The organism is Sphingomonas sp. PSPC2-2, assembly GCF_049897725.1.
GTDB lineage: Bacteria > Pseudomonadota > Alphaproteobacteria > Sphingomonadales > Sphingomonadaceae > Sphingomonas.
The window spans coordinates 54,556-110,648 of sequence record NZ_JAFCWU010000005.1; the positions used below are offsets into that span (position 1 = coordinate 54,556).

53 protein-coding genes and 1 tRNA gene (2 of these 54 only partly in view) are annotated in these 56,093 nt (G+C 64.9%); 18 read left to right on the forward strand and 36 right to left on the reverse strand.

Features of this window, described 5'->3' with window-relative positions; translation table 11 throughout:
- Together ACP7BY_RS10525 and ACP7BY_RS10530 are read right to left on the reverse strand one after the other, a co-directional pair.
- Positions 1–130 carry the beginning of a universal stress protein gene (locus ACP7BY_RS10525; protein ID WP_033965203.1) on the reverse strand. Its footprint begins 707 nt before the window's first position, so only the first 130 of its 837 coding nucleotides appear in the window; its start codon is at positions 128–130; its stop codon lies beyond the left edge, outside the window.
- A gap of 222 nt (positions 131–352) precedes the next feature.
- Positions 353–443, reverse strand: a tRNA-Ser gene (locus ACP7BY_RS10530).
- A gap of 114 nt (positions 444–557) precedes the next feature.
- Here ACP7BY_RS10530 and ACP7BY_RS10535 point away from each other — a divergent pair.
- Positions 558–1,463 carry a peptidylprolyl isomerase gene (locus ACP7BY_RS10535; protein ID WP_231565122.1) on the forward strand — a complete coding sequence of 302 codons (906 nt, stop codon included), beginning with the start codon at positions 558–560 and terminating at the stop codon, positions 1,461–1,463.
- Between the two features lie 3 nt (positions 1,464–1,466).
- Here the strand turns inward: ACP7BY_RS10535 and ACP7BY_RS10540 are convergent, their stop codons facing one another.
- The 4 genes from ACP7BY_RS10540 to ACP7BY_RS10555 are packed head-to-tail and all read right to left on the reverse strand — an operon-like array spanning position 1,467 to position 4,955.
- On the reverse strand, positions 1,467–2,069 hold the full coding sequence (locus ACP7BY_RS10540; RefSeq protein WP_033965201.1) for an ABC-type transport auxiliary lipoprotein family protein: 603 nt from the start codon (positions 2,067–2,069) through the stop codon (positions 1,467–1,469).
- A complete protein-coding gene (locus tag ACP7BY_RS10545) occupies positions 2,066–3,037 on the reverse strand; it encodes an MlaD family protein (RefSeq protein ID WP_033965200.1) in 972 nt (323 codons plus the stop codon). Before ACP7BY_RS10545 ends, ACP7BY_RS10540 begins: the two co-directional genes overlap by 4 nt.
- Entirely contained in the window at positions 3,037–3,861 is an 825-nt protein-coding gene (locus ACP7BY_RS10550) for an ABC transporter ATP-binding protein (protein WP_126845537.1), read from the reverse strand. The genes ACP7BY_RS10545 and ACP7BY_RS10550 overlap by 1 nt, the downstream gene beginning before the upstream one ends.
- Positions 3,858–4,955 carry an ABC transporter permease gene (locus ACP7BY_RS10555; protein WP_033965197.1) on the reverse strand — a complete coding sequence of 366 codons (1,098 nt, stop codon included), beginning with the start codon at positions 4,953–4,955 and terminating at the stop codon, positions 3,858–3,860. Before ACP7BY_RS10555 ends, ACP7BY_RS10550 begins: the two co-directional genes overlap by 4 nt.
- Positions 4,956–5,018: 63 nt before the next feature.
- On the opposite strand from ACP7BY_RS10555, the gene ACP7BY_RS10560 reads away from it, so the two are divergent.
- The gene (locus ACP7BY_RS10560; protein WP_171010551.1) at positions 5,019–5,690 is read left to right on the forward strand and encodes an HAD family hydrolase; all 672 of its coding nucleotides are present in this window, start codon (positions 5,019–5,021) and stop codon (positions 5,688–5,690) included.
- Between the two features lie 26 nt (positions 5,691–5,716).
- On the opposite strand, the gene ACP7BY_RS10565 is transcribed toward ACP7BY_RS10560, so the two are convergent.
- The 3 genes from ACP7BY_RS10565 to ACP7BY_RS10575 form a co-directional block, all read right to left on the reverse strand.
- The gene (locus ACP7BY_RS10565) at positions 5,717–6,979 is read right to left on the reverse strand and encodes a DUF445 domain-containing protein (RefSeq protein ID WP_052192361.1); all 1,263 of its coding nucleotides are present in this window, start codon (positions 6,977–6,979) and stop codon (positions 5,717–5,719) included.
- Between the two features lie 79 nt (positions 6,980–7,058).
- Positions 7,059–10,223 carry an efflux RND transporter permease subunit gene (locus tag ACP7BY_RS10570; RefSeq protein WP_033965195.1) on the reverse strand — a complete coding sequence of 1,055 codons (3,165 nt, stop codon included), beginning with the start codon at positions 10,221–10,223 and terminating at the stop codon, positions 7,059–7,061.
- Positions 10,224–10,227: 4 nt separating this feature from the next.
- Complete coding sequence (locus ACP7BY_RS10575) at positions 10,228–11,409, reverse strand: efflux RND transporter periplasmic adaptor subunit (protein ID WP_137902961.1); 1,182 nt, start codon at positions 11,407–11,409, stop codon at positions 10,228–10,230.
- A gap of 305 nt (positions 11,410–11,714) precedes the next feature.
- On the opposite strand from ACP7BY_RS10575, the gene ACP7BY_RS10580 reads away from it, so the two are divergent.
- Together ACP7BY_RS10580 and ACP7BY_RS10585 are read left to right on the forward strand one after the other, a co-directional pair.
- Positions 11,715–11,975, forward strand: coding sequence for a GlsB/YeaQ/YmgE family stress response membrane protein (locus tag ACP7BY_RS10580; RefSeq protein ID WP_081988733.1), 261 nt, complete (start codon positions 11,715–11,717; stop codon positions 11,973–11,975).
- A gap of 88 nt (positions 11,976–12,063) precedes the next feature.
- Positions 12,064–12,783: an SIMPL domain-containing protein gene (locus ACP7BY_RS10585; protein WP_137902962.1), complete on the forward strand. Its 720-nt coding sequence runs from the start codon at positions 12,064–12,066 to the stop codon at positions 12,781–12,783.
- Positions 12,784–12,865: 82 nt separating this feature from the next.
- On the opposite strand, the gene ACP7BY_RS10590 is transcribed toward ACP7BY_RS10585, so the two are convergent.
- The 3 genes from ACP7BY_RS10590 to ACP7BY_RS10600 all read right to left on the reverse strand — a co-directional run bounded on the left by ACP7BY_RS10590 (position 12,866) and on the right by ACP7BY_RS10600 (position 13,860).
- The gene (locus tag ACP7BY_RS10590; RefSeq protein WP_029622546.1) at positions 12,866–13,117 is read right to left on the reverse strand and encodes a GlsB/YeaQ/YmgE family stress response membrane protein; all 252 of its coding nucleotides are present in this window, start codon (positions 13,115–13,117) and stop codon (positions 12,866–12,868) included.
- A 102-nt stretch (positions 13,118–13,219) separates the two neighbouring features.
- A complete protein-coding gene (locus ACP7BY_RS10595) occupies positions 13,220–13,519 on the reverse strand; it encodes a DUF1153 domain-containing protein (protein WP_010404863.1) in 300 nt (99 codons plus the stop codon).
- Positions 13,520–13,620: 101 nt separating this feature from the next.
- The gene (locus ACP7BY_RS10600; protein WP_171010552.1) at positions 13,621–13,860 is read right to left on the reverse strand and encodes a hypothetical protein; all 240 of its coding nucleotides are present in this window, start codon (positions 13,858–13,860) and stop codon (positions 13,621–13,623) included.
- A 123-nt stretch (positions 13,861–13,983) separates the two neighbouring features.
- Between ACP7BY_RS10600 and mnmA the strand changes: the two genes are divergently transcribed.
- The gene (gene mnmA, locus ACP7BY_RS10605) at positions 13,984–15,090 is read left to right on the forward strand and encodes a tRNA 2-thiouridine(34) synthase MnmA (RefSeq protein WP_137902963.1); all 1,107 of its coding nucleotides are present in this window, start codon (positions 13,984–13,986) and stop codon (positions 15,088–15,090) included.
- A gap of 6 nt (positions 15,091–15,096) precedes the next feature.
- Here mnmA and ACP7BY_RS10610 read toward each other — a convergent pair whose 3' ends face one another.
- From ACP7BY_RS10610 to pdxH, 3 genes are read right to left on the reverse strand one after another with little or no spacing between them, the layout of a single operon-like run.
- The gene (locus ACP7BY_RS10610; protein WP_033967412.1) at positions 15,097–15,930 is read right to left on the reverse strand and encodes a PhzF family phenazine biosynthesis protein; all 834 of its coding nucleotides are present in this window, start codon (positions 15,928–15,930) and stop codon (positions 15,097–15,099) included.
- Positions 15,927–16,871: a cation diffusion facilitator family transporter gene (locus tag ACP7BY_RS10615; protein ID WP_137902964.1), complete on the reverse strand. Its 945-nt coding sequence runs from the start codon at positions 16,869–16,871 to the stop codon at positions 15,927–15,929. Before ACP7BY_RS10615 ends, ACP7BY_RS10610 begins: the two co-directional genes overlap by 4 nt.
- The gene (gene pdxH / locus ACP7BY_RS10620) at positions 16,868–17,446 is read right to left on the reverse strand and encodes a pyridoxamine 5'-phosphate oxidase (protein WP_033967411.1); all 579 of its coding nucleotides are present in this window, start codon (positions 17,444–17,446) and stop codon (positions 16,868–16,870) included. Before pdxH ends, ACP7BY_RS10615 begins: the two co-directional genes overlap by 4 nt.
- Positions 17,447–17,555: 109 nt before the next feature.
- Here pdxH and ACP7BY_RS10625 point away from each other — a divergent pair, with 109 nt between their 5' ends.
- Together ACP7BY_RS10625 and ligD are read left to right on the forward strand one after the other, a co-directional pair.
- Positions 17,556–18,425 (forward strand): Ku protein, encoded by an 870-nt coding sequence (locus ACP7BY_RS10625; protein WP_033967410.1) that lies wholly within the window; start codon positions 17,556–17,558, stop codon positions 18,423–18,425.
- A gap of 123 nt (positions 18,426–18,548) precedes the next feature.
- The gene (ligD, locus tag ACP7BY_RS10630) at positions 18,549–21,020 is read left to right on the forward strand and encodes a DNA ligase D (protein ID WP_033966284.1); all 2,472 of its coding nucleotides are present in this window, start codon (positions 18,549–18,551) and stop codon (positions 21,018–21,020) included.
- Between the two features lie 12 nt (positions 21,021–21,032).
- Here ligD and ACP7BY_RS10635 read toward each other — a convergent pair whose 3' ends face one another.
- Positions 21,033–22,976: a potassium transporter Kup gene (locus tag ACP7BY_RS10635; RefSeq protein WP_033966283.1), complete on the reverse strand. Its 1,944-nt coding sequence runs from the start codon at positions 22,974–22,976 to the stop codon at positions 21,033–21,035.
- 137 nt (positions 22,977–23,113) lie between these two features.
- Here ACP7BY_RS10635 and pdeM point away from each other — a divergent pair, with 137 nt between their 5' ends.
- Positions 23,114–23,776 carry a ligase-associated DNA damage response endonuclease PdeM gene (pdeM, locus tag ACP7BY_RS10640; protein ID WP_137902965.1) on the forward strand — a complete coding sequence of 221 codons (663 nt, stop codon included), beginning with the start codon at positions 23,114–23,116 and terminating at the stop codon, positions 23,774–23,776.
- Positions 23,777–23,821: 45 nt separating this feature from the next.
- Here pdeM and msrA read toward each other — a convergent pair whose 3' ends face one another.
- The 3 genes from msrA to ACP7BY_RS10655 all read right to left on the reverse strand — a co-directional run bounded on the left by msrA (position 23,822) and on the right by ACP7BY_RS10655 (position 25,689).
- Complete coding sequence (msrA, locus tag ACP7BY_RS10645) at positions 23,822–24,475, reverse strand: peptide-methionine (S)-S-oxide reductase MsrA (RefSeq protein ID WP_033966282.1); 654 nt, start codon at positions 24,473–24,475, stop codon at positions 23,822–23,824.
- A gap of 87 nt (positions 24,476–24,562) precedes the next feature.
- Positions 24,563–25,192, reverse strand: a complete 630-nt coding sequence (locus ACP7BY_RS10650; protein ID WP_033966280.1) for a DedA family protein — start codon at positions 25,190–25,192, stop codon at positions 24,563–24,565.
- Between the two features lie 107 nt (positions 25,193–25,299).
- Positions 25,300–25,689, reverse strand: a complete 390-nt coding sequence (locus ACP7BY_RS10655; RefSeq protein ID WP_137902966.1) for a hypothetical protein — start codon at positions 25,687–25,689, stop codon at positions 25,300–25,302.
- 148 nt (positions 25,690–25,837) lie between these two features.
- On the opposite strand from ACP7BY_RS10655, the gene rpiA reads away from it, so the two are divergent.
- The 5 genes from rpiA (at position 25,838) to ACP7BY_RS10680 (ending at position 31,684) form a co-directional block, all read left to right on the forward strand.
- Entirely contained in the window at positions 25,838–26,506 is a 669-nt protein-coding gene (rpiA, locus tag ACP7BY_RS10660) for a ribose-5-phosphate isomerase RpiA (RefSeq protein ID WP_137902967.1), read from the forward strand.
- A 69-nt stretch (positions 26,507–26,575) separates the two neighbouring features.
- Entirely contained in the window at positions 26,576–28,660 is a 2,085-nt protein-coding gene (tkt, locus tag ACP7BY_RS10665; protein WP_137902968.1) for a transketolase, read from the forward strand.
- Positions 28,661–28,772: 112 nt separating this feature from the next.
- Entirely contained in the window at positions 28,773–29,882 is a 1,110-nt protein-coding gene (tal, locus tag ACP7BY_RS10670; RefSeq protein ID WP_033966278.1) for a transaldolase, read from the forward strand.
- Positions 29,883–29,894: 12 nt separating this feature from the next.
- Positions 29,895–30,878: a phosphogluconate dehydrogenase (NAD(+)-dependent, decarboxylating) gene (gnd, locus tag ACP7BY_RS10675; protein WP_126845555.1), complete on the forward strand. Its 984-nt coding sequence runs from the start codon at positions 29,895–29,897 to the stop codon at positions 30,876–30,878.
- Positions 30,875–31,684: a Cof-type HAD-IIB family hydrolase gene (locus ACP7BY_RS10680; protein ID WP_033966276.1), complete on the forward strand. Its 810-nt coding sequence runs from the start codon at positions 30,875–30,877 to the stop codon at positions 31,682–31,684. The genes gnd and ACP7BY_RS10680 overlap by 4 nt, the downstream gene beginning before the upstream one ends.
- Positions 31,685–31,695: 11 nt before the next feature.
- Here ACP7BY_RS10680 and ACP7BY_RS10685 read toward each other — a convergent pair whose 3' ends face one another.
- On the reverse strand, positions 31,696–32,256 hold the full coding sequence (locus ACP7BY_RS10685) for a cytochrome b (RefSeq protein ID WP_033966275.1): 561 nt from the start codon (positions 32,254–32,256) through the stop codon (positions 31,696–31,698).
- A gap of 103 nt (positions 32,257–32,359) precedes the next feature.
- Between ACP7BY_RS10685 and ACP7BY_RS10690 the strand changes: the two genes are divergently transcribed.
- Entirely contained in the window at positions 32,360–33,790 is a 1,431-nt protein-coding gene (locus tag ACP7BY_RS10690; protein WP_033966274.1) for a glycosyltransferase family 2 protein, read from the forward strand.
- Positions 33,791–33,800: 10 nt separating this feature from the next.
- Here ACP7BY_RS10690 and ACP7BY_RS10695 read toward each other — a convergent pair whose 3' ends face one another.
- Genes ACP7BY_RS10695 through ACP7BY_RS10720 form a run of 6 tightly spaced genes read right to left on the reverse strand, consistent with a single transcriptional unit; the run spans position 33,801 to position 41,557 of the window.
- Positions 33,801–34,478, reverse strand: coding sequence for a response regulator (locus ACP7BY_RS10695; protein WP_033966287.1), 678 nt, complete (start codon positions 34,476–34,478; stop codon positions 33,801–33,803).
- Complete coding sequence (locus tag ACP7BY_RS10700) at positions 34,475–37,117, reverse strand: sensor histidine kinase (protein ID WP_137902969.1); 2,643 nt, start codon at positions 37,115–37,117, stop codon at positions 34,475–34,477. Before ACP7BY_RS10700 ends, ACP7BY_RS10695 begins: the two co-directional genes overlap by 4 nt.
- On the reverse strand, positions 37,114–37,710 hold the full coding sequence (gene kdpC / locus ACP7BY_RS10705; protein WP_033966286.1) for a potassium-transporting ATPase subunit KdpC: 597 nt from the start codon (positions 37,708–37,710) through the stop codon (positions 37,114–37,116). Before kdpC ends, ACP7BY_RS10700 begins: the two co-directional genes overlap by 4 nt.
- Positions 37,711–37,721: 11 nt before the next feature.
- On the reverse strand, positions 37,722–39,749 hold the full coding sequence (gene kdpB, locus ACP7BY_RS10710; protein WP_126845559.1) for a potassium-transporting ATPase subunit KdpB: 2,028 nt from the start codon (positions 39,747–39,749) through the stop codon (positions 37,722–37,724).
- A gap of 13 nt (positions 39,750–39,762) precedes the next feature.
- Positions 39,763–41,454: a potassium-transporting ATPase subunit KdpA gene (gene kdpA, locus ACP7BY_RS10715; RefSeq protein WP_137902970.1), complete on the reverse strand. Its 1,692-nt coding sequence runs from the start codon at positions 41,452–41,454 to the stop codon at positions 39,763–39,765.
- A 13-nt stretch (positions 41,455–41,467) separates the two neighbouring features.
- Complete coding sequence (locus ACP7BY_RS10720; RefSeq protein ID WP_081988579.1) at positions 41,468–41,557, reverse strand: potassium-transporting ATPase subunit F; 90 nt, start codon at positions 41,555–41,557, stop codon at positions 41,468–41,470.
- 442 nt (positions 41,558–41,999) lie between these two features.
- On the opposite strand from ACP7BY_RS10720, the gene ACP7BY_RS10725 reads away from it, so the two are divergent.
- The gene (locus tag ACP7BY_RS10725) at positions 42,000–43,397 is read left to right on the forward strand and encodes an AlbA family DNA-binding domain-containing protein (protein ID WP_137902971.1); all 1,398 of its coding nucleotides are present in this window, start codon (positions 42,000–42,002) and stop codon (positions 43,395–43,397) included.
- Positions 43,398–43,725: 328 nt separating this feature from the next.
- On the opposite strand, the gene ACP7BY_RS10730 is transcribed toward ACP7BY_RS10725, so the two are convergent.
- From ACP7BY_RS10730 to ACP7BY_RS10755, 6 genes are all read right to left on the reverse strand, one after another.
- Positions 43,726–45,417, reverse strand: a complete 1,692-nt coding sequence (locus ACP7BY_RS10730) for a sulfatase-like hydrolase/transferase (protein WP_033963360.1) — start codon at positions 45,415–45,417, stop codon at positions 43,726–43,728.
- Complete coding sequence (locus tag ACP7BY_RS10735) at positions 45,414–45,800, reverse strand: DUF4345 family protein (protein ID WP_137902972.1); 387 nt, start codon at positions 45,798–45,800, stop codon at positions 45,414–45,416. Before ACP7BY_RS10735 ends, ACP7BY_RS10730 begins: the two co-directional genes overlap by 4 nt.
- A 72-nt stretch (positions 45,801–45,872) precedes the next feature.
- Positions 45,873–46,523, reverse strand: a complete 651-nt coding sequence (locus ACP7BY_RS10740; protein WP_033963362.1) for a 2-hydroxychromene-2-carboxylate isomerase — start codon at positions 46,521–46,523, stop codon at positions 45,873–45,875.
- Complete coding sequence (locus ACP7BY_RS10745) at positions 46,520–46,933, reverse strand: DUF1330 domain-containing protein (protein ID WP_033963364.1); 414 nt, start codon at positions 46,931–46,933, stop codon at positions 46,520–46,522. The genes ACP7BY_RS10740 and ACP7BY_RS10745 overlap by 4 nt, the downstream gene beginning before the upstream one ends.
- Positions 46,930–47,844 carry a haloalkane dehalogenase gene (locus tag ACP7BY_RS10750; RefSeq protein ID WP_033963370.1) on the reverse strand — a complete coding sequence of 305 codons (915 nt, stop codon included), beginning with the start codon at positions 47,842–47,844 and terminating at the stop codon, positions 46,930–46,932. The genes ACP7BY_RS10745 and ACP7BY_RS10750 overlap by 4 nt, the downstream gene beginning before the upstream one ends.
- A 112-nt stretch (positions 47,845–47,956) precedes the next feature.
- Positions 47,957–49,246: an adenylosuccinate synthase gene (locus ACP7BY_RS10755; protein WP_033963365.1), complete on the reverse strand. Its 1,290-nt coding sequence runs from the start codon at positions 49,244–49,246 to the stop codon at positions 47,957–47,959.
- A gap of 286 nt (positions 49,247–49,532) precedes the next feature.
- On the opposite strand from ACP7BY_RS10755, the gene ACP7BY_RS10760 reads away from it, so the two are divergent.
- Positions 49,533–50,366 carry an alpha/beta hydrolase gene (locus ACP7BY_RS10760; protein WP_405052981.1) on the forward strand — a complete coding sequence of 278 codons (834 nt, stop codon included), beginning with the start codon at positions 49,533–49,535 and terminating at the stop codon, positions 50,364–50,366.
- Between the two features lie 7 nt (positions 50,367–50,373).
- Here ACP7BY_RS10760 and ACP7BY_RS10765 read toward each other — a convergent pair whose 3' ends face one another.
- The 4 genes from ACP7BY_RS10765 to ACP7BY_RS10780 form a co-directional block, all read right to left on the reverse strand.
- Positions 50,374–51,480, reverse strand: coding sequence for an ATP phosphoribosyltransferase regulatory subunit (locus ACP7BY_RS10765; RefSeq protein WP_137902973.1), 1,107 nt, complete (start codon positions 51,478–51,480; stop codon positions 50,374–50,376).
- Complete coding sequence (locus ACP7BY_RS10770) at positions 51,477–51,869, reverse strand: endonuclease domain-containing protein (protein ID WP_137902974.1); 393 nt, start codon at positions 51,867–51,869, stop codon at positions 51,477–51,479. Before ACP7BY_RS10770 ends, ACP7BY_RS10765 begins: the two co-directional genes overlap by 4 nt.
- 51 nt (positions 51,870–51,920) lie before the next feature.
- Positions 51,921–53,498 (reverse strand): phosphoglycerate dehydrogenase, encoded by a 1,578-nt coding sequence (gene serA, locus ACP7BY_RS10775; protein ID WP_033966102.1) that lies wholly within the window; start codon positions 53,496–53,498, stop codon positions 51,921–51,923.
- 138 nt (positions 53,499–53,636) lie between these two features.
- A complete protein-coding gene (locus tag ACP7BY_RS10780; protein ID WP_137902975.1) occupies positions 53,637–54,767 on the reverse strand; it encodes a phosphoserine transaminase in 1,131 nt (376 codons plus the stop codon).
- 221 nt (positions 54,768–54,988) lie between these two features.
- Here ACP7BY_RS10780 and ACP7BY_RS10785 point away from each other — a divergent pair, with 221 nt between their 5' ends.
- Together ACP7BY_RS10785 and ACP7BY_RS10790 are read left to right on the forward strand one after the other, a co-directional pair.
- Complete coding sequence (locus ACP7BY_RS10785; RefSeq protein WP_052192447.1) at positions 54,989–55,609, forward strand: extensin family protein; 621 nt, start codon at positions 54,989–54,991, stop codon at positions 55,607–55,609.
- Positions 55,610–55,646: 37 nt separating this feature from the next.
- Positions 55,647–56,093 carry the start of a TIGR00730 family Rossman fold protein gene (locus ACP7BY_RS10790; RefSeq protein WP_231565242.1) on the forward strand. Its footprint extends 492 nt past the window's final position, so only the first 447 of its 939 coding nucleotides appear in the window; its start codon is at positions 55,647–55,649; its stop codon lies off the right edge, out of view.

Consider the following 56,093-nt stretch of genomic DNA (forward strand, 5'->3'; position numbering starts at 1 on the left):
CGATCTGACAGACCACACCGGACAGTCGAGCATCGAGCGTTGTGGCAAGGGATATTGCCGCATCGATCGACCAGCGCGGCGAGTGCTCTGGCGCACTGCGAAGCTGCAGTAGAATGTCGTGAATGCCCATGTGAAAACTCTCCCGTTGAAGGGATATTAGGCTCACTTGGAATCCCGGGAGATGCGTAGATTCCCGGACGCTTTCCCATTGCCAGGCGCGCCGGCCGTGCGGCTCGTCTCAGAATTTGATCGGGTGGTCGCAGCGGTTCGCAGAAATCCGCCTCATAAACCCGGACGGAGACCCGGACGGACCAACAAAAACCAGAAAAAATCTAATGATTTCAACGGATTTTGGCGGAGCGGGAGGGATTCGAACCCTCGATACGCTTTTGACGTATACTCACTTTCCAGGCGAGCGCCTTCGACCACTCGGCCACCGCTCCGCATGTCCTGGACAGAACGGTCGCCCTAGAGCGTCCGTGGCGACTGTGCAAGCGATCTGCTGCGGGCGGGGATTGCGCCCGTGCATATGAGCGTGGCACGATGGCACAATGCCGATGGTCCCGCCAATCTTCGCCCTGCTAGCCGCCGCCCAGATCGCCGCGAGCGCACCGCCCGCGCCGACGCCCAAGCCGACCGCTGCACAACTCGCCGCCGCCGCCCCGGCGGAGGCGTGGGCAGGGATCGACCCAAATGATCTGCTTCTGCTCGACTTTGCCGATGGCCAACGCTCCGTCATCTGGCTCGCCGCCGAGTTCGCGCCCGTGCATATCGCCAATATCCGAACGATTGCGCGCAGCGGGTGGTGGAGCGACGCGACGGTGTACCGCGTGCAGGACAATTACGTCACCCAATGGGGCGATGCGAGCGAGAAGAAGCCGCCCGCCGTCGGCATCGATCGTCATCCGCCGGCCGAATATGAATGGGCCTGGGGCGCGCATGGCCGTGCCGTCGCCAATCCGTATCGCGATGCCTATGCGACGCACACCGGCTTCACCCCGAGCGGCTGGGCCGTGGCGGGCGACGGCAAGGCGCAATGGCTGCCGCATTGCTACGGCATGGTCGGCGTAGCGCGCGATCTCGCACCCGATACCGGCACCGGAGGTGATCTTTATACCGTGATCGGCCACGCGCCGCGGCATCTCGATCGCAACATCGCAGTGGTCGGGCGGGTGATTGACGGAATGGCGGCGCTGTCGGCCCTGCCGCGCGGCACCGGCGGGGGACTTGGCCTGTATGAAGATGTGAAAATGCGCGTGCCGATCAAGCGCATCGTTCTTGCCGCCGATTTGCCGCCGGGCGAGCGGCCCGCATTTCAGTACCTACGGCCCGACGCGCCAGTATTTGCCGCAACGTTGGCGGCGCGCGCCAATCGCGGCGGGCCGTTCTTTACCGTGCCTGCGGGTGCCGCAGACCTCTGCAACCTGCCGGTGCCGGTGCGCGCGGCCCCGCCACCGCGCTGAGGCTTATTTGCCGACCCAATCGGCCACTTCGCCCGCAACGGTGTTGGCGGCCTGATTGAGGGCGACGCTGACGGGTCCTGCTGCAATCGCGCTGGCGTGAACGCGCGCCTCGAAGCGGCGTTTCTCGACGATCTTGCCGGTGGTGCGGATCAGCGATCCGTCGAAGATGACCACCGCGTCCTGCGTGGCCGCATCGATGCCAAACGCCCGCAATTCACCCGACAGCACCGCGCCGGGATCGGAAAACGCCTGCGAGCTGCTCAGCACGATACGACCGGTCTTTGCGGGGATCGTGTCCGATAAAAGCCGCGCGAACATGCGGTTGGGCGGCTCAACCCATTGCGCCTTGGCGACATAGGCGATCGAGGTCTCGCTCGCTTGCACCGGAATGCGTGTCCCGGCGAGCGACTGGCCGACCACCGGCACCTGGATGGTGATGGTGGGCGCGGTCCCCGAATTCTGCGTGTTCCCGACGGGCAAGGTGGTGGTCGAGGTCAGCGTCAGCAGCGAAGGGGGCGGCTTCGGCGCAAAGCTGATGCAACCCGCCAGTGGCACCATCGCAGCCAGTGCGAGCAGCACTTTGGTGGACGAACGAACCATAGTCACTGTCCCTTTCCGGGCTTGTAATCGGGCAATTTCGACTGGCCGATCAACGAGCTTGCGCCGCCGCGATCGAGCTTTTCGGCGACCGAGGTGAGCGCCTGCGACATCTGGCGCAGATCGTGGACGAGTTGGCCGACCTCGGGGATGGTCTGCTTGGAGAACGCCTGCAAGCCGGGCCGCGCATCGCTGACGGCGGCGTCGAGCGTTTCCATGCTGTGCTGCGCGCTGGCGATCGCCTTGTTGAGGTTGCCCATCACCGGATGGATATCATCCTTCAACATGCCATTGGTGGTGTCGGCGAGATTGCCGATCTGTTCGGCGGCAATTCCCGCCTTTTGCAAGGTCGTTTTGGTTTCGGCGAGCGTGGCGGCGATGTCGGGACCGCGATCGGCCAATGCCTTGGTCAGGCGATTGGTATTGGCGAGGATGCCGGTGATCGACTGCTGGTTCTTCTCCGACAGCACGTCGGACAGTTTCTCGGTCAGCGTCGAAATACGTTCGAGCAATTGCGGAGCCGAACTCAGCAATGCACCGAGGCCTCCCGCCTTGGTCGGGATCGTCGGCACGCCATTGGGGCAATCGTTGAGCGGGTTGACCGCCGGACATGTGATCGGCGGTGCGCCCTTGATCGCGCCATCGAGCTGCACGGTGCTGGTGCCGGTAAAGCTGCCCTGCAGCGTGGCGGTGGTGCCGACCAGGATTGGCGTGTCGGCATTCACGCTGATCCGCACGCGCACCAACTGCGGATCGGGCTTCCACAGCTTGATTTCCTTGACCTGGCCCGACGGCACGCCCGAAAAGGCGACCGCCGATCCCACGGCCAGACCATCGACCGATTGCTTGAAGAAGATATCATATTCCTTGTCGGTGGCGGTGCCCCAGCGTGCGATCCACACCAGGAACAACAACATCACCGCGATCAGGATCAGCACGACGGTGCCGACCAGAACATGGTTCGAGCGGGTTTCCATCAGCTACTGCCTTTCGCTTGCGCGCGTTCTTCATTGTTGTGGACTGTGGCGATCGCGGCGCGCCCGCGCGGCCCCTTGAAATATTCCTGGATCCAAGGGTGGTCGAGCGCCAGCAGTTCGTCGATCGTGCCCACCGCAATCACCTTCTTGTCGGCCAGCACGGCGACGCGGTCGCAAATCGCGTAGAGCGTATCGAGATCGTGTGTGATGAGGAACACCGTCAGCCCCAGCGTCTTTTGCAGCGAGGCGGTGAGTTCGTCGAACGCAGCCGCACCGATCGGATCGAGCCCTGCGGTCGGTTCGTCCAGGAACAGCAGTTCCGGATCCAGCGCCAGCGCCCGCGCTAGCCCGGCACGCTTCTTCATGCCGCCCGACAGTTCGGCGGGGAATTTCGGCCCTGCGTCGGCTGGCAGACCGGTCATCACCACCTTGTACGCCGCGATTTCGTCGAGCAGCGCGCCTTCCAGATCGGGATAGAATTCGCGCAGCGGCACTTGCACATTCTCGGCCACGGTCAGCGTCGAAAACAGCGCCCCTCCCTGGAACAGCACGCCCCAGCGCTTGGTCAGCCCGGTGAGGTCGATTTCCTCGCGATTGACGGTCGATTCGCCAAACACCTCGACGTCGCCCGCGACCGGCACCTGTAAGCCGATGATCGAGCGCATCAGCACCGATTTGCCGGTGCCGGAGCCGCCCACCACACCCAGAATTTCGCCACGACGCACCGTCAGGTCGATGCCGTCATGCACCACTTGGTCGCCAAACGCGCTGCGCAAACCGCGCACGACGATGACGGGATCGTCTGCCTTGCTATCGCGCGTCATATCCAGCCGATCGAGGTGAAGAAGACCGCGAAGAAGGCATCCAGCACGATCACCAGAAAGATCGCCTGCACAACCGCCGATGTGGTGCGGGTGCCGACCTGTTCGGCGTCGCCCTCCACCAGCATGCCCTGGAAGCAACCGGCCACGGCAATGATGAGGCCGAACACCGGTGCCTTCACCAACCCGACATAAAGATCGGTGATCGGCACGACTTCGCGCAGCCGCTGGACGAAGGTCACCGGCGGAATTCCGAGCGAGACCCAGCATAGCAGCAGACCGCCGATGATCGCGACGATCGACGCGTACATGCCGAGCAGCGGCATCATGATCACCGTCGCCAGCACGCGCGGCAGCACCAGCGCCTCCATTGGCGACACGCCGATCGTGCGCATCGCGTCGACTTCTTCGGTCAGCTTCATCGTGCCGATCTGTGCGGCAAAGGCCGAGCCCGATCGCCCGGCGACCATGATCGCGGTCATCAAGACGCCAAGTTCGCGCAGTGTGATTCGCCCGACCAGATTGATGGTGAGGAACTCCGCCCCGAATTGCTGCAACTGCACAGCTCCCTGCTGTGCAATAACGATGCCGATCAGAAAGCTCATCAGGCCGATGATGCCAAGCGCGCTCACCCCCACCACTTCGAAACGCTGGATCACCGCATTGAAGCGAAAGCGCTTGGGGTGGGTCGTCACATGCCAGAAGGCGATCAGCGTCGCGCCAAGAAAGCCGAGCAGGCCGTAGAGCGTGCGTCCAGTCTGGACGACCGCATCGCCGATTTCGCCGACGACGCGGGTTAAGCTCCCAACGGGGGCGGGGCGCATCGCCACCGGCTGGTCTGCATGGGCGACTTGCGACAGCAGATGTTCGCCATCGGCATCGAGCCCGACGACATCTGCATCATGCTCGGCGGCGAAGCGGTGGATCAGCCATGCCCCCACCGTATCGATTCGCGTGATCGCGCTCAGGTCGACATGCGCGACCTCGCCCTGAAAAGCGCGCAATTGCTCGGGCAACGTCCCGATCGCCGCCAACGAAAGGCTTCCCGTGAAGCGCACGGTGTCGCGGTCGAACGAGAAGGCGGCCATATCGGTCATCTGCTGCCTTCTGTGCTGCAATCGGGGTAGATCGGCAAGGCTCGAACATCCTATGGCGCTGCAATGCACCATCTTAGCGTCTACGATATGGACAAGACTATTACATACGCGCCGACTTGGACTTCGTTCCTTGTCCGCACGGCATGGGCGGAGGCTCCCTGGCGGCTGGCCTTGCTCCCGCTCGCCGGTCTGGCGACGTTGGGCTATGCTGTCGGAGCGATCGGGCGGGCCGGGTTGAAGGAAAGGACGCACGCGCTCCTGCTCGGTAACGCCTTGCCCGAGGCGGTGGCAGCGCGCGCTGCGGCACGATTCGCGGATCGGATCGTGGGCACGGGCGTCTATGCTGGTGCGCTCGCGCAGATCGCGGCGGACCGTGCCGCGGGCTATCGGCTGGTCCTGGCGACTGCGTCCTACGGCTTTTATGCGCGCGCGATCGCCGAACGGCTCGGCTTCGACGCCGTGATCGCGACCGGGGTGGTGCAGGAAGGTGGCGTCCTGCGCGCGCGCATCGCGGGGGAGAATTGCTATGGCGCGGCCAAGCTTCGGATGATCGAGGCGTGGCTGGCAGCGCAGGGGATCGCGCGCGCCGACGCCGTGGTGCGCTTCTATTCGGACCATGTGTCGGACGCGCCGTCGCTGGAATGGGCCGACGTCGGCATCGCCACAAACCCGCACCGGCGGCTTCGCACGCTGGCGCACGCGCGCGGCTGGGCGGTGGAGGATTGGGAGCGTTAGGGCGCGGGCCGGGTATTCGGCGACCGTTACAACGCGACATCCACTGCATGAATTGCCAGCCCGACCAGGCCGCCGACCAACGTTCCGTTGACGCGGATATATTGTAGATCGCGGCCGACCGCGTTTTCCAGGCGGCGCGTGATCGTGCCCGCATCCCAGCCCTGGATCGTTTCCGACACCAGCCGCACGATGCCGTCGCCATAATCCGCCGCCATGCCGACCACGGCGCGGCGCACGAACCGGTTGATCGTCGCGCGGAGCTTCGCATCGGTCTGCAGTGTTTCGCCGAGCTGGCGTAGCGCATCGCCGACCGGGCCTGCCAGCATCGCATCAGGGTTGCGCGCGATCCGCAGCATACCGCCGCGCGCCTGCTCCCACAGCCCGTCGAGCCAGCGCTGCATCGCGGGATTGTCGATGATCTCGCTTTTCACCGCCGCCACGCGCTCGCGCATGCGGGGATCGTTGATCAGATCATGGGCAAGCGCGGCGAGCCCCGCCTCGGCCTTTTCGCGCAACGGGTGGTCGGGATCCTCGGCGATGCCGGTCAGCAAGCCATTGAGGCCATCGATGATCTTGGTCGCCAGCGTCTCGTCCAGCCCGGTCCAGCGCATCACGCTGCCTGCCCGGTCATGCACCATCTGGCGGATAAGCTGTTCGTTGGAGGCCAGCAACCGTGCGCCCCAGCGCACAATACCGTCGAGCAGCGGCAAATGCCTGTCTTCGGCGATCGCCGCGCTCAACGCCTGCCCGAGCAAAGGCGATACGTCGAGCGCGCGCAGCCGTTGCCCGATCCCGGCCTTGACCATTCCGCCGAGCCGCTGCTGGTCGAACGCTTCCAATATATGCGCGGCCAGGGCGGCGGCACCGCGTCGCAACCGGCCATCGCCGCCGGGCGGATTGGCGAGCCAGCGGCCCGCCGCTCCGGCTATGTCGACCCCGCGCATGCGCCGCGCGACGACGCCCGGAATCAGGAAATTGTCGCGCAGGAAAGCGGCGAGCGTGGTGCCGATGCGATCCTTGTTGCGCGGGATGATCGCGGTGTGCGGGATGGGCAAGCCGAGCGGATGGCGGAACAAGGCCGTCACCGCGAACCAGTCGGCCAGCCCGCCGACCATCGCCGCCTCGGCAAAGGCCCGTACGAAGCCGAGTGCGGGATAGCGATCATCGAAGGCGCGCGCGATCAGGAAGGTCGCCGCCATGAGCACGAGCAGCCCGCCCGCGATCCAGCGCATCCGCACCAGGCCAGCGGGCGGGGCCTCGAAGGTGCGGGGTGGTCGGGTACGGCTCATGCCCCGACCAATCCCCGAACGCGGCGATAGTTCAAGTGCAAAGCGAATTTCGGGCGATCCCAGACTTCGCCCAACCTGCTCACTCGGCGGGATGCGGCTCGTCGTCCCCCGGCTGATACACGATTCGCGATGGGCCAGCCGGGCCGAGTTCGGGCCGCCGCGGCCGGTTTTCGATCAGCGGGCCATGATCGTCGCCGGCGCGATAGGTCAGCAGGTTGCGGCGCAGGAACGGACCAACCCGAGCTTCGACGCCGACCGCCAGGCTGAAGCTTGCCGGTACGATCAGCAGCGTCAGGATCGTCGACATCGTCAAACCGCCGATCACGGTGATGCCCATCGGTACGCGTGACGAGCCATCGCCGGTGAGCGCCAGCGCGGTCGGCATCATGCCAGCGACCATCGCCACCGTGGTCATCACGATCGGCTGCGCGCGCTTGTGCCCGGCGTCGATGATCGCGGCGACCTTGTCGACGCCCTTGTTCATCTCCTCGAGCGCGAAGTCGATCAGCAGGATCGAGTTCTTGGCGACGATGCCGAGCAGCATGATCAGGCCGATATAGACGGGCATCGAAATCGGCGTGTTGGTGATCCACAGGCCAAGCAACCCGCCGAGCGGCGCAACCGCCAGCGACAGGACGTTGACGAAGGGCGGCAGCAAGCGCCGGTACAACAGCACCAGCACCGCGAACAGCAACACGACACCGGCGAACAGCGCGACGATGAAGTTGTTGATCAGCTCATTCTGCCACTTCGACTCACCCAGAACGAGCTCTTTGACGCCCATCGGCAGGGTCTTCATGATTGGCAGCGCATGGATTTCCTTCTGTGCGGTACCACTGACGACGCCCGGCGCGAGATCGGCACCGACAGTCAACTGCCGCTGTTGCGCCACGCGCTCGATCTTGGTCGGCCCCGCACCGAAGCCGATATCGGCGACGACGTTGAGCGGGACCGAGCCGCCGGTGGCGGTTTGCACCGGGATGTTCTGGATCGTCGACAGGCGCTGGCGCGAATCCTGGTCGAGCGCGACGCGGATCGGGATCTGGCGATCGGACAGCGAGAATTTGGCGCTGTTCTGGTCGATATCGCCAAGCGTCGCGAGCCGGATCGCGTTGGACATCGCTGCGGTCGTTACGCCCAGGCTTGCCGCCAGATCCATATGCGGCGTGATGACGATTTCAGGGCGTTTCAAATCGCCAGCGATGCGCGGCGCGACGACATCGCCGAGCTTGGACATCTGCTCGACCAGCTTGGCACCGGTTTCGGCGAGCAATTTGGGGTCGTCGCCACCAAGCGTGACGGTGAGCGCGCGCCCGCCGCCGCCCCAGCCGCTGCTCGAGCGGAAGGAAACCCGGGCGTCGGGAATGGCCTGGAGCGCCGGTGCGAGCGAGCGCTCGAACTCGTAGCTCTTCATCTTGCGCTCGCGCTTGGGTTTGAAAATGGCGGTCACCCGGCCATTCCCGACAAAGGCACGCGAATAGACCGACTCCACGCTTGGCTGCTTCTGCAGGAACGCGGCAACCCGGTTCACCACGGCCTGTGTTTCGGCCAGCGTCGTGCCAGGCACCATTTCGACCAGCGCCGTGCTGCTGTCGCTGTCGCGCAGCGGCTGGAAGGTCGCGGGGATCGACATGAACAGGAAGATCGTTGCGCCGAATGCAGCGGCCCCACCCACCACCGCCGACCAGCGATGCAGCAAGGTCCATTGCAGGATGCGCATATAGATATCCATGATCCGGCCCTCGCCGTGCGAGGCCTCGCCATGCGCCTTCAGAAAATAGGCGGCGAGCATCGGCGTGATGAGGCGCGCGACGGCAAGGCTCATCAGCACCGAAGCGACGACGGTCAGGCCGAAATTCTTGAAGAACTCACCCGAAATGCCTGGCATCAGGCCGACTGGCAAGAACACCGCGACGATCGCCATGGTCGTGGCCAGCACGGCGAGCCCGATTTCGTCGGCTGCGTCGATCGCGGCCTGATAGGCCGATTTGCCCATCCGCATGTGCCGAACGATGTTTTCGATTTCCACGATCGCATCGTCGACCAGCACGCCCGCCACCAGGCTCAGCGCCATCAAGGTCATGTTGTTGAGCGTGAAGCCGAGCAGCTCCATCACCCAGAAAGTCGGGATTGCCGAGAGCGGGATGGCGAGCGCGGCGATGATCGTCGAGCGCCAGTCGCGCAGAAAGACGAAGACGATCAGCACCGCGAGTGCCGCCCCTTCGACCATCGCCTCCATCGCCGCGTCATATTGCGCCTTGGTATATTTGACGCTGTCCGAAATGCGTTTGAAGTGAACCTTGGGATTGCGCTCTTCGAGTGCGGCCAGCTTCTTTTCGGCTTCTTCGAAAACGGTGACGTCCGAGGCACCCTTGGCGCGCTGGAAATCGAAGCTCAGCACCTGGCGGCCGTTGAGCTGCGAAGCCGAACGCTGCTCGGCATAGAGATCCTCGACACGGCCGAGATCCGCGACCTTGATCGTGCGGCCCGAGCCGGTGGCGATTTGAACCTGGCCGAGATCATAAGCGGTCTGGGCATTGCCAAGCACGCGCACCGATTGTTCCGAGCCCGCAATCTGGGCGCGCCCGCCGGCCGCGTTGAGGTTGACCAGGCGCAATTGCTGGTTGACCTGCGCGGCGGTGAGCCCCTGCGCCGACAGCTTCAAGGGATCGAGAATGACACGGATTTCGCGGTTGACGCCGCCATTGCGCTGCACCCCGGCCAGACCCGAGACCGACAGCAATTCCTTCGACACGGTATTGTCGATGTACCAGCTCAGCTGTTCGACGGTCAGGTCGGTGCTGATCGCGGCATAACTGGCCAGATCGTTGCCGGTGGTGTCGGCGCGCATGATCTGCGGTTCGAGAATGCCCTCGGGCAGATTGCTGCGGATTTGCGAGATGGCTGAGCGCACGTCCTCGACCGCGCGATCGATCGGCGTGCCGATCGCGAGCTGGACGATCGTCTGCGAATCGCCTTCGGTTACGGTCGAATCGATCTCGTCGATTCCTTGCAGCGATCGAACGGCAGCCTCGACACGCTGGGTAACCTGCGTTTCCAACTCGCTCGGCGCGGCACCGGGCTGCGCGATATCGATGATAACGACCGGAAAATCGATGTCCGGCTGGTTGTTCACGTCAAGGCTGCGAAAACTGACGATCCCGGCGATCGTCAGCATGACGAACAGCACGATCGACGGAACCGGGTTGCGGATCGACCAGGCAGAGATGTTCCGGAAGCTCATCGTCCTACCTCTTGTTCGCCGCGTCCGCTGTCACCAGCGCCGGCTTTACCTTTTGACCCGGATTGAGAAACGCGCCAGCCGTCAGGACGACCCGTTCGGTGCCATTCAGTCCAGACGCAATCGCGACACCCGAATCGGATACCCCTCCGACCTTGATCGCGCGCCGGACAACTTTGTCGTCGGGCCCGACGACATAGACATAGTTGCCCTTTTCATCGCTCTGGATCGAGGCGTTGGGCAATTGCGGGACGTCGGTCGAGCCCGAAACGATGGTTGCGGCAGCAAAGCCGCCGGGTCGCAGGAGCGGGTTATAGGACAGTGCGATGCGCGCGATGCCTTGACGCGTTTGCGGATCGATCACGGGGGAGACCTGCCACACCTCGCCGGTAAACACGTCGCTGCCGCCGACCGGCGTGACCTTCGCCTGCGATCCTACGTGAAGCCCGCGCAGATCGGCTTCGCTGACTTGCGCGCGCAGCTCCAACTGGCCGTTTTCCGCCATGCGGAACAGCACGCCCGAGCCCGCCGAGACGACCTGACCGGCCTCGACGTTGCGCGTCAGCACCAGCCCGGCGGCGGGTGCGCGAATGTCCAGGCGACCATTGCTCGCCTGTTGCTGCGACAGCTGCGCTTCGGCCACCTTCACGCGCGCGGCGGCGGCGTCGCGAGTCGCGGTCTTGGTGTCGATGTCGGAGCGGGAGATAAAGCCCCGCGACACCAACTGCTTGGCGCGGTCGAGTTGGGACTGGGCGAGCGTCGCGTCGGCCTGCGCGACCTTGATCTGCGCGGCCAGCGAGGCCGCCGTCTGCGTTTGCACCGAGCGGTCGACTCGCGCCAGCACTTGGCCCTTCTCGACCCATTGGCCGGGTTCGACCAGCACGCGGGTCACGATGCCGCCTTCGCCGGAGACGCCGACGGGCATGTCACGCCGTGCGGCAAGCGACCCCGTTGCCGAAATCGTGCGCGCGACGCTGGAGCGGCCGGGGATCACCACCGATACCAGCGGCAATTGTTCTGTCGGCTTGGCCGCGGGTGGGCTGCTCCGACCGAAGATCAGATAACCGCCCACCAAAAGCAGCACAATCACCGCGCCGACAATGGCAAACAGCCGCCAGCGCGGCCGCCCGGGGCCGCCCGGTAGGCTGAGCACCTCCTCATTGCCGATCGCCCGCGTCTCATAGTTCATGTGCGTCAATCCCCGCCCCCTGGGCTCTCATCCTATCGCGACAGTGTGCGGCTGCCGACGTTCATTCTTGCTGTGTTATAGAAATAGATCACCAACCTCAAGAGGCTGATCTGTCAGAATATGGCATGGCGTGTTTCTGGCCCGCTCGCAATACGATCGGCGCGAATCGGTCGCAACCGCGCAGCTTTATGTCCGCTTATGGCCCCATTTTGTCACGGTGTCGAAACAAACTGCTTGCATCGATGCAGGGCGGGCGCGAGGCTCGCCCGGATTGCCACAATGCGGACGCTATGGGAGAAAAGGCGATGGAACGTTCTATTCTCGGTTGGCTGCTGATCGGACTGGTTGCCGGCGTGCTCGGCAAGCTCATCATGCCGGGTAGAGACCCGGGGGGCTTTATTGTTACGATTCTTATCGGCATTGCGGGCGCGTTTCTTGCGGGGTTCATTGCCAAATCGATGCACATCGCGTTGGTGGGTGGCTGGGAGAACTATGCGGCCGCGACTGGCGGCGCGGTTATTGTCCTGGCTCTGTACCGTATCGTTGTTGTGCGGCGTAATCGATAATCTGTTCATCTCCGGTTGGTGAGAAGGCTGCCATCGTCGCCCGCACAATGCGAGCCGAAGAGCGGTTCGTTCTACCGGGAGTGTTTTCATGCGTTCGACCTTCTTTCTGCTTGCCCCCGCTTTGATGTTGGCGGCGGTCAGCCCCGCTGTCGCGCAAACCGCGCCGGCCTTGCTGCCCGATGGCACCCTGCTCGATATCACGGCGGAGGGGCACGTCGCGCGGGTGCCCGACGTTGCGACGATCCGGGCAGGGGTGGTTACGCAAGGACAGACAGCAGCGGCGGCGCTGTCGGACAATGCCGCGCGCATGGTCCGGGTTCTCTCTGCGCTGAAAAAGGCGGGAGTCTCGGCTCGCGACGTGCGCACCGCCAATGTCTCGCTCAGTCCGCAATATCGCTACGCAGACGGGCAGGCCCCGGTGGTCACAGGCTATCAAGCCAGCAACAGCGTCTCCGTTCGCTTTCACGATGTTGCCAAATCAGGGGCAATTCTGGATGCGTTGGTCGCGGAAGGCGCGAACCAGATCGATGGGCCAAGCCTCTCGATCGACCAGCCCGACGCGGCGCTTGATGAAGCGCGGAGTTCGGCGGTGAAGATCGCGCAGGCGCGTGCCGAGCTTTACGCCAAGGCTTCCGGGCTGTCGGTGGCACGGATCGTGTCGATCGCGGAAAGCGGTGCCAATGACGGCGCGACGCCACAGCCGCCGATGCTCTTTGCCCGCCAGATGAAGGCGAGCGACGCGACCCCCGTTGCGGCGGGCGAAACCGAAGTGTCGGTGACGCTGTTGGTACGCTTCCTGCTCAAATAATCTGCGTCGCCTGGGCGACGCCTTGAACGAAAAAGGCCGCCGGGATCGCTCCCGGCGGCCTTTTTTCGACCTTAGATCGCGCTTAGCGGACCGAACCGCGGCGGATAAGATTGACGATCGCCAGTAGAATGATCGCGCCAATCAAAGAATATACGAAGGTCATGACAGTAATGACCTGGTTGATGCCTGCGCCAAACAGGAACGATGCAATTACCGATCCGATAATCCCGACGACGACATTAAGAATAATGCCCTGTTGTCCATCGGTGCGCATCACCATGCTGGCGAGCCAGCCGCACACACCACCGACCACGAGCCAAACAATGAGACCGATCATCTTACCCTCCATTTTCCCGGCTGCATCCGGGATACGGGGACAAGACTCACGAATTGCGATTTTTGTTCCGGCTACGGTTTGAAGAGTGGCGTGCGACGGTCAGTATTTCTGCTGACGCTCGTAGAGCGATTTGTAATGCTGGATCCGCGTGACGCGCAGGCCCGGCATCCCCGAGCGGTCAATCGCCCGCTGCCAGCCCGCAAATTCCTCGACCGTCAGGCCGTAGCGATCGCACACCTCGTCCACCGACAGCAGTCCGCCATTGACCGCTGCGACCACCTCGGCCTTGCGGCGAACGACCCAGCGGGTCGTCTCCGGCGGCGGAAGCGATTCGAGCGTCAGTGGCTCTCCGAGGGGGCCGATCACCTTGGCTGGGCGAATCTTCTGGTTTTCGATCATTCTGTAACCTCGTGGCGGGGCGGGGGGACCCCTGCATCTTAATAACGGTCATTACTCTAAGGACTTGAACGTCGGCTAAAGCGGCTCGGTAAACAGCGCCTTCATTTTTCGGGCTCCCGCATCGGCGAGGCGGCGAGCATCTCAGCCACGGCGAGGTTGAACGTGCCGTGGGCGGGTGCGAACCAAGCGCGCTGCAGCGTGATGGAGGGCAGGCGTCCCTGAACCAGCGCGGTCGGGCTGGCGGCCTGCCGCGCGGCAATACCGACCATCAGCACGGCGAGGTCGGGCGGCAGCGCCACCACCGTCGCATCGGCTTCGAATCTGGAAAAACTCAGGTCCACGCATGCACTTCCGCTAAGGATCGAACTCTATCTGTAGCGGCGAGGTTCTTTCGGGCGGGTAAAGCCGCCGATCTTTTTTTGGGTTTTTTGCATGTGCGCGTAGGAGCGCCTATCTCCGCCGCCATGAACGAAGCCGATTTTCAACTGGGTGCCGATCTTGCAGGCAAGCGTATCGTCGTCGCGATGTCGGGCGGCGTCGATAGCTCGGTCGTGGCGGCGCTCGCCGCGCGGACGGGGGCGGAGACGATCGGGATCACGCTGCAACTCTACGATCATGGCGAGGCGGTCGGGCGCGCGGGGTCGTGCTGCGCCGGGCGCGACATTCGCGATGCGCGCAGCGTGTGCGACCGGCTGGGTATCGCGCATTATGTGTTCGACCATGAATCGCGCTTTCGCGACCAGGTGATCGATCGCTTCGCCGACGATTATCTCGCCGGGCGGACCCCGATCCCGTGCATTCAGTGCAATATGGGGCCGAAATTCACCGATCTGCTCGCCGCCGCGCGCGATCTGGAGGCGGATTGCCTGGCGACCGGCCATTATGTGCGGCGCGTGGAAGGGCAGAGGGGGGCCGAACTGCACCGCGCCTTCGACCCCGCGCGCGACCAAAGCTATTTCCTGTTCGCAACCACGCAGGAGCAACTCGATTATCTGCGGTTTCCGCTGGGCGGCTTGCCCAAGCCGCGCGTGCGCGAAATCGCCGCCGAACTGGGGCTGGGGGTGGCGGGCAAGCCCGACAGCCAGGATATCTGCTTCGTGCCCGATGGCGATTATGCGTCGCTGGTCAAGAAATTGCGGCCCGAGGCCGACACCAGCGGCGAAATTGTCGATGAGGCGGGCCGCGTGCTCGGGCGGCACCGTGGCCTGATTCACTTCACCGTCGGACAGCGGCGTGGCCTGGAAATCGGCGGCACGCCGGAGCCGCTGTATGTCATCCGACTGGAGGCGGCGACCAAGCGCGTGATCGTCGGCCCCAGGGCGGCGCTTGCGGTCGGCGCGGCGCGGCTGAGCGGGGTCAATTGGCTGGGCGGGGATTATACCGGGCCGATGACGGCCAAGGTCCGCTCGCTCGCCAAGCCGGTTGCGGCACGCTTCGATGGCGCGCGCGTGAGCTTCGATGCGCCCGAATATGGCGTGGCACCGGGGCAAGCGACGGTGCTCTATGCCGGCGACCGCGTGCTGGGCGGCGGCTGGATCGAGGAAACCGAAGGCGCGCTCGTCGCGGCCTGACGCGGGTCAGGGTAGGAAGAACGTCCCTTCCATCACCGTCACGCACTGCCCGCCGAGCACGACGCGGTCGCCAGCGAGCTGGCACGTCAAATGCCCGCCGCGGGCGCTTGCCTGATACGCTGTGAAGCGATCGCGGCCGAGGCGCGCGGCCCAATAGGGCGTCATCACCGCGTGCGCCGAGCCCGTGACGGGGTCCTCGTCGATCCCGGCACCGGGCGCGAACACCCGGCTGATCACGTCGGTCTCGTCGCCAGGCGCGGTGACGATGGTGAGGACATCGACCTCGGCACCGCCCCCCGCCGCCGGGTCGGCGGGCGAGGGCCGCCCGAGCGCGCGGAAATCGGGGTCGAGCGCGCGAATCTGCGCGGCATTTTCGAGCACGATCAGCGCATAACGATGCGGGTGCCACAGCGTTTCAACCGCCGCCTCGACTCCGAGCGCCGCGACGATATGCGGCAGCGGCCTGGGTGATGGGCCCCAGGCGGGCAAAGCCAGCTCATACCCGCTTCCCGCGCGCGCCACCGACAGGACCCCCGCCTTGCGCGTGCGGAAGGTGACGCGGTCGCGCTCAGGATCGCTCGCCAGCACGAAATGCCCGCTGGCCAGCGTGGCGTGGCCGCACAACACCACCTCGTTAGTGGGAGTGAACCAGCGCAATTCGAAATCGCTGTCATCGCTTTCATCGGGCAGGATGAACGCGGTTTCGCTGAGATTGTTCTCGGCGGCAATCGCTTGCAGCACATCGTCGTCGAGCCATGCCGCAAGCGGCATCACCGCCGCCGGATTGCCCGTGAAGGGCGCGTTAGCGAAGGCGTCGATCTGGGCGATGGGCAGTCTCATGCGCGTTTTCCAAACCAATGGGGGGTGACGTCGGCCTCGACCAGCGGATTGTCGGTATCGACATGCCCTTCGGGATCGAGATGGATCAACACTTCGACCTTGGGGAAGGCCTTATGCAGCGCGCGTTCGACGCCCTCCACCACTTTATGCGCCTGCGCGACGGTGATGTCGCCGGGCACCTCCATATGGAATTGCGCGAAATCGTGCGTGCCGGCGTGGCGCGTGCGGAAATCGTGAATGCCCTTGATGCCCGGCTGGCGTGCGGCGACCTCGATGAAATCGGCGCGCATCGCCTCGGGCCATTCCTTGTCCATCAAATGGTCGATCGCGTTGGACGAGGCGCGAAACGCGCCATAAGCGAGCCACAGCGCGATCACGATGCCGAAGATCGGATCGGCGCTGCGCCAGCCAAGATATTGATCGAGCACCAAGGCCACGATCACCGAGCCGTTGAGCAGCACGTCGGACTGGTAATGGACGTTGTCGGCGACGATCGCGACCGATCCGGTGCGGCGGATGACGGCGCGCTGATAGGCGAGCAGCACCATGGTCGCGAAAATCGCGATCAGCGACACGCCGATGCCGAATTCCGCGCCCTGGGTCGGTTCGCTGCTGCCGAGCGCGACGATCGCGCGCCACGCGATCCCGGCCGCCGAGGCGGTGATCAGCATCACCTGGAACAAGGCGGCCAGCGCTTCTGCCTTGCCGTGACCGAAGCGGTGGTCGTGATCCGCGGGTTGGGCGGCCAGGCGCACGCCGTACAGCGTCACGGCGCTGGCCAGCAAATCGAGGCCGGAATCCGCCAGGCTGCCGAGCATCGCGATCGATCCGGTCGACCAGGCGGCGTAGGATTTCAACACGATCAGGAAGATCGCCATCGCCACGCTGGCGATCGCGGCGCGAACAGCGAACGGAATGGCGCGGCGTTGGTCTTCGGTCATGGGTAAAGCAGCCCCTCGGTCCAGCCCTCTGCGGTGCGGGTGAAGACGCGGCGTTCGTGCAGCCGATGCGCGCGGTCCTGCCAGAATTCGATCGTATCCGGGGTTACGCGATAGCCGCCCCAATGCGGCGGGCGCGGCACGTCCTGGCCTTCGAACTTGGCCTGAAACTCGGCGAAACGCGCCTCGAAGATGGCGCGGTCGGCCAGCGGGCGCGACTGGTCCGAGGCCCAGGCACCAAGCTGCGAGTCGCGCCCGCGCGAGGCGAAATAGGCATCGGATTCGGCATCGGTAACGCGGCTGATCGCGCCTTCGATGCGGATCTGCTGGCGCTGCGACTTCCAGTGGAACAGCAAGGCGGCGTGCGGATTGGCGTCGAGCTCACCCGCCTTGCGGCTCTCGCGATTGGTGTAGAACACGAAGCCATCGGGGCCGCGCCCCTTCAGCAGCACCATTCGCACCGACGGACGCCCGCTGGCGTCGGCGGTCGCCAGCGCCATGGCGTTGGTGTCATTGGGTTCGCTGGCGCGCGCGGCGGCATACCAGAGTTCGAACAGGGCAAAGGGATCGTCGGTCATGCGGTCGCTTTAGCGCGCCCGTCCGGTTGCGTCACCCCGATCCGGCACCGACGGAACGACTCTGCGCGCCAGGGATTGAATCGTCTTCGCAACGATGAGGGGCAGGACGATGGCGGCACGGGCCTATTGGCAAGGACAGATCCGGCTCGCGCTCGTCTCTATCCCTGTCGAAATCTACAGCGCGACCAAATCGGGCGCGCAGATCAGCTTCAAACAAATCCATGAGCCGAGCGGCAAGCCGATCCATTACGACAAGGTGGTCACCGGCGTTGGTCCCGTCGACACCGATGAGATCATGAAGGGCTTCGAATATGAAAAGGGCTCTTACGTGCTGCTCGGGCAGGACGAGATCGATGCGGTGAAGCTCGAGTCGAAGAAGACGCTGGAGCTGACGCAGTTCGTCGATGCGAGCGAGATCGACGTGCTCTATTATGAAAAGCCTTATTTCGTGGTGCCGGCCGATGATCTGGCCGAGGAGGCGTTCATCGTGCTGCGCGAGGCGCTGCGACGGACCAAGAAGGTCGGGCTCGGGCAATTGGCGATGCGCGGGCGCGAATATGTCGTAAGCCTGAAACCGTGCGGGCGCGGCATGGTGCTGGAAACGCTGCGCTATGCCGATGAAGTGAACAAGGCGCAGGGCTATTTCCGCGACATTCCCGACGACACGCCCGATGCCGATCTGATGGAACTGGCCGAGGCGCTGATCGAGAAGAAGAGCGGGGCGTTCCACCCGCAGGATTTCCACGATCGCTATGTCGATGCGCTGCGCGACCTGGTCGAGCGCAAGCGCAAGGCGAAGGGCGGCAAGATCATCGAAGATGCGGGCGATGACGCGCCCAAAAAGGGCGGATCGAACGTGGTCGATTTGATGGCGGCGCTGAAGAAGTCGATGGGTGGCGCGGCTCCGGCCAAGGCAGAGGCGAAACCCGCCGCCAAGAAGGCACCCGCCAAGCGCGCGCTGGCTAAAAAACGTGCATAGGGCCGCCTCTTCTCCCCTCCCTGGAAGGGAGGGGGCAGGGGGTGGGTCGGCTCATGGCGGAGCCGATTGCCCATTTCGGAGGAACCCACCCCCAACCCCTCCCTTCCAGGGAGGGGAGAAAGCATGACGCTCGACCCGCTCGAAAAATACAACGCCAAGCGCGACTTCGCGAAGACGGCGGAGCCTGCGGGCACGCTCGAACCCGGGCATGGCAATCGTTTCATCGTGCAGAAGCACGACGCATCGCGGCTGCACTGGGATTTCCGGCTGGAAGTCGATGGCGTGCTGAAAAGCTGGGCGGTGACGCGCGGGCCGAGCCTGGACCCCGCGCAGAAACGGCTGGCAGTGCGGACCGAGGACCATCCCTTGTCCTATGCGGATTTTGAGGGAACGATTCCGGCGGGCGAATATGGCGGCGGCACAGTGATGCTGTGGGACAGCGGCACCTGGTCCCCGATCAAGGGCAAGAGCGCCAAGGACCTCGAGCAGGGCCACCTCCACTTCGTGCTCGACGGCCAGCGTATGAAGGGGGAGTGGCTGCTGATCCGGTTGAAACCACGCGGCAAGGAGAAGGCCGAGAACTGGCTGCTGCGCAAGATCGACGATGCCGCGGCGGGCGGGGCCGATACGCTGGTCGAAACCGCGCTGACCAGCGTGACGAGCGGGCGCACGATGGCGGAGATTGCGGAAGGGAAGAAGCCGGCGGCTCCCCGGCGAAAGCCAGGGGCCAGGGTTGCAAAAGCTGCGCCCGTCGCTGGGGAGTCCGGCGTTCGCCGGAAAACGGCCGCCAGGCCGGTGTTCCAGGAGCCGCAGCTTTGCACCCTCGTCGATTCCGTTCCGACCGGTAGCCAATGGCTGCATGAGGTGAAGTACGACGGCTATCGCGCGCTGATCGCGGTCGCCAAGGGCAAGGCCACGGTGTTCACGCGTAGCGGGCTCGACTGGACCAACAAGTTCCAGGCGATTGCCGATGCCGTCGCCAGGCTCCCGGTCGAGACCGCACTGTTCGATGGCGAGATCGTCGCGTTCAAGGAGGGCCGCCCCGATTTCTCGACGCTGAAGGACGCGATCGCTTCCGGGGGCGACATGACCTTCTTCGCCTTCGACCTGTTGAACCTCGACGGCGAGGATCTGACCGACCTCACCAATCTCGCGCGCAAGCAGCGCCTGCAGCCGTTGATCGACGGCAAGGACCCGCGCGTCCAATATTCGGAGCATATCGCCGGGCAGGGCGAGCCATTGTTCGAAACGATGTGCAAGGAAGGCTATGAGGGCGTCGTCTCCAAACGCGCCGACGCACCCTATCGCGGCAAGCGCACGCAGGCCTGGCTCAAGACCAAATGCACGCGGCGGCAGGAGTTCGTCATCGTCGGCTGGACGCCGAGCGCCAAGTCGCGCGGGTTCGCGTCGTTGCTGCTAGGGCTGAACGGGGCGGACGGGCTGGTCTATGCCGGTAAGGTCGGCACCGGCTTCGACACCGCGACGATGCTCGATCTGCGCGCGCGGCTGGAGAGGATCGAACGCAAGACGCCGACCGTCGCCGCGCCCCGCGCGGCGGTGCGGGGTGCGCATTGGGTGTCGCCAAAGCTGGTCGCCGAGGTGGCCTTTGCCGAGACCACGCCCGATGGCGTATTGCGGCATTCGAGCTTCATCGGCCTGCGCGAGGACAAGCCCGCGCGCGAGGTGGTGGCGGAAACGCCGGTGCAGCCGGAAGCGGCGGAAACGCCCGAAATCCACATCAAGGTCAGCAGCCGCGACCGGGTGATCCTTCCCGAATCGAACATCACCAAGGGCGACCTCGCCGATTATTACGCCAAGGTCGCGGGCATCATGCTGCCCTGGGCCGCCAACCGGCCGATCAGCCTGGTGCGCTGTCCGCAGGGGCGCGCCAAGCAATGTTTCTTCCAGAAGCATGACGCGGGCAGCTTCAAGGGCGAGCATGTCCACACGGTGCCGATCACCGAGAAAGACGGGTCAACCGAAGAGTATCTGTACATCGACGATGCCGACGGGCTGGTCGCGTGCGTGCAGATGGGCACGATCGAATTCCACGGCTGGGGATCCTCGGTCGCCACGCTGGAACAGCCCGATCGCATGGTGTTCGATCTCGACCCCGATGAGGGGCTGGGCTTCGATCTGGTCAAGAAGGCCGCGGTCGAGTTGAAGGAGCATCTTGCCGAACTGGGGCTGGTCAGCTTCGCGATGCTGTCGGGCGGCAAGGGTGTGCATGTCGTCGTGCCGCTGACCCCACAGGCCGAATGGCCCGCGGTCAAGGATTTTGCCGATCGCTTCGCCCGCGCGCTGGGGGAGGCTGCGCCCGACCGCTTCGTCGCGACCATGTCCAAGGCCAAGCGCAAAGGGCGGATCTTCATCGACTGGCTGCGTAACCAGCGCGGCGCGACTGCGGTGCTGCCCTATGTTGCGCGCGCGCGCGCCGGGGCACCGGTGGCGGCACCGGTGTCGTGGAGCGAACTCGGCGGCATCGATACCGCCGCGCAGTGGAGCATTCGCGATGCCGATGAGCTGATCGCGCGCGCCGCGTCCCGAGAATTGGCGGGGTGGGGCATTGCCGATCAGGTGCTGCCCGATCTGTGACGGCCGCGTCGCCTAGACGGTGACCTGCTCGCCCAATTCCAGCACCTTGCCCGGCGGGATCTTGAGGAAGTCGGTCGGGTCGCTGGCATTGCGTTGCAGGAACATGAAGATGCGGTCCTGCCACAGTGGCATACCCTGATTGGCGGCGGGCTTGATCGTGTTGCGACCGATGAAATAGCTGGTCTTGGCGGGGTTGAGCACCTTCTTGTGGCTGACCGCCTCCAGCCCAAGGTCGCGCGGCACGTCGGGCGATTCCATGAAGCCATAGGTCAGCACGATGATGGTGAAATTGTCGTCGACTCGGCGGATTTCGGAGCGTTCGTGCGGCTCGACATAGGGACGGTCGGCGGTGCGCACGCTGACGATCAGGTTCTTCTCGTGCAGCACCTTGTTGTGTTTGAGATTGTGCAGCAGCGCGCCGGGGGCACTGTCGGGATTGGCGGTGAGGAACACGGCGGTCCCCTCCACGCGCTCGGGCGGACGCTTGGCGAGCGCGGCGGCGAGATCGGCAAGCGGCACGCTCTGCCGCGCCTCGAACGCGCGGACGATGCCGCGACCACGATTCCAGGTGTAGATGATCAGGCCGATCACCCCTGCCACGACCAGCGGCACCCAGCCGCCCTCGACCACGCGCAGGATGTTCGCGCCGAAGAAGATCAGGTCGAGCGTGAGGAACGGCAGGATCACCGCGAGTGCCAGCGGACGCCCCCAGTTCCAGCGATGGCGCACCACGATATAGGCGAGCAACGTCGTCACCACCATCGTGCCCGTAACCGCAATGCCATAAGCGGCAGCCATTGCCGAGGAGGTGCGGAACTGGATTACCAGCACCAGCACGCCCGTCAGCAGCAGCCAGTTGATCGACGGCAGATAGATTTGTCCGGCCTGTGCGGCCGAGGTCTGGCGGATGCGCAGGCGCGGCAACAGGCCGAGCTGGATCGCCTGCTGCGTCAGCGAATAGGCACCGGTGATCACCGCTTGACTGGCGATGACGGTTGCCATCATCGCGAGCACGATCAGCCACGGCCGCACGCTTTCCGGCGCCATCACGAAGAACCAGTCCTGGTTGACGAAGGGCGTTCCCGCCGCCGCCGCCGCCTCAAGCGCATTGAGCGCAAAGGCACCCTGGCCGAGATAATTGAGCACCAGGCAGGGGAAAACGAGGAAGAACCAGCCGATACGGATCGGCTTGATACCGAAATGGCCCATATCGGCGGTCAAGGCCTCGGCGCCCGTTACCGTCAGGAACACAGCCCCCAGCACGAACAGGCCCGTGACGCCGTGTGTGGCGAGCAGGATCGCGCCATAATGCGGGGAAATGACGCGCAGGATCGAAGGTTCGTCGGCGATGTGCCACAGGCCGAGCCCGCCAATCGCCAGGAACCACACGATACAGACCGGCCCGAACAGCGTCGAAACGCTCGCCGTGCCGCGGCTCTGGATGAAAAACAGCGCGACGAGGATCACGATCGTGACGCCGAGGATCGCCGAATCGTCGAAGATATTGGCCAGTGCGGGAATGGTCTTCAGCCCCTCCACCGCCGACAGCACCGACAAGGCCGGCGTGATGATCGCATCGCCGTAGAAGAGCGAGGCCCCCGCCGCCCCCAGCACCAGCGCGATGAGCGAGCGCCGCCCCAGCGCGCGCCGGGCGAGTGCGGTGAGCGCCAGCACGCCGCCTTCGCCCTGATTGTCCGCGCGCATCAGAAAGATGACGTATTTGACGGTGACGACCAGGATCAGCGACCAGATCGCAAGACTGAGCACGCCCAGAATCTCGCTGGCGTCGATGCCGTCGCCCGCGGTCTGGCTCAACGCTTCGCGGAAGGCGTAAAGCGGGCTGGTGCCGATATCGCCGAACACCACGCCGATCGCGCCGATCGTCAAGGCCAGCAACGCCGGATGCGGCGCATGCGGGGCGGGACTGTCAGGCTTGGTCGCGGTCGCTGCGGTCATAAGCGGTGAATGGCTCGTCAGGAAGGACGGCGCGCTTTACGCTCGTGGGGGCTTTGCGCAAGGCCTTTGATACTCGCGCTGGCCAGGCGGTGTCACGGGCGTTGCACCGAGGCCACCATTGCGACATAGCCAAGGGCATGGTTCCCTTTTCGTTCGCAGGTCGTGATTTCCTTGCTTTGGGGAGCGGTGCCCTGTTCTGGCCCGCGCGCGGGGCGTTGCTGGTGGCCGACCTGCATTTCGAGAAAGCAAGCTGGTACGCGCGCGGTGGTCAAATGTTGCCGCCTTATGATTCGCTGGCGACGCTTGCCGATCTGACCGCGCTGGCGGAGACGCTGCGCCCGCGCGAAATCTGGTGCCTGGGCGACAGTTTCCACGACGATGAGGGATGCGATCGCTTGCCCGATGCGGCGCAGGCGCGGCTGCGCGCGCTGACCGGTGCGATCGCGTGGACGTGGATCACCGGCAACCATGATGCGGGAATGGTCGATCGTTGCGGCGGGGTCGTTGTTGACGAGGCCGAGGTCGACGGGTTGATCCTGCGGCACGAAGCTGTGCCCGACGAAGTCCGTCCCGAGCTTTCGGGCCATTTCCATCCCAAATTGCGGTTGCGGGTGCGCGGTCGTTCGGTCTCCCGCCGCTGCTTCGTCGCCAGTGCGTGCAAGCTGATCCTGCCCGCGTTCGGCGCTTTAACGGGGGGGCTGGATGCAGCACACCCGGAGATTGTCCGCGCAGTCGGGCGAGGGGCGGAAGCGCTGATCCCGGTCGAGGATCGCTTGCTGCGCTTTCGGCTGGCGGCGTAAGCCGCTGCCAAAAATCCCTCCCGTGAACGGGAGGGATTTCACATCTCAGCTCGCCAATTGCGGAAAGCCTGCGCGGAACGCCGCAACCTTTGGTTTGTCGAAGGTCACGATATAGGGGTGGTTGGGGTTCCGGTCGTAAAAATTCTGATGATAGTCCTCCGCCGGAAAGAACGCGCCCGACTCGATTTTGGTCACGATCGGTTTGGCGAAGACATGCGCTTGGCCCAATTGCGCGATATAGGCGGCGGCGACGCCACGCTGCGCCGCGCTTTGCGGGAAGATCGCCGAGCGATAGCTGTAGCCGCTGTCGGGGCCTTGCCGATTGAGCTGGGTCGGATCGTGCGCGATCGAGAAATAGACGCGCAGCAGCGTCGCATAGCTGACCTTGGCCGGATCATAGACGATGCGCACCGCCTCGGCATGTTTGGTCGTTTCGCTTGAAACCTGATCATAGGTCGCGGTGTCGCGCGTGCCCCCGGCATAGCCGGCAGTGACGTTGGTCACGCCCTTCACATGCTCGAACACCGCTTCCATGCCCCAGAAACAGCCGCCCGCGAACACGGCGGTTTGCCGACCGGTGGCGGTAACATCGGTCTTGGCGACGGGCAGCGGCACGGCGCGCTCGGCCTGCGCGGCACCGCCGAGCGCGAACAGCGCGACTCCGGCAAGACCTGTGGCGAAGAAACGGGGCTTTAACATCGGGACACCTCTTGATGGGACACGACGTAGTTCGTGTCTTGGCCGCACTTAGTTACGTCCGGGCAGCCAAAGAGATGTCGTGTCGGATCAATGCCGCTTCAAGCCGCGCACGCGGTGCCAGACATAGAAGCCGATCGCCGCGACCAGCACCACCGCAATCACCACGTCCGCGCTGTGGAACGCCGCCTTGACGCGCGGGTCGCTGTTCCATTTGTCACCCAGCACCATGCCGAGATAGGCGAGGCCAAAGCACCACGGCCACGATCCGATAAAGGTGTAGATGTGGAATGGGATCAGCGGCATCCGTGCCACGCCCGCCGGAAACGCGATGAACGAGCGGATCACCGGCAGCAGACGCCCGATCAGCACCGCGATATTGCCGAAGCGCGCGAAGAAGCGGTCGGCGGCGTCGAGCTCACCCGGCCCGACCAGCACATAGCGGCCCCAGCGCTCGGCCACCGGCCGCCCGCCGCGCTTGCCGATCTCATAGCCGACGATCGAGCCGAGATTGCACCCGATCGCGCCCGCCGTCGCGGCGAGGTACAGGTTGAAATGCCCGGTCGAGACCAGATAGCCGGCAAAGGGCATGATGATCTCGGACGGCAGCGGGATGCAGGCCGATTCGATCGCCATCAGCAACGCAATGCCGAGATAGCCGCCGCTGGAAATGACGCCGATGGTGAAGGTCGCGAGGATGCCGAGGATTTTTTCGATCATGGGGCAGGGCTTTGCCGTGGGATGCGGCGCGGGGCCAGCGGAAATGTGCGGAGCGGTTGCTAGGGTCTTTGCGTATCCGCGATGAAAGGCGGGGCGGTCTGGCTATGTCAATGGGCCCAGTTGAAGCGGACAAGTGCCATCGAAAAAGCAAATACAAAGGCATAGCCAAATCGGTCGATGCCTACCTGTGTTTGCCCCTTGCTCTCCCGCAATCGCCCAATGAGCATCATGGCACCCCCAACAACCAACGGGGTTATGACGACGTTCGCTTCGCGAAGCCCAAGGTTGGAGATGAAGGATCTGGGCATAACCAGAAGGCTTATGCCGCCCGCCATCGTACCCCACAAAGCGAAGCCGATTGTCGATAAAAACGGGTTTCTTGGCTTTTTGAAGGTGTCGGCGAGCCCGTGAAAGCCAAGTTCAGCTAAGGACTCGAACAATAGCTGCAGCAAAATCTCGCCGAGAAATTGCAAAATGATCTCGACTATAAATTCCATATATCTCTGTCATAGCGACGGGCGGTGCTGGAGCTTAACCTGAGCATCCGCTGTCGCCAATGGCGGCTGCGAACTCGCCTGTCCGCTGTCCACGCATTTCAAAACGCGCACCGTGTGCCCCGCGAGCAAACGATGGTAGAGCGCCCCCATGAACGAGTCCGACAAACGCCTCGCCGCGCTGGCTGCGGTGGAAGAGGTTCGCGCTGGCATGAGTGTCGGCCTTGGCACCGGGTCCACCGCAGCGTTTGCGATCGAGGCGCTGGGCGAGCGGGTGCGTGGGGGGCTGGCCGTTCAGGCGGTTGCGACCTCGCTTGCCACCGAGGCGCACGCGCGCTCGGTCGGCATAACGCTGATCGAACTGCCCGCGCGGATCGATCTCACCATCGATGGTGCCGATGAAATCGATGGTGCTTTGCGCGCGATCAAGGGGGCAGGCGGTGCGATGCTCCGCGAAAAGGTCGTCGCCGCCGCCAGCGCGCGGATGCTGGTGATCGCCGATGGCTCCAAGCGCGTCGCCGCGATCGGGGCGGCGAAGATCCCGGTCGAGACTTTGCCCTTCGCCCGGAATTTCGTGGCGGCGCGACTCGAAAACCTTGGTGCCCAGGTCGCCCTGCGGGAAAATTTCCTTACCGATCAGGGAAATTCCATCCTCGATTGCAGCTTTGCGCCTGATATCGACCATCGCCGCCTTGCCGCTGAAATTGCCGCAATTCCGGGCGCTTTGGGGCACGGCCTGTTCCTGACCGAGGTGTCGGCGGCCTATATCGCGACCGATGGTGTCGTTACGCGGCTGGAACGCGACGAAAGGACGCGATAAGGCCCTCGCACACCGCAACCGGGCGGGCGCACGTGCGTTCAGACCCACATTAGCGAGGCGATATCTTTCATGGCCGACACCCCGACGACTGCGACTGCAACGAGCGTTCATGAGGATGGCTCGCCCGAGCGCCTCGCCATCGACACGATCCGCACCCTCTCGATGGACGCGGTGCAGGCCGCAAATTCCGGGCACCCGGGCACGCCAATGGCGCTGGCTCCGGTCGGTTATACGCTGTGGAGCAAGTTCCTGCGCTACGATCCGGCCACCCCGGATTGGCCCAATCGCGACCGCTTCGTGCTGTCGGTCGGCCATGCGTCGATGCTGCTCTACGCGCTGATCCATCTGGCCGGGATCGAAGAGATCGATGCCGAAGGCAACAAGACCGGGCACCCCGCGCTCAGCCTCGAAGACCTAAAGCAGTTCCGCCAGCTCTCGTCCAAGACGCCGGGCCATCCTGAATATCGCCACACCACCGGTGTAGAGACCACCACCGGTCCCCTCGGTGCAGGCTGCGGCAATTCGGTCGGCATGGCGATCGCGGAGCGCTGGTTCGCGGCGCGCTACAACAAGCCCGGTTTCGACCTGTTCGACCATGATGTCTATGCGCTGTGCGGCGATGGCGACATGATGGAGGGCGTCTCGGCCGAAGCTGCCTCGCTCGCCGGGCACCTCAAACTGTCCAATTTGTGCTGGCTGTACGATAGCAATCACATCTCGATCGAGGGCGCGACCAGCCTTGCCTTCGACGAAGACGTCGGCAAGCGCTTCGAATCCTATGGCTGGAACGTCATCCATGTGAACGACGCCAACGATGTCGCTGCGCTCACCGCCGCGCTCGATACGTTCAAGGCGACGACCGACAAGCCGACCTTCATCGTCGTGCATTCGATCATCGGCTATGGCAGCCCCAAGGCGGGCAGCGAAAAGGCGCATGGCGAGCCGCTGGGCGAGGAGAATATCCGTCTGACCAAGCAGGCCTATGGCTGGCCCGAAGATGCCAAGTTCCTGGTCCCCGACGGCGTTGCCGAGCACTTTAAGGGGGCGATTGCCGGTCGCGGCGCGCCCTTGCGCGAAGCCTGGGACGCGCTGCGCGCGCGTTATGCCACCGAATATCCCGAGGAATCGGCGCAGCTCGACGCGATCTTCACCGATAGCCTGCCCGACGGCTGGGATTCCGATATCCCGGTGTTCGATGCCGACGCCAAGGGCGTCGCCAGCCGCGACGCGGGCGGCAAGGTACTCAACGCGATCGCGGCCAAGGTGCCGTGGCTGCTCGGCGGCTCTGCCGATCTGTCGCCCTCGACCAAGACCGACATCAAGGGCGCGGCTTCGTTCGAACCCGGCAATTATGGCGGCAGCAACGTGCATTTCGGCGTGCGCGAACATGGCATGGGCGCGATCGTCAACGGCATGACGCTGTCGCATCTGCGCGGTTATGGCTCCACCTTCCTGGTGTTCGTCGATTATATGCGCGCGCCGGTGCGCCTGTCGGCGATCATGGAAATCGGATCGGTGTGGGTGTTCACCCACGATTCGATCGGCGTCGGCGAAGACGGCCCGACGCACCAGCCGATCGAGCATCTGGCGACGCTGCGCGCGATTCCAGGGCTCGACACGATCCGCCCGGCCGATGCCAATGAAGTGGCGGCGGCGTGGCGGGCGATCATGGCCGATGCCAGCCATCCGACCGCGCTGATCCTGTCGCGGCAGGCGCTCCCGACGCTTGACCGGTCGAAATATGCGAGCGCGGATGGGCTGGCCAAGGGGGCCTATGTGCTCGCCGACAGCGAAAACCCGGAGGTGATCCTGATCGCGACGGGTTCCGAAGTGTCGCTGGCGCTGGCGGCGCACGACAAATTGGTCGCGCAGGGCGTGGCATCGCGCGTGGTGTCGATGCCGAGCTGGTATCGCTATGAAAAGCAGGACGCCGCTTATAAGGAATCGGTGCTGCCCAAGGGCGTGAAGGCGCGGCTCGCGATCGAGATGGCGGGTGAAATCGGCTGGGATCGCTATGTGGGTCTCGACGGGCGCACGATCACCATGTCGACCTTTGGCGCGTCGGCACCGATTGCGAAATTGCAGGACAAGTTCGGTTTCACTGTCGACAATGTCGTCAAGGTTGCCACCGAAATGCTCGGCGAGGCCGCCTGATCCCCGATTGGCCTTGTTCCGGTAACCGTCATGCCCAAATGCATTGCTACGCTGGCGGGATGGACTCGGAACAAGGCCGGGTGATGCCACTAGGATATACGGAGAAGCACTGATGGGCCGTTTGAACGATCTCGCAAATCTCGGTCAGGCCGTGTGGCTCGACTTTGTCGACCGCAAGTTCCTCGCCGAGGGCGGCCTGCAGAAACTGGTCGATGAGGACTCGCTGACCGGCGTCACGTCGAACCCGTCGATCTTCGAAAAGGCGATGGGGCATGGCGATGCCTATGATGCCGAGCTTGCGGCGTTCGACAAGGCCAACCCCGATGCGTCGACGATGGAGCGCTACGAACATCTGGCGATCCTCGACATCCAGGCAGCGGCAGACACGCTGCGCCCGGTCTATGACCGGCTTGGCACCAAGGATGGCTATGTCAGCCTGGAAGTGTCGCCCTATCTCGCGAACGACACCGACGGCACCATCGCCGAGGCGCAGAAATTGTGGGCCGCAGTCGATCGGGCGAACCTGATGATCAAGATTCCCGGCACCCCTGCCGGTGTCCCCGCGATCGCCGCGACGATCGACGCTGGGATCAACGTCAACGTGACGTTGCTGTTTTCGCAAAGCGCGTATCAGGCAGTGGCGGAAGCCTATGTCGAGGGCCTGGAAAAGCGCGTCGCGCGCGGTGAGCCGATCGACCATATCGCGAGTGTCGCCAGCTTCTTCGTCAGCCGGATCGACTCGAAGATCGACGACAAGATTGATGCAGGGGTCGGCGGCGATGCGGCCAAGGCGCTCAAGGGCAAAGTCGCCATTGCCAATGCCAAGCTCGCTTATGCCTGGTATGAGGAATTCATCGCCTCCGCTCGCTGGCAGGCCCTCGCCGCCAAGGGCGCGCAGGTGCAGCGGCTGCTCTGGGCATCGACCGGCACCAAGAACCCCGATTATCCCGACACGCTATATCTCGACACGCTGATCGGCAAGGACACGGTCAACACCGTGCCGCCCAAGACGCTCGATGCGTTCCGCGAACGCGGCACCGCTAAGCTTACGCTGACCGAGGATGTGGCGGGTGCGCGGCATGTCCTGTCCGAGACGGAGCGGCTTGGCCTGGACCTGGACGGCGTGACCGATACGCTGGTCGAGGAGGGCGTCGCGTCCTTCTCCAAGGCGTTTGACGATCTGCTCGGAGCAATCGCCGCCAAGCATCCTGCGCACGCCTGAAGGACCATATTCATGAAGATCGGAATCATCGGCCTTGGCCGGATGGGCGGGAACATCGCGCGCCGAATCATGCGCGCCGGGCACGAAACCGTGGTGTTCGACCGTGATGCCAAGGCGGTGGCCGCACTCGCCGCCGATGGGTCGGTGGCGGCGGAGTCGCTCGAGGACATGCGCGACAAGCTCGACACGCCCGCACTCTACTGGGTGATGCTGCCGGCCGGGGAACCGACCGAGCAGACCATCGCCACGATCGGTGGCTTTGCCAAAGCGGGCGACATCGTCATCGATGGCGGCAATAGCTTCTACAAGGACGACATCCGCCGCGCGAAAATGCTCGCCGAAAAGGGCATCCACTATATCGATGTCGGTACGTCGGGCGGCGTATGGGGCCTGGAGCGCGGCTTCTGCATGATGGTCGGCGGCGACAAGGGATCGGTCGACCTGATCGATCCGATCCTAGCCGCGCTGGCTCCGGGCATTGGCACGATCCCGCGCACGCCCGACCGCAATGCCGATAAGGAAGATCCGCGCGCCGAGCAGGGCTATATCCATGCCGGGCCTGCGGGGGCGGGGCACTTCGTCAAGATGGTGCATAACGGCATCGAATATGGCCTGATGCAGGCCTATGCCGAGGGCTTCGACATCCTGAAGGGCAAGGCGTCGGAAAACCTCCCCGAGGACGAGCGCTTCGATCTCAATTTGACCGATATCGCTGAAGTGTGGCGGCGCGGATCGGTCATCTCGTCGTGGTTGCTGGATCTGTCGGCGTCGGCGCTGGCCAAGGATCAGGCGCTCGATGCTTTTTCGGGCAAGGTCGCCGATTCGGGCGAGGGCCATTGGACGATCGAAGCGGCGATGGAGGAGGCGGTGCCGGTCAACGTCCTCTCCGCTGCCTTGTTCGCCCGTTATCGCAGCCGGGTCGAGCATACGTTCGGCGACAAATTGCTGTCGGCAATGCGCTTTGGCTTTGGTGGCCATGTCGAGATGCCGCAGTGACAGACGCCAGTGCGATCCGGCTGGTGGTGTCGGATGTCGATGGCACGTTGGTCGATCGCGCGAAGCAAATCACGCCGGGCGTGGCGGCGGCGGTCGCACGGCTGCGCGCGGCGGGTTTGCCGTTCACGATTATCAGCGCGCGCCCGCGCTCGGGCCTGATGCCGATTGCCGAAACGCTGGCGATCGATGCGCCGATGGGGGCGTTCAATGGCGGTACGGTCTTTACCCGCGATGGGCGGGTGACCTGCCACCATGTGGTCGACCGGTGGGTGGTCGAGGCGGCCTTCGCGGCGGCGCGCGGGCTGGCAGTCGACACCTGGGTGTTCGCTGACGACCTGTGGTATGCCAGCACGGACGTCGGCGCGCATGTCACCAGCGAGCGGATCGCGTCGAACCAGACGCCGATCGTGACGCAGGATTTTTCGGGCCTGTATGACCGCGTGGACAAGATCACCTTCGTCAGCGATGTGCCGACGCTGCTCGCCGATCTCCACGCCAGCCTGGAGCCCCATGCGGCGCAAGCGACGATCGCCCAGTCGCAGACGTATTATCTCGATATCACTGCGCTGCGGGCCAATAAGGGCGACGGCGTGGCAACGCTGGCCGAGGTGATCGGCGTGCCGCTCACCGAAACGGCGGTGTTTGGCGACCAGGCCAACGACTTGCCGATGTTCGCCCGCGCAGGCCTGTCGTTTGCGATGGGGCAGGGGCCCGAGGCGGTGCGGGCACAGGCCGACCATGTGGTGGCAGGTAACGACCGGGATGGCGTGGCCGAGGCGATCGACGCGATTCTGGCGGGGCGATAATCCCCGCCGGGTCAGCGCCCGAACCAGATCCGCTGGATTTCCTTCGTGCCGTCCAGCCACTGGTGCTTGAGTGCCCCCGCCAGATGCAGCGCGACCAGTGCATAGACCGCATAAGCAATGATCTCATGCGCTTCGCCAAACCCGTCATGCACCGCCTTCTTGGTCGCGGGATCGAGCGCCATGATGAAGCCGAGGCGCGGCCATTGGAACAGGCCGAACAGGTACATCGGCGTGGTCGCGGCCTTTTCATAGGCCGAATCCATGATCCAGCCGGTCAGCGGCATGGCGAACAGGATCGCGTACAGCCCCCAGTGCACGATATGCGATGCGGCCACTTCCCAACCGGCATAGCCGCGCGGCAGCGGCGGCGGACGATGGCCGAAGCGCCACAGGATGCGCAGCAGGGCCAGGCCAAGGATGGTGATGCCGATCGACTTGTGCAGGTCGATCGCCGGGCGCACCTGCGCATCGGGCAGGACCGGCCAGATCCAGGCGAGCGCGACGTTGGTTACGATCAGCGCTGCGACCAGCCAATGCAGCACGATCGCAACGTTGGAGTAGCGCTGTACCAAGATAATGCTCCTGCCGATAAACTAGAGTTAACCTAGCGGGACTTGCGCCCGCGCGCTAGGCGGCGTCATCGCTCGTTCATCCTGGATCGGTATCGCCTCCGCAATGACTTCGCTCGCCCAAACGCTCGTGGCGGAATCGCCGCGCCTGACCCCGCGACGGATTCCCGTCGCAAGCCGGATCATCGGTGCGTTCGGGCCGATCCTGTTCGTCGCGCTGCTGGTGCAGGCGTTCCAGCGGCAGGGGTTGGCGGTGTGGTCGATCGGCATCGTTTATATTTTATATGACACAGCATTGCTCGCGTTCACCGCATGGAACATCCGGGATTTGCGCCTGAAGCCACAGCCCGCGCCCGCGACCTCGGTCTCGTTTGGCGTGATTGTCGCGGCGCATAATGAGGAAGGCGTGATTGCGGCGGCGATCGACCGGCTGGCGGGCCAGACGGCCGCCCCCGATCTGATCCTGATTGCGGACGATGGATCGAGCGATGGCACCGCCGCGGTGCTGGCGCGCCGCTACGGGCTCGTGGCACCGCCGCTTGGCACGATGAGCGAGCCGTCACCGGTGCTGCCGTCGCTGCGCTGGCTGCGGTTGCGCCACGGTGGCAAGGCGCGGGCGCTCAACGCGGCAATGGTGCAGGTCGATACCGAAGTGGTGCTGACGGTCGATGCCGATACGCTGCTCGAACCCGGCGCGATCGCCGCGATGCGCGCGGCCTTTGCTGCCGAGCCCGAACTGGTGGCGGCGACGGGGGTGCTCGCGCCGATTTGCGGGCCGGACTTGCAAGGACGGTTCTTCGAGTGGTTCCAGACCTATGAATATGTCCGCAATTTCCTGTCGCGCCATGCGTGGGAGCGGCTGAACAGCCTGTTGCTGATTTCGGGCGCGTTCGCCGCGTTCCGGCGCGATGCGGTGGTAGCAGTCGGCGGGTTCGATCCCGATTGCATGGTCGAGGATTACGAGTTGATCCACCGGTTGCATCGTCACGCGGTGGATCATGGGCGCGACTGGACGGTGCGCGTGGTCGGCGGTGCGCTGGCACGGACCGATGCCCCGGCGAGCCCGCTCGCGTTCCTGCGCCAGCGGCGGCGCTGGTTCGGCGGCTTTCTGCAGACGCAGCATTGGAATCGCGACATGGTCGGCGCGCGGCGCTTCGGCTGGCTTGGCACGGCGATGCTGCCGGTCAAGACGCTCGACACGCTTCAGCCGATCTACGGGCTGGCGGCATTTGCAATCCTGATCGGGCTGGTGGCGACCGGGCGCTTCATGGTCGCGCTGCCGATCCTGATCGTGATGCTGGTCAAGATCGCGATCGATCTGACCTTCCATTTGTGGTCGCTTGGTATTTACAAGAACTGGACCGGGCAGCGCGAGGGGCTGGGGCTGTTCCCGGCGCTGATCGCGGCGATCCTGGAACCGTTCAGCTTCCAGCTATTGCGTCACGCCGGGGCGGTATGGGGCTGGCATGCCTTCCTGACGGGTCGCGAAAGCTGGGGACGGCAGCGGCGCACCGCGATCATCGCACCGGCGGAGTAGCGGGGCGCGCTTACGCCACCAGCCGGTAGCCGATGCCCGGTTCGTTGAGCACCAGCGCGGGGGCTGCGGGGTCCGCCTCGAGTTTCAGCCGTAGCGCGCGCACGGCGACGCGCAGATATTCGACGTCGTCGATATGGCCTTCGCCCCACACCACCCGCAGCAAATGCGCATGAGTCAGCAGCTTGCCCGCATGGCGTGCCAGTTCGGCGAGCAGCGCGAATTCCTTGCGGGTGAGCTTCACCGATACGCCATCGCGCCAGACCTGATGCGCGGCGAGATCGATTTCGACCGGCCCCACCTTCAGCCGGTCCTGCCCAGCCGCTGCCGCATTGTGCCGCCGCAGCGCGACCCGGATGCGCGCCAGCAATTCCTCGGTGTCGAACGGTTTGACGACATAGTCATCGGCTCCGAGATCAAGCGCGGCGACCTTTTCTGCGGTCGCGTCGCGCGCGGTCAGCACGATGACGGCGCGGTCCATCGCCTTCAGCAGCGGCACAAGCTCGATGCCGTCGCGGTCGGGCAGACCGAGATCGAGCAGCACCAGCTCGCATCCCGGGCGCCGCGCGGCGGTCAGGGCATCGTGGGCGGTGGCGGCTTCGTCGGCGGTGAGCCCGGCGCGCTCGACCGCTCCGCGCACGAGGCGACGGATTGCGGCTTCATCATCGACGATCAGGATTTGGGCGGTCATGCCGCTGCCGTACGCCGGATCAGTGGATTGGGCCAAGTCACGCAAAACGCCGATCCGCCGGTCTCGCGGTTGGAGGCGCTGACGCTCAGCCCCATCGCCTGGGCAAAGCCCTGGACGATGGCGAGGCCAAGCCCGGTGCCGCCGCTGCGATCATCGCCATCGACGCGGGTAAAGCGGTCGAACAGATGCGCCTCGCGCCCCGGTGGTAGTCCCGGGCCCTGGTCGAGCACGCCGAGCGTGAGACCGTCGGGGGTGCGACGTCCTTCGATGATGATGTCGGTATCGGCGGGGGCGAATTTGGCGGCGTTGCCGAGCAGGTTGATGAGGACGTGGTGCAGCATGCGGGGATCGGCCTCGACCAGCGGCAGGGTCGGCGGCACGTCGAGAATCAGGCGATGGCGTGCCAGTTCGGCGCGAAGGTCGTGTGCGGCGGCGGCGACCGCATCGGTCAGGTCGGTGGCCTCCTGCCGCATGACCAGCGCGCCGGCTTCGATCCGGGTCATCTCGACCAGATCGTCGAACACGCGCCGCAAACGCCGGGCCTCGCTCTGCAACGTGGCGGTGGTGGGGGAGGCCCCATATTCGCTGGCGAGCTGATCGGCGGCGGCAACGACGGCGGTGAGCGGCGTCTTGAGGTCATGCCCGATCGAGGACAGCAAGGTCGCGCGCAAATCGTCGCGCTGCTTCAGCGCACTCACCTCGCGCGCCTGCGCTTCCAGTTGCAGACGTTCGTGGGCCAGCGCGGCCTGGCCTACCAGGGTGGCGAACAGCACGCGTTTGTCGGCGGGGATCGGATCGCCATCGCCATCGCGCGCAACGCCGAGCACCCCCAACACGCCGAGCGCGGTCTTGAGCGGATGGAATTGCCACGCACTGGCCGTCAACGTCCCGCTCGCGCGCCCGGTCACCTCGCCGCGATCGAACGCCCAGTCGGCGGCGGCGAGATCGATCGGGCTCAGTTGCGGCACATCGGGCGCACCGGCGATCGCGACATGGCGGCCATCGCGCTCGCCTAACAGGACCGTGGATACGCCCAGCAAGGCAGCGGTTTCCTCGCACGTAGCGGTCGCCGTGCCGGTCTCATCGGCGACGGCGGCAAGACGCTGGCCGAACGCCGCGAGCGCGGCATTTTCGGTGGCGGTGCGCGCGCCGAGATTGGCTTCGCGGCGGACTTGCCCGGCCAATTGGCTCGCGACGACCGCGACGATGACGAACACGATCAGCGTGACGACATTCTGCGGATCGGTGATCGTCAGCGTGTAGAGCGGCGGCAGGAAGAAAAAATTATACGCCAGCGCCGCGCCGATGCTCGCGATCAACGAGGGGCGCAGGCCGTAGAGCGTGGCGGTCGCGATCACCGGCAGCAGATACAGCAGATCCATCGCATTGGCACCGACCAGCGGCTGTAACAGCGTCGCGAGCGCGGTGTTGGCACCGACGAGTGCAAGCCCGATCAGACTCCCGCGCGCCAGGATCGGCCGAGTGGTGGGGGCTTCGCGTAACGTTTCGCTGGGTTGCGCGACGGGTACGACATGGATCGCCACGCCATCGAGCGCCCGCACCAGCCGGTCGACGATCGAGCCGTGGCGCAGCTCGAACCACCACGAACGGCGCGACTTGCCGATAACGACGGCGGTCGCGCGCGCTTCGCGGATTTGCGCGACCAGACCCTCGAGCACACTGCGCGCGGGGATGGTGGCAATGGTCGCGCCAAGACCGGTGGCGAGGTCGAGCGCATGCGCCATGCGCGCGCGCGCCTCGGCGGAGAGTGTCGCCGTGCGCGGGGTTTCCACCACCACCGCCGTCCAGCTTGCGCGGAGTGCATCGGCCAGACGTTTGGCCGAGCGGATCAGCGTTTCGCTGCCCGGCTGATCGCCAACCGCGACGACGACGCGCTCGCCGCCGGCCCAGGTGCCGCTTTCGCCGAGGCTGGCGACATGGTCGAGCAAATGGCGGTCGACCGTCTGCGCGGCGCGGCGCAACGCCAGTTCGCGGAGCGCCGACAGGTTCGATTTCGAGAAGAAATGGCCGAGCGCGCGCGTCGCCTCGGCAGGGATATAGACCTTGCCGTCCTTCAGCCGGTCGATCAGCTCGTCGGGCGGGAGGTCGACCACTTCGATCTCGGCATCGTCCAGCACCGCATCGGGCACGGTCTCGCGCACACGCACGCGGGTGAAACCGGCGACGACATCGTTGAGGCTTTCGACGTGCTGGATGTTGAGCGTGGTGAGCACGTCGATGCCCGCTGCGCGCAACTCTTCAATATCCTGCCAGCGCTTGGGGTGGCGGCTGCCGGGGGCATTGGTATGCGCAAATTCGTCGATCAAGGCGACTTGCGGATGCCGCTTGAGCATCGCGTCGAGATCGAATTCCTCGAGAGTGTGCGCGCCATGGACGATTTTAGCGCGCGGCAGCACCTCGAATGGGGCGGTCAGCCGTTCGGTTTCGGTGCGGCCATGCGTTTCGATCACGCCTGCGACGACATCGGTGCCAGTGCGCAGGAGTTCCGCGCCTTCGCGCAGCATTTCGAAGGTCTTGCCGACACCGGGGGCGGCCCCGAGGAAAATCTTGAGACGACCACGCCCCTCCCTTTGGGCGGCCTTGAGCAGCGCGTCGGGGGAGGGGCGGGTCTCGTTCACTTCGACGTGGTAGCGGAAAGCATATCAAGCTGTCGATTGAACAGCAGGACGTTGACGTGCGGTTCGCCGATGATGCCGAGCACGGGTTGCTCGGTCTGTTCGGCGATGAGCGACTTTACCTTGGCGACATCCAGGCCGCGCGCCTTGGCGATGCGCGGTGCCTGCAAAAAAGCCGCCTCGGGGCTCAGATCGGGATCGAGCCCCGAGGCGCTAGTGGTGACCAGGTCGGCGGGTAGATCCCCGGTCATCCCTTCCGCCCGCGCGGTGGAAACGCGCTTGGCGATGGCGTCGCGCAGGTCTTTCGACCCGGGCGCTAGGTTGGTCGCGGCCGACGAACTCGCATCATAGCCATCCTTGCCAGCGGCAGAGGGACGCGGATGGAGATAGCGTGGGCCCGTGAAATTCTGGGCGATCAGCGCGGAGCCGATCGGATTGCCCCTGGTGTCCGACAGGATGCTGCCATTGGCCTGGACCGGCAGCGCGACCTGCGCGATGCCGGTGATCGCGGCTGGATACAGCAGCCCGGTGACGAGCGTGACGAGCAGCAGCAGGACCGCGGTGGGGCGGAGCGCGCGAAGCGTTTCGGTGAACATCGAAAGGTCCTTCAAGCGAGATGGAGGGCGGCGACGACGAGATCGATCGCCTTGATGCCGACGAATGGGGCGATCAGCCCGCCGACGCCGTAAACCGCGAGGTTGCGCGCCAGCAGCGTGCCTGCGGGGGCGGGACGGTACTTCACGCCCTTCAGCGCGAGCGGCACCAGCGCCGGGATAATCAACGCGTTGAAGATGATCGCCGACAGGATTGCGCTTTCCGGGCTCGCCAGGCGCATGACGTTGAGCATGCCCAACCCCGGATAGAGCACGACGAAGATCGCGGGCAGGATCGCGAAATATTTCGCGACGTCGTTGGAGATCGAGAAAGTGGTCAGCGCGCCGCGCGTCATCAGCAATTGCTTGCCGAGGCCGACGATCTCGATCAGCTTGGTCGGGTCGCTGTCGAGATCGACCATATTGCCTGCCTCGCGCGCTGCCTGCGTGCCGGTGTTCATCGCCACGCCGACGTCCGATTGGGCGAGGGCAGGGGCGTCGTTGGTGCCGTCGCCGCACATCGCGACGAGCTTGCCGCCTTCCTGTTCCTTGCGGATCAAAGCGAGCTTGTCCTCGGGCGTCGCCTCGGCGAGGAAATCGTCGACGCCGCTCTCGGCCGCGATGGTGGCGGCGGTCAGCGGGTTGTCGCCGGTGATCATCACCGTGCGGATACCCATCCGGCGCAGCTCGCCGAAGCGTTCGCGGATGCCCGCTTTGACGATGTCCTTGAGCTGGACGACACCAAGCAGACGGTTGCCATCGGCGACCGCCAGCGGAGTGGCACCGCCGCGCGCGATTTCGTCCGAGATTTTGCGCAGGGTATCGGCATTGGGAACATTGCCCAGCCGCATGAGGATCGCGTCGACCGCGCCCTTCACCAACGCGCGATCCCCGATCTGCAGCCCCGACACGCGCGTCTGCGAGGTGAATTTGATCTCCTCGGCCCCCTCCGGCATCGCAATGGCGGCAGCGCCATCGGCGTTGGCGAGCACGACGATCGAGCGACCCTCGGGCGTTTCATCGGCCAGACTGGCAAGCCGCGCTGCCGCGGTCAATTCCGCGAGCGTAACCCCTGGAACCGGCAGGAAGGCGGTGGCCTGGCGGTCGCCGATCGTGATCGTGCCGGTCTTGTCGAGCAGCAGCGTATCGATGTCGCCGGCCGCTTCCACCGCGCGGCCCGATTTGGCGAGCACGTTGAAGCGCACCAGCCGGTCCATCCCGGCAATGCCGATCGCCGACAACAGTGCCGAGATCGTCGTCGGGATCAGCGTAACGAACAAGGCGACCAGCACCGGCACCGCGATGCCGCCATTTGCATAAGCGGCAAAGGCGGGCAGCGTGCCGACCGCGATCAGGAAGATCAGCGTCAGGCCTGCCAGCAGGATGGTGAGGGCGATTTCGTTGGGGGTCTTCTGGCGTTGCGCACCCTCGACCAAAGCGATCATGCGATCGAGAAAGCCCTGGCCCGCTCCCGCCGTCACGCGCACCGTAATCGCATCGGCAATGACGCGCGTGCCTGCGGTCACTGCGGAGCGATCGCCGCCGCCTTCGCGAATGACGGGGGCGCTTTCGCCGGTGATTGCGGCTTCGTTGACGCTGGCGACGCCCGCGACAACTTCGCCATCGGCCGGGATCAGGTCGCCGGTCTCGACCAGCACTTCGTCGCCGACTTGCAGGCGGGCGGCGTCGACCCATTCCCAGGCACCCGCCACGCCAATCAGCTTCTTGGCGCGGAGATCCGCCTTGGTGGCGCGCAGCGCGGCGGCCTGCGCCTTGCCGCGGCCCTCGGCCAGCGCCTCGGCGACGTTGCCGAACAGCACCGTCAGCCACAGCCAGAAGACCAGCTGCCCTTCAAAGGCGGCATGGCCGGTGCCGGTGGCGAGGCCCTTGATGAGCAGGACGGTCGAGAGGCTGGCAACGATCGCCGTGACGAACATCACCGGCGTCTTGATCAGCTTGGCGGGGTTGAGCTTGAGGAAGGCATCCCGGACCGCTGCAGCAAGCAGCGGGCCGGTGAAGAGCGAAGCGTTCTGGTTTGCCATTGGCTTGGACCTTTTAGAGCAAAATGCCGGCGGCGACCTGCGCCTGGTCCGCGATCGGACCGAGCGCGAGCGCGGGCAGGAAGGTGAGACCCCCGACGATCACGATGATCGCGGCGAGCAGGCCGATCCACAGCAGCCCGGTGGTCGGGAACGAGCCCGGCCCCTCGGGCACGCGGCGCTTGGCGGCGAGGCCACCGGCAATCGCGAGCACGGGCAGGATCACCCCGAAGCGGCCGACGAACATGTCGAGCGCGAGCAGCAGATTGTAGAACGGCGTGTTGCCGCTGAGGCCACCGAACGCCGAGCCGTTATTGGCCGCGCCCGAGGTGAAGGCGTAGAGAATCTCGCTAAAGCCATGCGCACCCTTGGCGAGCGGCCCCGCGAGCCCGGCCCCGGTGACGCAAGCCACGGCGGTGAGGCCGAGGATGGCGAGCGGCGGCACGGCGATGGCGATCACCGCCAGCTTCATCTCACGCGATTCGATCTTCTTGCCGACATATTCAGGGGTACGGCCGACCATCAACCCGGCGATGAACACCGCCAGGATGCAGTAGATCAGCACCGCATAGAGGCCCGAGCCGACGCCGCCGACGACGAGTTCGCCAAGCTGCATGTTGAACATCGGGACGAGACCACCGATCGCGGTGAAGCTGTCGTGCATCCCGATCACCGCGCCGCAGGAGGTGGCTGTGGTGATGACGGCGAACAAAGCGGTGGCGGCGATGCCGAAGCGGACTTCCTTGCCCTCCATATTGCCCCCGGCGACGCCAAGTGCGTGGTGGATCGGGTTGCCCGCCGCCTCGGCCCCATAAGCGACCGCGACGCCGACGAGGAACAGCAGCATCATGGCAGCCAGGATCGCCCAGCCCTGGCGGATGTTGCCGACCGCCTTGCCGAAGGTAAGCGTGAGCCCTGCGCCGAGCACGAAGATCGTGATCATCTGCAGGAAGTTGCTGAGCGCGGTCGGGTTTTCGAACGGATGTGCGGAATTGGCGTTGAAGAAGCCGCCACCATTGGTGCCGAGCATCTTGATGGCGAGCTGCGAGGCGACCGGGCCGACCGCGATGGTCTGCTTGGCGCCTTCCACCGTCGTCGCGACGACCGAGGGGCCGAAGGTCTGCGGCACGCCCATCACGACATAAGCGAGCGCGAGCACGATCGAGAGCGGCAGCAGCAAATAGAGCGTGGCGCGGGTGACATCGACCCAGAAATTGCCGATGCCCGATGCCTGCTTGCGGGCGAAGCCGCGGATGAAGGCGAAGGCGACGGCAATGCCGACGGCTGCCGACAGGAAGTTCTGCACCGTCAGCCCCGCCATCTGGCTGAGGTTCGACAGCGAGGATTCGCCACCGTAATTCTGCCAGTTGGTGTTGGTGACGAAGCTGACCGCGGTGTTGAAGGCGAGCAGCGTCTCCATGCCGCCAAACCCTTGCGGGTTCATCGGCAACACGCCCTGCAGTTTCAGGATCGCGAACAGCAGCGCGATGCCGCCCACATTGAACACCATCAGCGAGACGGCATAGCCGACCCAGCTTTGCTCGGCCTTGGGATCGATCCCGGCGAGCTTGTAGAAGCCGCGTTCGAGGAAGCCGAGCGGCATCTCCTTGCGGGCATAGAGGGCGTACATCCAATCCCCGGCTGGCTTGGCCAGCGCGATGATCAGGACGGTGAAGAGCAGGATCATGCTCCAGCCGGTGAGGGTCATGGCCGTGCCTCCCTCAATACCGCTCGGGCTGTGCGAGCACGGCCAACAGATAGATCAGCACGATGACGGCGACGACGCCGCCGAGTAAGAGGTCAAAGGACATTGGGCCCGCCTGTGATGGTTCAGGCGACGTCCCTGCGCCGAAGCGGCGTTAGCGCGCGCGGGGGATTGCGGGCGGCGGGCGTAAAGCGGGCGTAAAGTGCGGGGGCTCGCCGGCTAGGCCGCGAACCCATAAAATGGGGACTGCCTTTGCAGGGGACGGAACGGCAAAAAGTGGTGGGATGCGGACACGCCGTTGATGGCGGGAATTGGCAGGTTGCGGTCGTTCCGCATGGCTACCGCTAACGGCAGTTTTTGCTGCAACCTCCCATCGGCGCATCGCAATGGCGTCCGGCGGAACCGTACACCTTGACGTGCTCGCTGCGAAGAGCGCCCGCGTCAGGCTCTCAAACTCTTCCCATGCGGCGGGCGGGGCGATCTGGCTGTCTTAGAAATTATCGTGTGATCGCCATTGAAATGCGAGACTTCAGCATCGACAAGACGACATGACTGCGACCAATCCTCCGCCTGATGTGCGCTTCAGCGAGGGCCTGGCATTCGAGCTGAAATCCTGGCTCGATCCTGCTAAGCCTCCTCATCAGGCCGTGATCGTCAAAACGCTGATCGCGCTGCGTAACCATGGCGGCGGCACCTTACTCATTGGCTTCCAAGACGATGGGCGCCCCCGAGAAGACGATGCGCCCTACGATATTGCGGCCCGCTATCACCTCGATCGGATTCAGGAATTGGTCTCCCGCTACGCGTCGGAGCCCTTCGAAGTCCGAGTAGAGCTCCTCGACCGCAACGCCCGCCAACATCCCCGGATCAATGTCGCTGCCGGGGTCCGAACTCCAGTCCGCGTCAAGGCGACGATCGTGCAAGAGCGCGATGGCGAACCCGTCATCTTGCTTGCGAAAGGGGAGATTCCGATCCGCACTCTCGCCAGCAATGGTCGACCCAGTACTGTCGCTGACTGTTCCAAGGACGATTTGGAGCGGCTGATGCAGGTGTGCTTTGACAACCGCGAAGCCGACATCGCTCGTTTCATCCGGCGCAATTTGACAGACATCGGACCGGCTATCGCGGAAATCATGTCGACAGGAGGACTCGCGCCCCAGCCGAGCGGCAGCCAGCTGGCAGCGGACTTTCTTGATGTCGGCGATCGACACTTCGCCGAGGAATATGATCGTCGCCAGGTGCCTGCCGAGATCGCCGAATTGCGAGGATGGGGCAGTCGGGAGGTCGCCTTGGTGATCAGCCCGGCTCCGGATGGCTTTCGCGCAAATCATGATTTCCTGCGGCGGATGCTGTCTGCCGTACCCCGCTACAGTAGCTATCCGCCATGGCTCGACACCGCAGTAGGCGGCATCGAGAGCGAAGCAAAGGTCCGCGAGGGTCGCTGGGAAGCGATGCTCTATGTTTCCGATATCTTCGATGCTCTCACGTTCGAGATGTTCGATCCAAACGGCCAATTCTACGAACGCCGCCTGAACCTGCTCGACGTGATCGCGCGCCGCAACCAAGCGAGCCCGCGCACCGTGCTCGGTGAACGGCAGGTTATCACGGACGTTGCAGAGGTATTCCTCACCGGCCTCGCTTTTGCAAACGCGATGGGTGTCGCGGATGCAGACCACGAACTGCACTGGGCCTTTCGTTGGACCGGCCTTCATAATCGCATCGTTGATGCATGGTTCGTGGGTGGTCCCAGTCGATACATCTCGGCGGAAGACACCTCCCCGGTATGTCAGGTCAGCTTTCCGGCCGACACGCCCGCGTCCGCGCTCGTGCCCCTGATTGAAAAGGCAATGGTGCCGATGTTTGAGATGTTTCGAGGCTATTCGACTCAAGCTCAACAGATAGACGAGATGCTCACCGCGTTGATCAACCGGCGCTCGCAATACTGACGGTCTGAAGTAGTTCTGCGTGGGGCGGAATGTATCCGGTTAGGCCGCAGTCCTCCTCACGCGCACAATATCAGTCAGCGAAGCGGCACCTCACTCGCGAACTCGATGAAACCAGGCCGCCAAATCTAGTAGTTCAGAACGGCCTCGATCGAGGCGAATGAAGGTCTGCTTCCGGGCCGATTGGCCTGATCGCCGAATGATCCCTTCAAGGGCGCGTTGCCGATCGCCCGCTTTGACCTGCGAGATCGTCAGCTTTCGTCATGACCCGACGTTCACCGGAGATGGGGCAAACGACGCGCTTTGGTCGGAAGGAGACTATCCGCTTAATCTAGTTGGACCAGTAGATATACGTCTCGCCCGGTTTCGGCTTGGTGCCGAGCGGTCGGTCGATCGCGATTGGGGAGCGGATCAGCGAGGGCCAGGCGGGTTTGACGCTGGCGCGGTCATGCGCGGCGAGCAACTGGTCGAGATGCGCGACGACATCGGAGTGCTGTGCGGCGACGTCATGCCGTTCGGTCGGGTCGGCCTTCATGTCATAGAGCAACTCCACATGCGGCAAATCGAGCGCCTGCAGCTTCCAGTCGCCGTCGCGCACGGTGCGATAGCGGCCGCTGCGCCAGAACAGGGTTTGGTGCGGCGTGCCGCTCTGCTTGCCGTCGATAAACGGCAGCAGATCGACCCCGTCGAGTGCGCGGTCCTTGGGCAGCGGGGCATTGCCCGCATCGCCCGCAGTGGCAAAGATATCGAAATGGCTGACGGGGCCAGCGATGCGCGCGCCCGGCTTGATCCGCGCGGGCCAGCGCATGAAGAACGGCACCTTCACCCCGCCTTCGAAGAAGGTTGCTTTCCACCCACGATATGGGCGGTTGATGTCGGGCAGGCCGATATAATTGGCACCGCCATTGTCGCTGGTGAAGATGACCAGCGTGTTCTGGTCGAGCCCCTGTTGCTTGAGCGTCGCCATCACTTGCCCGACCCCGCGGTCGAGCGCACGGATCATCGCGGCATAGACGCGCAGGCGATGGTCGGTGATCTGGGGGAGCGCGTCATAATCGGCCTTCGACGCCTGCAGCGGCGTGTGCGGCGCGTTATAGGCGAGATACAGGAAGAACGGCCGGTTGCGATTGGCGGTGATCGCGGCCTTGGCCTGCACCGTCAGATAATCGGTCATGTAGCGATCGGGGTGGAAGCGCTGCCCGCCATTATATTGCACGCTGAACGGCAGGTTCGCCCACAGGAACTTGTCGATCGGATCGAACGGCTGTTTCGAATTTTCGACGTCGGGGCTGGATTCGGGCAAATACATCTGGCCCCCGATCATAAAGCCCAGGCTCTCGTCGAAACCCTGATCCTCGGGCCGCATCCCCTTTGCTTCGCCGAGGTGCCATTTGCCGAGGTGCATCGTGTGATAGCCCTTGCCGCGCAGCAGCTCGGCAATCGTCACCTCGCTCGACGGTACGCCCTTGGGTGCCGTCGTGGCGGGCTGGCGCGCGGCGTCCTCGTCGAAGATCGTCTTGTGTTCCCATGTCGTCGGGAAATTGGCGATGGTGCGCGAGAACATGGCGTCGGTGCGGATCACGCTCGACGGAAACCAGGCGGGCGGGTGCGTATCGGCGGGCGTAAATTCATACCCAAAACGCGTTGGATAGCGCCCGGTCATCAACGCGGCGCGACTCGGTGCGCAAGTGGCATTACCGGCATAGCCGTCGGCGAAGGTGACGCCATCATGCCCCAGCGCGTCGATATTGGGCGTCTTGACCAGCCCGCCCGCAACCCCGCCGCCATTGAAGCTGATGTCGTTATAGCCAAGGTCGTCGGCGACAATCAGCACGATGTTGGGCGGGCGCGTGCCCGCCGGAATGGCGGGGGCGGGGCCGCGCTGCCAGGTTACTGCGTGCGTTGGATCAATGTGCGGCCCCATCCAGCCCGGCAAATGCAGCAGGATATAATCCTTCGATGCGACCGCAGTGCCGACTACCAAGGCCAGGACGACGAGCGTGATTTTGCCCCAGTGTCTCATCGCCCTGCGCGCCCAGCGAAGGTGCGCGATGCGAGCAGCAGCACCGCGATCATGCCGGCTTCAACGCTAATCGGCGGAAAGGCCGTGTTGGGCGCTCCGTCAAGGACCAGGCTCACGACACGTCCGCCAATTGCGATTCCGAGCAGCGATAGCGGCACGCGCAGCGGGGCGGTTTCCTCGCGCCAGGCCCCGAGCAGCGCGAATACTCCGCCGGTGACGAAAAAGGCGGTGAAATCGGCGCGCACCGTCGCGAGGCCCTGCGTGCCAAGCGGCGTGAGAAAGAAGCGCGCGACGGCCTGTGCCGGATCCAACAGGAACGCCAGTCCCAAGACGATGTTGAACAGGCCGACCAGCCCCACCACCGCCCGCATCAGGTTCCGCATCGCTCGCCCCCTTGTTTCTTGCATCGTAGCAGCGTCGTCCGACTCTGCAATGTCACGGCACGCTGCGTGCCATTATCGCCGCGCCAGTCCCTGTTGCTCCATCCGCCATTTGAGCTGGTCGAAGCGGTCCTGTCCGAAAAAGGGTTCACCCTCGAACACCATCAGCGGCACGCCATAATGCCCGCCGTCGCGCTGTGCCGCCTGGTTGATGACGACGATCTCGACATAGCGTTCCGGTTCGGCCGCGACCGCAGCGTCGAGTTCGGCGAGGTCAAGGCCGGCCTCGGCGGCGGCGCGGGCGAGGTGATCGCCCTCATGCCATCTGCTCACTGCCCCACTCCAGAGCAGTCGCCCCACCGCCTCGAGAAAGGCGAGGCCACGCCCGCGTTCTGCCGCAGCGACCCCAAGATGCGTCAGACGGTGGATATAGGGCTGGTCGAGCGGATAGGTGCGGGTCGCGAAATCCATCACCACCGGATCGGGCTGCGCCCAGCGGAACGGCATCCCCACAAAGGCGGCGCTGCGACCGATATCGCGCAGGAAATAGCTAAGCCACAGGGGATCGTTGCTGGTGAAGAAATCGGGTTGGCGAACCGCAATCGGATAGACCGGCCGAACCCGCGCCACGACGTCGAAATCGCGTTCCAGTTCGATCAGGCGCGGCGTCACCAGATAGGAATAAGGCGAACGGAACGACCAATAGAGATCGTAGGTGAGCGTCATGCGCCAAGCGGCTTGGTGCGGATGTTGAGCTGCCCGGCAAGCCCGGCGACGCGATGCTTCTCGATTGCCTGGTAATCGGGCGATTGCACCATCGCCAGCATCGCCGCCCGTGACGGGTAGCGGGCAAGCGCGACCATGTCCCACGGCTCGTCCATGGTGCCGAGCATCAGTTCGCTGACCGCACCGGCATAGAGCGCTTCGCCACCGACCGCCGCCAGGCAGGCCCGCACCGCCGCGCCATAGCGGGCATAGGCCTCGCGCCCGCTCAGCATGGCGTCGGAGCCGTCCGGATATTCGGCATGGTCCTTGAACTTCAGCAAATTGACCATCACGAACGGCCCGTCCTCGGGCGCGCTGAAAAAGGCGGCGGCCTGTTCGGGGGGAGGAAAGACCGCGTTGGTGACGTTCATGCCGATGCTCCGGTGCTGCGAATGAAGCTATCGATCAGCGCGCTCAATCGGTCGGGCGCGTCTTCCTGCAGGAAATGGCCGCCACCCGCGATGATGGTGTGCGGCTGCCCGCGGGCGCCGGGGATGCGCTCGATAAAGATCTTCTCGCCGCCTGCGGTCACCGCATCCTTGTCGCTGAAGGCGGTGAGGACGGGCTTGTCGAAGCGTTCGAGTACCGTCCACGCCGCGCGGTTTTCGGCAACCGAGGCGTGCTCTGGCGTGACCGGTACCAGGGTCGGGAATTGCCGCGCGCCTTCCTTGTAGCTTTCGTCGGGGAAGGGGGCGTCATAGGCCGCGATCTCGTCGCTGGTGAGCTCGCGCACGGTCCCGCCATTGACGATCGCGCCGACCGGGAAGAGCGGCACATTCTGGCTGAAGGCTAGCCACGCATCGAACCCCGCCGACGATCCGGTGCCGACCGGCAGTCCGGTATTGGCGATCACCAAGCGTGCGAAGCGATCGGGAAAGGCGGCGACCAGGCGCAGCCCGATCAGCCCGCCCCAATCCTGACAGAACAGCGTAATGTCGCGCAGGTCGAGCGCGGTGAGCCAGTCGGACATCCAGGTGACATGGCGTTCATAGGTGTAATCGGCGCGTGCGGCGGGCTTGTCGGATTTGCCGAAGCCAATCAGGTCGGGCGCGATCACGCGGTGCCCGGCAGTGGTGAGCGGTGGCACGAACTTGCGATAGAGATAGGACCAGCTCGGCTCGCCATGCATCAGCAACACCGGCGCGGCGTCGCGCGGCCCTTCATCGATATAGTGGATTCGCAGGGGCGTCCCGTCGCCGTCGGTGACGGTTTGATAGTGCGGCGCGAAGGGATAATCGGCCAGCCGCTCGAACCGGGCCTCGGGCGTTCGTAAAACCTCCACCGCGCTCTCCTTATGGCATGTATCGTGCCAATAGAGTCGCGGGACGTCAAGCGCCGATAGCGGCACCTCCATAAAGGGGAGGCACCGCTATCGATATCGCGGTCGGGAAAGGTCAGTCCGAAAAGGGATCGCGGACGAGGATCGTGTCGTCGCGCTCGGGGCTGGTCGAGACCAGCGCCACCGGACAACGGATCAGTTCCTCGACGCGGCGGATGTACTTGATCGCCTGTGCGGGCAAATCGGCCCAGCTCCGCGCGCCTGCCGTCGTTTCGTGCCAGCCGGGCATGGTTTCGTAGATCGGCTCGACCTCGGCCTGATCGGCGGCATGCGCCGGGAAATAATCGAGCGTTTCGCCGCGCAGGCGATAGCCGGTGCAGATCTTCACTTCGTCAAAGCCATCGAGCACGTCGATCTTGGTCAGCGCGATGCCGGTGATGCCGCCGACCGCCGCCGATTGCCGCAGCAACACCGCATCGAGCCAGCCGCAGCGACGCTTGCGCCCGGTGACGGTGCCGAACTCATGGCCGCGCTCGCCCAGGCGGATGCCGATCTCGTCTTCCAGCTCGGTCGGGAACGGACCCGATCCGACGCGGGTGGTATAGGCCTTGGCAATGCCGAGTACGAAGCCGACCGCGCTCGGCCCCAGGCCCGAACCGCCCGCCGCCGTGCCCGAAATGGTGTTGGACGAGGTGACGAACGGATAAGTGCCGTGGTCGACATCGAGCAGCACGCCCTGCGCGCCTTCAAACAGGATGCGCTTGCCATTCGCGCGCGCATCGTTGAGCACGCGCCAGGTCGGTTTGGCGAAGGACAGTACGAAATCGGCGATCTCGCGCAGTTCCTGGACCAGCGCGGCGCGATCGATGGGCGGTTCGCCGAAGCCTGCGCGCAGCGCGTCGTGATGCGCGGTCAGACGGTCGAGCTGGGCATCGAGCGAATCGAGATGCGCCAGGTCGCACACGCGAATCGCGCGGCGGCCGACCTTGTCTTCATAAGCCGGACCGATGCCGCGCCGCGTGGTGCCGATTTTGCCCGCCCCGCTGGCATCTTCGCGCAAGGCATCGAGATCGCGGTGGAACGGCAGGATCAGCGCGCAGGTATCGGCGAGCATCAGCGTGTCGGGGGTGATCGTCACGCCCTGGCCGCGCAGTTTTTCGACTTCGGCCTTCAGCGCCCACGGATCGAGCACCACGCCATTGCCGATGACCGAGGGGGTTCCGCGCACGATGCCCGAGGGGAGCAGCGACAGCTTGTAGACGCTCTCGCCGACGACGAGCGTATGGCCGGCATTGTGCCCGCCCTGGAAGCGCACGACGACATCGGCGCGTTCCGCCAGCCAGTCGACGATCTTGCCCTTGCCCTCATCGCCCCATTGGGCACCGATCACTGCTACATTTCCCACGGTGTCTTGCTGCCTGATTGTTACGTTTTCGGTGCAGCCCTAATGTGCAGGGGGCAGAGGGTCCATTGTTATTGCGCGCTGCGCCGGCGGCTGGGGCATCTGGCCCCGCGATACATCCTGCGACACTTGTTTTCTTGCGGCCCAAAAGACCGGCGCTTACCAAGTTGCGCACGCGTAATGACCAAGGTCCGGGAGCTTTGTGATGCGGAAACACCTTTTATCTGGCGTGATGGTGGCGGCGCTCACGTTCGCAACGACTGCCGATGCGCAGGGGCCGCTGCGCAAGATGATGATGAAGCGCTGGATGGAGCGCCAGCAACAGCAGCAGCAATCCGGCCCCGCGGGGACTGACATCGCTTATGGCAGCGATCCGCTCCAGCATCTCGACTTCTGGCATGCGACCAAGGCAAATGGCGCTGCGCCGCTGGTAATCTTCGTGCACGGCGGCGGCTGGGAGGCTGGCGACAAGGACATGGCGCGCGGCTCGGCCAAGGTCAGCCACAGTCTTGAGCGCGGCTACGCCTTTGCGTCGATCGGCTATCGGCTGGTGCCGTCCGCGACGGTCGAGCAGCAAGCACAGGATGTCGCCGATGCGATCGCGGTGCTGGTGCGGCAAGCCGCGACGCTCGGCATCGATACGCGGCGGATCGTGCTGATGGGGCATAGCGCGGGCGCGCATCTCGCGGCGCTGGTCGGCACCGATCCGCGCTATCTCGACAATGCGCACTTGCGTGCCGATGCGCTGAAGGGCGTGATCTTATTGGACGGGGCGGCTTATGACGTGCCGCGCCAGATCGCCGAGGGCGGCACATTCATGCACGACCGCTATCTGGAGGCCTTTGGGAGCGACCCGGCGCGGCAAAGGGCGCTGTCGCCGACCTTCCATGCCGCCGCGCCCAATGCGCCGAGCTTCCTCATTCTCCACGTCGCGCGCAAGGATGGCACCGCGCAGTCCCAACAATTGGGCGAAGCCTTGCGCAAGGCGGGCACACCGGTCGAGGTGCAGGGTTTTGCAGGCAGCGGCCTCAAAGGGCACATGGCGATCAACCGGCAATTGGGCGAAAACGCTTATCCCGCCACGCCGGTGGTGGACGCCTATCTCGACCGTCTGTTCGCGTGAGCGGTGCCTAGACCGCCCGCGCTTCGCCTTCCGCCAGTACGTGCGTGCACAATTGCGCCTTGGGCGTGTCGCCTGCCTCGAGCGCCGCGACGGTGACCCAGCCCGCCGCGCGCATGGCGGCGGCTACCGCCGGATCGGTGCCGAGCGGGACGAACAGGCGGCGACGGTCGACCTCGGCCAGCCCGGCCGCGACAATGGCGTCGGCGTAGAGCGAAAAGCCGACCGCCGATTCCTCGGCACCGCCTTCGTGCATGATCGTATAGGTGCCGCCGCGCCCGATTTCGCCGCGCACGCCGCGCGCGAAAATCGAGAAGCCGAGCCAGCTTTGATATTCGAAGCCGTGGCGCTCGGTCGGGTCGAGCGTGAGCGCGACGCGGCCTTGCAGGCCCTCGGCGATTTTCCACAAGGCATCGAGTCGCGAGGTCAGCGCGCCCCCCGCATCGAACGCGCAGAGCCGGGCGTGCGCGGTTTCGAAGGGGCCTGCCGCCTCGATCAGCGGGAGATAGGCGGGGGCGATCGCGGCGACGCCGCCCGCATCCTTGGCGTCGAGCCGGTCGCGCAGCGCATTGATCTGGGGGGCGTCGATCGGGAAGGGGCCGTTGGCGAGGACGTCGATCAGGTCGGGCAGGGTGAAGTCGATCGAGATGTCGCTGACGCCTGCGGCCTCCAGCGCGGCGACCGCAACTTCGACCACTTCGCGCGCCGCCGCCACGGTATCGAGGCCGATCAACTCGCAGCCGATCTGGCGCAATTCACGTTCGGGGGCGAGTTGCGAGGCCCGCAGTTTCAGCACGGGGCCGGCATAGGACAGCCGCACCGGGCGCGGGTGGTGGCCCATGCGGGTCGCGGCGATGCGGCCGATCTGCGCGGTCATGTCGGGGCGGATCGCGAGCGTCGCCTGGCTGACCGGATCGACGAAGCGCACCGCATCCTGCGCGCGCGCGGCCTTCAGGCGACCGGCGAGACCGGCCTCGAACTCGGCGAGGGCGGGGTCGGCACGTTCATAGCCATAGGCATAAGCCGCGGCGAGCGCAGCGGCTTCGAGGCGCGCGGCAGCGTCGGCGAAGGGCGGGAGCCGGTCGCGGAAACCGGTCGGGAGGAGGGCGGTGGTCATGCGGGTAGCCCTCTCCCCTTCGGGGAGAGGGTTGGGAGAGGGGCCGTCGCAAGCGCAACCTCGATAGAGAGCAGAACGCCCTCCAGATTCCCCATCACATCGGTGTTATTAAACCTGATCACGCGATAGCCTTGCTCTTCCAACCACGCCGTTCTGCGGGCGTCGCGCTGCTCGTTGCCTGCGTGCGTGTCGCCGTCAAGCTCGATCACCAGCTTGTGCGTGCGGGCTGCGAAATCGGCGATGTAGGGGGGAATGACGACTTGGCGCGAGAACTTGGTGTCAGCGAAGCGCTTGGCACGCAGAGCGGTCCAGAGTTCGCGCTCGGGCTGTGTCATTTCGCTGCGCATGGCTTTTGCGCGTGCGAGTAACGCTTCGTCCGTTTTTGGCACTGCCCCTCTCCCAAACCCTCTCCCCAAGGGGGAGAGGGCTTAAGTAGCAGATCAGAACGCCAAGCCCATCGCGGTCTTCACGCCGGGCAGGGCGCGGATTTGCGCGAGCAGCTCCGGCGTCACCGCATCGTCGATCGACAGCAGCAGCACCGCCTCGCCACCGGCCGAGCGGCGACCGAGGTGGAAGGTGCCGATGTTGACGCCCGCCGTGCCGAGCAAGGTGCCGAGACGTCCGATGAAGCCCGGCGCGTCCTCGTTGACGACATACAGCATGTGGCCGGCGAGATCGGCCTCGACCTTGATGCCGAACAGTTCGACCACGCGCGGGGCCGAATCGCCGAACAGCGTGCCGGCGACCGAACGCTCGCCCGCATCGGTCTTGACCGAGACGCGCAGCAGCGTGTGGTAATCGCCCTCGCGCTCGGTGCGGACTTCGCGCACTTCGATGCCGCGTTCCTTGGCGAGCAAGGGCGCGTTGACCATGTTGACGGTGTCGGTCTGCGTGCGCAGGAACCCGGCCAGCACGGCGGCGACGATCGGCTTCTGGTTGAGCTCGGCAGCGGCACCCTCGGCATGGACCGAGATGCGCGCGATCGCGCCGTGGGTTAGCTGCCCGACCAGGCTGCCGAGCTTTTCGGCCAGCGCCATGTACGGCTTGAGGCGCGGGGCTTCCTCGGCCGACAGGCTCGGCATGTTGAGCGCGTTGGTGACGCCGCCCGCGACGAGGAAATCGGCCATTTGTTCAGCGACTTGGATCGCGACATTGACCTGCGCTTCGGTCGTCGATGCGCCGAGGTGCGGGGTCGAGACGAAGTTGGGGGTGCCGAACAGGGGCGATGCCTTGGCCGGTTCCTCGACGAACACGTCGAGGGCTGCACCACCGATATGACCCGAATCGAGCCCGGCCTTGAGCGCGGCTTCGTCGATTAACCCGCCGCGCGCGCAATTGACGATGCGCACGCCCTTCTTGGTCTTGGCCAGCGCCTCGGCCGAGAGGATGTTGCGGGTCTGGTCGGTGAGCGGGGTGTGCAGCGTGATGAAATCGGCGCGGGCGAGGAGGTCGTCCAATTCGACCTTTTCGATGCCGAGTTCGAGCGCACGTTCGGGGCTCAGGAAGGGATCGAAGGCGATGACCTTCATCTTCAGCCCGCGGGCGCGGTCTGCGACGATCGAGCCGATGTTGCCGGCACCGATTAACCCCAAGGTTTTGCTGGTTAATTCCACGCCCATGAAGCGGTTCTTTTCCCACTTGCCGGCCTGGGTCGAGGCGTCGGCCTCGGGCAATTGGCGGGCGAGCGCGAACATGAGGGCGATCGCATGTTCGGCGGTGGTGATGGAGTTGCCGAAGGGGGTGTTCATGACCACCACGCCCTGCGCAGACGCCGCTGGAATATCGACATTATCCACGCCGATCCCGGCGCGGCCAATGACCTTCAAATTGGTCGCGGCGGCTAGGATCGCCTTGGTCACCTTGGTCGAGCTGCGGATCGCCAGACCATCATAATCGCCGATGATCGCGATCAGTTCTTCCGGGGTCTTGCCGGTGATTTCATCGACCTCGACGCCGCGTTCGCGGAAGATTTGCGCCGCTTTGGGGTCCATTTTGTCGGAAATAAGCACTTTAGGCATGGGGACTTCCTTCGTTTTCGCGTCCGTCATCTCAACCAGCGTCATCCCCGCGCAGGCGGGGATCCATATGGGCTGGCGTTGCGGATCGGGTATGGACGTCGGGATTATGGATTCCCGCCTTCGCGGGAATGACGGAGACTAGTTCTTCACGCTCGCATAGGCCCAGTCGAGCCATGGCCCGAGCGCGACGATGTCGGCGGTGTCGACGGTCGCGCCGCACCAGATGCGCAAGCCCGCCGGGGCATCGCGGTAACCGGCGATGTCATACGCGGCATGCTCTTTTTCGAGCAGACCGGCGAAGGCCTTGATGAAGGCTTCGTCGGCACCCTCGACCGTCAGGCAGACGCTGGTCCTGGAGCGTGACGCCGGATCGGCGGCGAGATGGCCGAGCCACGAGCGGTCGGCTACGATCTTATCGAGTGCTGCGGCATTGGCGTCGCTGCGGGCGATCAGGCCTTCGGCGCCGCCGACGGTCTTCGCCCATTCGAGCGCGGCGATGGCGTCTTCGACGGCGAGCATCGAGGGGGTGTTGATCGTCTCGCCCTTGAACACGCCTTCGGTGAGCTTGCCCTTGGAGACCAGGCGGAACACCTTGGGGAGCGGCCAGGCGGGGGTGTAGCTTTCGAGCCGTTCGACCGCGCGCGGCCCCAGGATCAGCACGCCGTGCGCGCCTTCGCCGCCCAGCACCTTCTGCCAGGAGAAGGTGGCGACGTCGATCTTCGCCCAGTCAATGTCGTACGCGAACACCGCGCTGGTCGCGTCGGCGAAGCTGAGGCCCTCGCGGGTCCCAGGGATCCAGTCGGCATTCGGTACGCGCACGCCCGAAGTGGTGCCGTTCCAGGTGAACAAAACGTCGTTCGACCAGTCGACCGCGTTCAGATCGGGCAATTGGCCATAATCGGCGCGCAGGACGGTGGGGTCGATCTTGAGTTGCTTGACCGCGTCGGTCACCCAGCCTTCGCCAAAGCTTTCCCAGGCGAGCGCGGTGACGGGCTTTGCGCCCAGCATCGTCCACATCGCCATTTCGAACGCGCCGGTGTCGGAACCGGGGACGATGCCGATGCGGTGCGTGGCGGGGAGCTTCAACAACTCGCGCATCAGATCGATGGAATATTGCAGCCGCGCCTTGCCGATCTTCGAGCGGTGCGAGCGCCCCAGCGATTCGGTGGCAAGATTGGCGGGGGTCCAGCCCGGAGGCTTGGCGCACGGGCCCGAGGAAAAATACGGGCGTGCAGGCAGATGCGCGGGACGCGCAGGAAGGTCAGTCATGTAGTCTCTCCTTACAGAGAGCACGCGCGGCGTTGGGACCGCGTGGCCCGTCGACCGCCCTAGACAGTTTCACCCGGCGGTCAACCCGTGATCCGCTTGCCACGCCACGACATCTCTCTGCCGCGACCGCGCAGCTTCGCTATCCCTTCGCGAGTCGCGTGGGCTATAGAAAGAGGGTGAAACGCGCCGCCCTTCTTTTCTTGCTCCTGCTCGCCGGCTGCATGGCCGGCGGTGGGCAGGACCGCCGCCCCCCGCCACGCCCGCGCGGGGCCAGGCCGGTGACGCTCGCCTTGCCGACCAGCCGCGAGACGCAGGCTTGCTACGCCGACCTCTCGCGCGAAGATGTGCGCTTCTCGCCCTTGCCGGATCGCGACTATGGGGGCGGCTGTCGGTTGATCGGGACACTGCAACTGATCGACATCGGCGTGCCGGTCACCAACCTCAAGGCCATGCGCTGTGGCCTCGCGCGCAACTTCACTGCGTGGGTCGATTATGCCGTGGCCCCGGCGGCGCGGCAGATGCTGGGCAGCGATCTGGTGCGGATCGAAAGCATGGGCAGCTATGCGTGTCGCGCCGTGGTCGGTGCGCCGGGCGCTGGCGGGCGCTTGTCGGGCCACGCGACCGCCAATGCAGTCGATATATCGGGCTTCGTGCTGAAAGATGGCCACCGCATCACCATCCAGCAGAACTGGAATGGTGGCGATGCGCAAGCACGCGCGTTCCTGCGCACGATCCGCGCGTCGGCGTGCAAGCGCTTCGGCACGGTGCTGAGCCCGGATTACAATGCGGTGCATTACAACCATCTGCATCTGGAAGACGATCATGCCGGGTTTTGCCGCTAGGCTTCAAATTCGCGGCGCAGTGGCTTAGGGGCGGTGGATGAACGACACTCCGAACCCGGACGCCCCAGCCCAAGACTCGCTCGTCCACGAGTCCGATGCGCGCGATACGCACGTGCCGTCGCGGGTCTTTCCTCGCGCGCGGCAGGATGCCGAAACTGCCAAGACGGCGGTCAGCACGCCGCAGACCGAGAACCCGGCCTATCGCCTCGCCTTTCAGGACATGGATTTCCTGTTGCGCGAGGATTTGCGCCCGGTGCGCTTCCAGCTCGAACTGCTGAAGCCCCAGCTCATCATGGACGAGGCCAATATCGCCTCGACCTTCGTGATGTATGGATCGGCGCGCATTCCCGAACCGGCCAAGGCGCAGGCTTTACTCGAGATCGCGCACGCCGCCGAAGGCGACCGCGAGCAAGCGATCCGCATTGCCGAGCGGCTGGTCGCCAAGTCCAAATATTATGACGTGGCGCGCGAGCTCGGGCGGCTG

Bases quoted from the DNA above. Each gene is read 5' to 3' on its own strand.
- msrA (WP_033966282.1), bottom strand. From the start codon at position 24,475: ATGTTAAAGCCCCGTTTCTTCGCCACAGGTCTTGCCGGAGTCGCGCTG.
- pdeM (WP_137902965.1), top strand. From the start codon at position 23,114: ATGGTTCCCTTTTCGTTCGCAGGTCGTGATTTCCTTGCTTTGGGGAGC.
- tkt (WP_137902968.1), top strand. From the start codon at position 26,576: ATGGCCGACACCCCGACGACTGCGACTGCAACGAGCGTTCATGAGGAT.
- ACP7BY_RS10635 (WP_033966283.1), bottom strand. From the start codon at position 22,976: ATGACCGCAGCGACCGCGACCAAGCCTGACAGTCCCGCCCCGCATGCG.
- ACP7BY_RS10655 (WP_137902966.1), bottom strand. From the start codon at position 25,689: ATGGAATTTATAGTCGAGATCATTTTGCAATTTCTCGGCGAGATTTTG.
- ACP7BY_RS10765 (WP_137902973.1), bottom strand. From the start codon at position 51,480: ATGACCACCGCCCTCCTCCCGACCGGTTTCCGCGACCGGCTCCCGCCC.
- ACP7BY_RS10780 (WP_137902975.1), bottom strand. From the start codon at position 54,767: ATGACTGACCTTCCTGCGCGTCCCGCGCATCTGCCTGCACGCCCGTAT.
- ACP7BY_RS10565 (WP_052192361.1), bottom strand. From the start codon at position 6,979: ATGAGCCGTACCCGACCACCCCGCACCTTCGAGGCCCCGCCCGCTGGC.
- ACP7BY_RS10535 (WP_231565122.1), top strand. From the start codon at position 558: ATGGTCCCGCCAATCTTCGCCCTGCTAGCCGCCGCCCAGATCGCCGCG.
- ACP7BY_RS10760 (WP_405052981.1), top strand. From the start codon at position 49,533: ATGATGATGAAGCGCTGGATGGAGCGCCAGCAACAGCAGCAGCAATCC.
- ACP7BY_RS10560 (WP_171010551.1), top strand. From the start codon at position 5,019: ATGCACCATCTTAGCGTCTACGATATGGACAAGACTATTACATACGCG.
- ACP7BY_RS10550 (WP_126845537.1), bottom strand. From the start codon at position 3,861: ATGACGCGCGATAGCAAGGCAGACGATCCCGTCATCGTCGTGCGCGGT.
- rpiA (WP_137902967.1), top strand. From the start codon at position 25,838: ATGAACGAGTCCGACAAACGCCTCGCCGCGCTGGCTGCGGTGGAAGAG.
- ACP7BY_RS10745 (WP_033963364.1), bottom strand. From the start codon at position 46,933: ATGAACGTCACCAACGCGGTCTTTCCTCCCCCCGAACAGGCCGCCGCC.
- ACP7BY_RS10610 (WP_033967412.1), bottom strand. From the start codon at position 15,930: ATGAGACTGCCCATCGCCCAGATCGACGCCTTCGCTAACGCGCCCTTC.
- mnmA (WP_137902963.1), top strand. From the start codon at position 13,984: ATGAACGAAGCCGATTTTCAACTGGGTGCCGATCTTGCAGGCAAGCGT.
- ACP7BY_RS10585 (WP_137902962.1), top strand. From the start codon at position 12,064: ATGCGTTCGACCTTCTTTCTGCTTGCCCCCGCTTTGATGTTGGCGGCG.
- ACP7BY_RS10740 (WP_033963362.1), bottom strand. From the start codon at position 46,523: ATGACGCTCACCTACGATCTCTATTGGTCGTTCCGTTCGCCTTATTCC.
- ACP7BY_RS10545 (WP_033965200.1), bottom strand. From the start codon at position 3,037: ATGGAAACCCGCTCGAACCATGTTCTGGTCGGCACCGTCGTGCTGATC.
- ACP7BY_RS10730 (WP_033963360.1), bottom strand. From the start codon at position 45,417: ATGAGACACTGGGGCAAAATCACGCTCGTCGTCCTGGCCTTGGTAGTC.
- kdpB (WP_126845559.1), bottom strand. From the start codon at position 39,749: ATGGCAAACCAGAACGCTTCGCTCTTCACCGGCCCGCTGCTTGCTGCA.
- ACP7BY_RS10595 (WP_010404863.1), bottom strand. From the start codon at position 13,519: ATGATCGAAAACCAGAAGATTCGCCCAGCCAAGGTGATCGGCCCCCTC.
- ACP7BY_RS10570 (WP_033965195.1), bottom strand. From the start codon at position 10,223: ATGAGCTTCCGGAACATCTCTGCCTGGTCGATCCGCAACCCGGTTCCG.
- gnd (WP_126845555.1), top strand. From the start codon at position 29,895: ATGAAGATCGGAATCATCGGCCTTGGCCGGATGGGCGGGAACATCGCG.
- ACP7BY_RS10785 (WP_052192447.1), top strand. From the start codon at position 54,989: ATGGCCGGCGGTGGGCAGGACCGCCGCCCCCCGCCACGCCCGCGCGGG.
- ACP7BY_RS10695 (WP_033966287.1), bottom strand. From the start codon at position 34,478: ATGACCGCCCAAATCCTGATCGTCGATGATGAAGCCGCAATCCGTCGC.
- ACP7BY_RS10625 (WP_033967410.1), top strand. From the start codon at position 17,556: ATGGCGGCACGGGCCTATTGGCAAGGACAGATCCGGCTCGCGCTCGTC.
- kdpC (WP_033966286.1), bottom strand. From the start codon at position 37,710: ATGTTCACCGAAACGCTTCGCGCGCTCCGCCCCACCGCGGTCCTGCTG.
- ACP7BY_RS10720 (WP_081988579.1), bottom strand. From the start codon at position 41,557: ATGTCCTTTGACCTCTTACTCGGCGGCGTCGTCGCCGTCATCGTGCTG.
- kdpA (WP_137902970.1), bottom strand. From the start codon at position 41,454: ATGACCCTCACCGGCTGGAGCATGATCCTGCTCTTCACCGTCCTGATC.
- ACP7BY_RS10615 (WP_137902964.1), bottom strand. From the start codon at position 16,871: ATGACCGAAGACCAACGCCGCGCCATTCCGTTCGCTGTTCGCGCCGCG.
- pdxH (WP_033967411.1), bottom strand. From the start codon at position 17,446: ATGACCGACGATCCCTTTGCCCTGTTCGAACTCTGGTATGCCGCCGCG.
- ACP7BY_RS10555 (WP_033965197.1), bottom strand. From the start codon at position 4,955: ATGACCGATATGGCCGCCTTCTCGTTCGACCGCGACACCGTGCGCTTC.
- tal (WP_033966278.1), top strand. From the start codon at position 28,773: ATGGGCCGTTTGAACGATCTCGCAAATCTCGGTCAGGCCGTGTGGCTC.
- ACP7BY_RS10735 (WP_137902972.1), bottom strand. From the start codon at position 45,800: ATGCGGAACCTGATGCGGGCGGTGGTGGGGCTGGTCGGCCTGTTCAAC.
- ACP7BY_RS10575 (WP_137902961.1), bottom strand. From the start codon at position 11,409: ATGAACTATGAGACGCGGGCGATCGGCAATGAGGAGGTGCTCAGCCTA.
- ACP7BY_RS10650 (WP_033966280.1), bottom strand. From the start codon at position 25,192: ATGATCGAAAAAATCCTCGGCATCCTCGCGACCTTCACCATCGGCGTC.
- ACP7BY_RS10580 (WP_081988733.1), top strand. From the start codon at position 11,715: ATGGAACGTTCTATTCTCGGTTGGCTGCTGATCGGACTGGTTGCCGGC.
- serA (WP_033966102.1), bottom strand. From the start codon at position 53,498: ATGCCTAAAGTGCTTATTTCCGACAAAATGGACCCCAAAGCGGCGCAA.
- ligD (WP_033966284.1), top strand. From the start codon at position 18,549: ATGACGCTCGACCCGCTCGAAAAATACAACGCCAAGCGCGACTTCGCG.
- ACP7BY_RS10690 (WP_033966274.1), top strand. From the start codon at position 32,360: ATGACTTCGCTCGCCCAAACGCTCGTGGCGGAATCGCCGCGCCTGACC.
- ACP7BY_RS10725 (WP_137902971.1), top strand. From the start codon at position 42,000: ATGACTGCGACCAATCCTCCGCCTGATGTGCGCTTCAGCGAGGGCCTG.